This window comes from Rhizobium sp. Root1334, from assembly GCF_001426665.1.
Taxonomy (GTDB): Bacteria; Pseudomonadota; Alphaproteobacteria; order Rhizobiales; family Rhizobiaceae; genus Pararhizobium.
The window spans coordinates 336,706-394,376 of the sequence record NZ_LMEY01000012.1 but is presented as its reverse complement, the minus strand read 5'-3'; the positions used below and the strand labels follow the sequence as shown (position 1 = coordinate 394,376).

The following is a 57,671-nucleotide window of genomic DNA, read 5'->3' as shown; positions in this document are numbered from 1 at the left end:
ATTGCGCCGCCGGCAGCAGTGAACCATGGTGGAGCCGCCAAAAATATGTCCGCGAAAATCTATCGACCCGCAAAAACCGCCATGCAGTCTGGCAAGGCCAAGACGAATTTGTGGGTTCTTGAGTTCGATCAGGAAACGCCGCGCACCATTGACCCGATCATGGGCTATACGAGTTCGGCCGATACGCGTCAGCAGGTCAAGCTGACATTCGAAACAGCTGAACAGGCTGTTGCCTATGCCGAGCGCAACAGCATCGAATACCGTGTCATCGCGCCGAAGGAACCGACCCGCAAAAGCGTGTCCTACAGCGATAATTTCCGGTTCAGCCGTACGCAGCCCTGGACCCATTGATCCAGGACGCCGGTTCAGGAGGGAAACCTCCTCCAAGCGGCCCCTTAGCTCAGCTGGATAGAGCACCTGCCTTCTAAGCAGGTTGTCGCAGGTTCGAGCCCTGCAGGGGTCGCCATTCATATAGCCCGACACATCTGTTGAAACAAACGACAACCTTCTGAGAGTCACCGACGCACCTGGTGAGAATCGGAAGTAGGTTGCCAGCTTCAACAGCGTTAATTGACGGGGCTTTCGCTTTGGCCATCAGCGGTCCTTCGTTAGCGGCGGGTTCGCACCGAGATACGTCGGCGGGAGGAGCGATTCCGACACCCATTCATTACAGAGCATTCAGCGGCCTAAGGCGAAGGCGCGACCCTGCAATGCCAATGTCTTCGGCTGCGGACCTCGTGGCGTTCTCGTCCTTATAGTAGCTGACGGTCCACTGAGTATCCGGGTGAACCTGATCTAGGACCGCGTGAAAGTACATTCCGTCGACTGGTGCCAAGGAATGCCCGAGAACGAAAACTTCGGTGACGGTTTTGAGCCCTTCGAAGAATGTCTTGTTACGAGCCAGGATGTCCTTCGTAGGCTTGAATGTTTCGGCCAGGAGATCGTCAATCAGTTGAAAGCCTCCTGCCACACGAACATCAGTACCCTCATTGGTGAAGCGCGAGCGAAGGTCGGATGCTCGGCGATCCCATCCATGGCCAAGTATAATGTCGGCGGCGACGTCCGAAGCCGATCCATGGATATGGAGAACCCGATTGTCAGCAACGTCGTAAAGACGCTGAAGGGTGGGGGTGTAGTTGAAGTTAAGAAATGAAGCGTTCGGATCGATGCACCGCACTGGAAACGCAGGGCTCGCCTGAATCTCAATCTGTCGAACCCAGTCAGCGAAATTTCTGCGCAGGTCTTTCGAGATGGCTGAGCAAATCTGCTCCATCTCATATTCATAGTCGTGGTGCCCAGAGTCGCTCCAATCATCTGCGCCATAGGACATTAGAAAATTGGCTGCATGATCTTCGATTTGATCTACGTCAACCTGAGCTAGGCACTCTTCAAGGACGCTCCAAAGGTCCCTATCCGGCACGACATAATCTTCAGCGATGCGGAAGGTTTCTTGATCCACGTGCTCCAAGTACGTTGCAAAATCGGAGTATTTCGAAGCGATGCCGTGATGAAGGTCAAAGCCATTCCCAATGATAAACAGCTTGTTTGTCAGCTTGGCCTCCCGCGAGGTTTCGTGTGATCGATGACACTATCAGAAGGCCGAAGTCCGGCCGGAACGGCGAAGTTCAGGTTTTAAGCGCGGGGAAAATCACATCTCCGGCGTAAACCTTTCCCGTGTATCCTGGCACCTTGATGGAGACTTCCGAGAACCAGGCGTTGACGACTGAATTGTCTGCTGGCTTGGCTGCTTTGAAACCGTTCCAGACAGTCTCCGTCATCATGATCGGTTTTGTTGCCTCTCGGGTGACAATGCTCCGTTCAGATACCAACATCATTTGGAAGTTTGGGTCAGAATGCTGGAGGCGATTGCCGAGCAGTTCGGATGAGAGTTGCCGTACGAAGTCACTAGGATAAAAGTCTCTCCAGGTTCCATCGCCACCCAAACCGGCGAAAATGCCAAGGGGTGACTTGAAGTGGGCAGATACGATTGGAATCGGAACGCTTTCCTCCGGCTTGTTTGCCAAGTCCGTCAGCTTGCTTGCGACGTTCGCCGGTCTTCCCAGCCATACGAGATTTCGGTAGGCCGCTTGATCAACACCCCGACGACGGACGCCTGTTTTGGTCGCTAACATATTCCCCGCATCGATCCCAATGCCGCATTCAACCTCTCCTCGCTTGAAATGCAGATTTATAACATGCTGGGAGATTGTATTCATCGCAATCGCGCATTCCACGGCATTTACATACGCGTCTGCGGTATCAAATATAACCATGACGCGGTCACCGATAATGCCTCTGACGTGGCCCTTATGGTGACGAGCACAGCGTGTCATTGCCCTGACAAAAGCTGAGTAGAGCTTTGCTACCGTCTTAGGTTTGTGGGTGATATTCAGCTCGGTTGATCGGCGTATGTCGATGTAAAGTACGCAGGTCTCGATCAACTTCGCGCCTTGTCGCTTGGCGTCCAAGTTTGGAAACGTTATTGCCGGGTCACCTGAATGTGGGACCGTCTTTGTCCCCGTCACATCAATCTGAAAGTCTGCCGCCAGGATAGTGCTGACTTCCTCGACAATCTCATCGCGCAGGTCCTTGATCGTCATGGATTGCTCCCGACTAGCGCCGATAAAAGCCGCCACAGATTGATGATGCCGGGAATCGCGACAACAAGGATCGCAGAAAACACGATCAATGCGCCGGTGTTGAAGATCGTAAGTTTTCGCTTGGTGATCTGACTGTTGACAGCAATTTGGATCGCCAAGTCGTCCAGATAGTTTTGTGTCGCGGATTCATTTTCCGGCGGAAAGTATCGCTCCGATACCCGCTGTTTATATGCAGCGGGAGCAAAGGAAGCAGCATCACCAAAGTACAAGAGAGCCTTCGATTGGTCCGGGTCTTTGTGGAAGCTGTTCAACAAGGTCTTCGGGAGAAATGAATATAATGCCGTCAACGCCGCGAGAATGAACAACGGCAACGCAAACGTGAAAGCCGTTCTCCACTCGTTTGCGAGCGTGGCATTGTTCAGATTGCTAATCGAAGCCACGATTGAGGCAGAGGCAAATGTAAGCAAAGCAGCGTTTTTGGTTTCTGCAAATTTCAGAAAATCCAGAACCCGAGCAAGTGACGATGTAAGTACCCGTTCATACGCTTCTTGTTGATCATTCTTCATTGGCTGCCCCGATCCCTAATGAGTTGACATTGAGCGATATCGGAACAGCTTCGCAACGAAAACTTACCTTGCTGGCAGAATTCCCCAAGAAATTGCAGCTACGGCATCACCGCCCGTAGGTCGCCGCCGTCTCAACACGGGAGGCCCTGCGTTATGACCTTTTCGATGGCATCGAAGTCTTCCAAAGAGGCACCAAGGACGCGCTGGAGACTGGACAGCTTCAATGAACGCTACCATGACCTAGTGCGGGATGACCTCTTTCAGAGCTGAGGTTCCGTCGTACACAAATGTCACGCTGTAGCGGGCCCTAGTAATTCCGACGTACAGCTCGGGTTTGACACCGCTCACATGCTCATAGTCTCCCGTCTCCAGCCATTTCTGGGCCTTCTTATGCGGGAATATTAGTATTCGGTCGAAAGTCATGCCCTTGGACTCTCCAAAGTTCAGAGCTGGAAAACCAGCGCAATCCGTTTTCACGGATAATCGCAGCACCTGCGACTTAAACTTGCTGAGGTACTCGGCTACGTTCCCCTTCTTTATCGAAAACACGCCGTCATGACCGGTCATGTCCTTGTTTCGCGACTGAGTCTTTTCGTGGTCGGGATAGAAGCTGTCGGCTAGGTCTGCGATCCGTTGGTTGCACCGGTGAGTCTCGACCAGATGCTGCAGTTCAACGAGCTTCTTTTTCTCCCATTCCCGAAATTTCTTGATGATATCGGGCCCTCGAAAGCCCTTGTGACGGTTGGAATTGTTGGTCGTAAAAGTGGATTGTCGGGGATCGCCCACAAGAACCACTTCAAGATTGGACCTGAGCATCAGTTCGAGGATGTCGAGGTCATATCCAGCGAAATCCTGAATTTCATCGATGTAGACCCGTTCGAAGCGCTGATCCAACCGGCGGATAATGGCGTTCTTGGATATCGCGTTACAATCGCAGACAAATTCCGCGAGCTTGTTCGAGTAGATGGTCGACGAATTACCGAAATAATAGCGGCCAGCGTCCGATTTGGGAGCAAACCTGTCGACCGTCGTTTCCGTCCAAAAAATTCCGTCTATGCGCTTCTCGTATTTGTGGTTCCTATACGGCCGAGCCATTTCGCGAAGAAGGAAGGTGTACCAGGGAATGATTTCGACATGCGGCGGGATGGTCTGACCTAGTTGATGGAACTTGGATTGGATTTCTCGAACGTTATTCCGCGTATAGGTGATGATAGCTGACCGCATTGATTTGTCGGCCAGCACTTCGTCAACGATGCGTGTTGTCTTTCCACCACCCGCAGCGGCGATGACGATCCGGTTAGGCGACCGCACGGTTGATATACTCCGGTACGTTCCACGCTTTGTCGGTTTCGAAAAGCCGTAGGGCGACCTCAGTCTTGTTATTCTGCATGAACTTCAACAGGTCTTCGTCCGTGGCGTACGTGGTGCCCAGGATATCATTCAACACAACCCGGCCATTGGCCTTGAGCAGTTGGGGTTCCAGTGTCCTGGCACTCTCGTCGGGATCGTACTGAAGTGCGATGTGTTTATGATTGAGATAATCGGCGTATTTTTGCTGCAGCCGAGCCACGTCTCCATCGTTGTCGGTCACCACGTCGACCTTGATGTTCAATATGTCCGCGATCTCCAAAAAGCGTTTGAATGCGAGAGAGCTGACACTGATGACGTCGACCCCCGCCTCAATGGGCATCTTGCCGTGCCTTCGATGAAAGGCTTTCTGCACAACAAGCTCATCGGATGGCCCTTCAACTAGGATCGCACGCTTTGAGAGCACCAGTCGCAGCGTGTCGTAGCCTGGTAGTTTCAGGAAGTAATCTCGGGTCTTCGAATCGAGCGCCGTTAGCTTGGTCGCGATGCCGTTCATGAACATCAAAACCGAATCCACTCCGAGCTTGTTCATTACGTAGCTGCTGTGTGTGGTTATCAGCAGCTGCCGGTCTCCACGTTTGGCGGCGATATGAGCGATCAAGCTTGCGAGATTTGTAAATGAAAGATGGTTCTCGGCTTCCTCGATCAGGAAAATGTGGGAGTTGTCCGCAACATCCAGGGCTAGCTTGATCTTGACGGCGCTTTGCTCACCCTTGCCAATAAGCGTCATCGGAATCTCATCAAGGTGCGGCATCACACCTGACTCCCAGCTTGCCCGAGCCGAACTGTCGAGCGACACGGTGATCGCCTTGTCAGAAACATGCCCTTTTTTCGCCTCAAGGCCTGAGTTGATGGCTGCAACCTTAGGGTCGGCCAGAAAGCGATCTTTCATCTGCCGATATGAGAGAGCGAGACTAACCTGCTCCTCACGAGTCAGGCTGTCCTTGACCACATCCAGGACGTATCGATTGGCAACACCATTGTTCCGCAGGGTGCTCGCGTCGATGTAGCTTGGTCGAACTGGAATGGAACGTGCTGTCACATCGTTGTCAGCGAAATCGCGCCACCGAACAATGTAATGCTCTACCGGAATTGTTCGGATGAGCGAGGGATCGGCGATATAGTCCTCGTACTCAGCCCGGTAGCCTTCATTGAATTCGATCAGCATTCTGACGCCTGGGACGTCGAGCTTCAGGGAGTTTATCCGCCCTTTTAGCTTTGTCAGCGCTGGATCGTCTGAGAAGTAAAGTTCAATCAGAATCGGCGGCGGCGGGCCGACATACTTCTTGTGCAGTATCGCAATGTAATGGCTGACCACCTTGGAATTGAAAAGATAAGGGTGCAGTTCGCCCTGGATAGCACGGCCATTGATCTGACCGCTCAAGGCGAGGTGTATTGCTTCCAGGAGGGTCGATTTTCCGCATTCATTGTCGCCGACAATGACATTTAGGTTTGGATTGAGATCAACGGTCGAATCCAGGAGACAACGGTAATTTTTGATGACGACTTTTGTTATGTGCACCGAAATCCCCGCGATCCATCCTGAAAGCCGACGAATCGGTTCAGTTTCAAATATGGATTCTTACCGTGAGGATCGTTGATGATACAACTGATGCGTTAAATCTGCGGCTTCAATTGCCTCGCCGTTCGGGCCGTTCACCGGCATAAACGCTTTGTATGACCAGGGTCATCACCCCTAAAGTGATGACCCTGGTGTTTCCATGACAGGTCACCGCCCGTAGGTCGCGGACGTCTCGAACCGAGGCTCTTCCAGTTCAGCAATCGGACCGATGTTGCGGCCTACATGCTTGATCATCGGAAACCCCTGCTTTGTGAGCTTTTCCATAGCATCGAGATCGCCTTCGGAGGCCGCCACGACCAATGGTCTGGGAGCGTCTTTGCCGTATCCGAACTCGATATCCGCATCCGCGACGGATTCGGAGGCGATGTACGTAGCGGCCTTGATGACGGTGTTAATTGCTGCTGTCGCGGCCTTCCAATCGCCACGCAGCTCTTCATTAGCGTTCGCGGGAGTATTCCAGTACGGGAAGAATTGGTACGCACCCTCAATCGTATTGTCTTCGCCAATGCGCATGTGAACGTAATTGGCCATGCGTGCCAGGGTCGCCGCAGTCGTGCGGTCAAATCCGTTCCGGTCAAATTTAGGGTCGTTAAGGACGAGGTAGAAATCGAAAATGCTGCGCTCGTCGTCCGATTCCTTCATCTGGACATAGGCACCTTCGAAATGCAGGTTCTTTTCCTTGTCGATAACCAGCGATTCCTGGTGCCCGAAATCAAAATACGAAAAACCGCCACCTCCAGGGATGACGAGGTCAGACAGGTTCCATTCCGAGATGTCTTGATCCGGCAGTTTCCCGACGAGGTTCGAGACATCGTAAACGTTCGGCACGTCCCCAGTCAGGAACACGCTTCCAACCAATTCTTTCAGCTTCTCGATGCGGAGCGTGTAAAACTGCTGCTGCTCGACCGACATGTTTTCGAGGTCGCGGTTGTCAGCCCAGGTGAGTGCGGCATCATTCTCCTTGCGTGAACGGCGTCCGGACAAGCCACGGTTCGAGACCGCCGCCTGGATGCCGATTTTTTCCGGACGGTCTTCAATAATACCAGGGAGGTCGAGGAAACGGACGGGATGTGGTTTGTGGTTCATGATGGCTCTCACGGTGTCGATATCCGCCAGGATGTCGTGAGGCACAGCATGACACAAAGGCCGCTTGACATAAAGAACAATACGTGAACATATGGCGGCAACCGGGACAGATGACGTGTCTCTGGAAAAATAATTTCGGGTTGAATGGCCTGAGTCCAAAGGAGTTCTCCAAGAATTCCTTTGATCGGTTAAAATGCCCGTGAAAAATGCAATCTCTTGTTCGGAATTGCCGAGGTACCTTCTCCTCCGCGCCGAAAAGCAAAGGAAAAACGCTGTGACCTATAAGCTATGCATACGAAGCGAACGGGATGTCCGTTCGGCAATCGTCAGCTAAGCAAAGCGTTTTTGCTCGGCTGACTTGCTGAGCCCCATCCCACCGAGGTCAACCCAACTTAGGGAACGGTGGAAAAAAATGAACTTCCTCGATAATTGCCATCGCTGTGCACCCCGGTCGTCTCGTGACGAAGGGCATCTGCGTGCGATGAAGCCTATTCCGAACTTCTTCCATCACCACGGTCTAGCGATAGGATTCTGACCCCTTCGAGGTTCAGCGACATCCATTCCTATCCGAGTTCCACCGCGCTTCCTGTCAGGAGCGCGAACGATGGAGGCTGTGATGAACGGCTCTTTCGATGGCGGACGCGTGGCTTGTAAGCCCGTTTCCGTCGAACAACTCCTTGTGCTGGGGGTGCCAGAGCACGTCGTCATGTCGCTGCGCGCGATGTCGACTGTGCCAAAGGCCACCTTCCGTGACGAGGGAGTACCGCTGCCGGACTGTGAGGTGCGTCATGCGCGCTAAATCTGTCTACACGGTGCTGAATTCCCTGTTTTCGGCAGAGCATGAGCCGGTCTATGACCCGCCCAAGCGTGTCCGCCACAAGATGCTACCCGTGGAGTTTCCCACGCGCAAATGCGTCAGTGGCGGCATTCGCTGCCGTTCCCCTCTCATGGCTGATGGCGTTCTTCACCTCGACACCGATCCGGATGTCGTGGCGATCTCTCCGTATCCGCTGATCGCCGATGCCTGGGTGGAAATCGAGCCTGGTGTCGAGGATCGTCTGCATCACTTCGCGGATGTGGCGGCCAAACGGCGTGACGGTTCGGTCGTCTTTCTGAAGTATGAGAACTTCTACATGCAGGAAGAGCGGCCGTGGCATGTCAGCGAGGCGAACGCGCTCGTTAGCTATTATCTGGACGTTTTCGGTTGCGTCTTCCGGGTTCTGAACGAGGCGACGCTTCGTATCGAGCCCCGCCTGTCGAACCTGCGGCAGATGTGGCAACACCGGGAGGTTCGCTCGCAACCGGTCAATCTGGATCGTGTTCGTGACGCCATTGGCTCACTCGTACATCCGGCCACAATCGATGATGTCTGGCGACACCTGGGCTCACCCCAGCACGCGGTCATCTGGGAGGGCGACGAGCGTGCGACTGTCCTTCCTCAGTCCAACCCTGTTTTCACGGCTGTGATGCAACTGGCGATGCGCGGCGAAGTCCGCCTCGACCTCGGCAAACGGCTGACCATGAACTCCCTGATTATGAAGGTGTAATCCATGTCTATTGCTTCTGAAAAATTTGAGACCCTGCTGGCCAAGGCGACGGCGATCCTGTCACCGCGCGACTTTGCGTTGCCGGAAACGCCGGTCAATCAATACAACTCTCAGCTCCCCGGGATCGCCATGGGCGAGCGCGTTGCCCTGTACCTGGCCGACAAACGGACATTCTCCGTCTACGAATTCAAGGGTTGGCAGAATTCAGGGCCTGGGATGCCGAAAACGATGCTGTTCCACGAGTTCCAGTACGCTACGCCGTTTCCGATGACGGGACACCAATACTTCTGGCTGGTGGGACAGGGCCGCGCGTTGAATTTCAGCCTGAAGCCGGATGCTGGCCAACCTCAAAACTCGCTGAACCTGACCATCAGCCAGCGTGAGCGCGCGCACCGAGCACTGGAATATGTGGACGAGTATTTCCGGATTGTCGATGAACTGTACAGCGGCAAGGAGACGACTGCCGCGCTGCGCATGGCGAAGAAGACCGTTTCCGAGCGACGCCAGGAGGACCCGCCATCGGACGCGACGATGTATCGCTGGATCAAAAAGTCTCGCCGTCGTACCGATGACCGTATCGCCTCGATGGCTCCGTTGCCCAATCCCGGCAACACCCTGAAGCGCAAGAGCACACGCTTCTATGAGGCTTTACGCGAAGCTCTCATCATCGCCCTGAGCGATCCGGAGGGAACCTACCTCACCATCAAGGCAGCGATGGAATCCCTGACTGCTGAAGGAGCAGAGTACCATGACGTGGCTGCCGAGTTCCGCAAATGCTCGGATCGCCATTACCAACGTTTCCTGAAAGATGCCGATCCATACAGCAAAATCTACTTGGGTCAGGGGCCAGATGCAGCTGCCCGCCTGACCTCGGCAAAGATGCGTTTAGCCTTGCCTGACCATCCGCTGGATGTGGTCGATATCGACTACACGACCCTCGACGTGTTTGTCTTCGACCCGACATCGCGCTTTGCCTTTGGTCGTCCGAACATCCTGGTTTTCCGGGATCGGCACTCGGGCATTGTCTTGGGCTTCTACATCACGTTCGGCGCACCATCGATCACCAGTTTCATCGCTGGCCTGAAGCACGCGGTTTTTCCCAAGGACCCGGCGACTCTGCCTGAGGGTGTGACCTGGCCCTGGTTCGGTATTCCATTCCGGATCGGTGTCGACAATGACATGCACCTGATCGGCAATGACATCCGCAATGCGGCGCGTGAACTGGGTTTCACTCTGATCGAGTACCGGCCCGGCCACCCTTGGGAAAAGGGGGCGACCGAGCGCCTGTTCTCGATCCTGAATAAGCAGCTCATTCATCGTCTGCCGGGTTCGACCGCCGGATCACCAGAGGAGCGTGATGAATTCGACGATGAGAAGGAGAAGGCGGTTCCCCAGTTGCGCCTGGACGAACTGCACGGGTTTTTGACCCACTATTTCGCTGAGGTGCACAATCGCAGCCTGAAAGCTGGTTTGGGACCGTTGATCACGCTCGAAGACTATCCCTGTGATCGTTGGGATCGCGGTATCATCGGATCGCCCACGCGCCCTCCGATCAATCCGGACGTCTTCATCCGTATTGTCGGTTACACCGACGGCGTGACCGTTCAGCGCGACGGCATCCGCCTCGATTACCTGCATTACTGGTCGCCGGAACTGCATGCTCTCAAACAGCATCCGAAACATCGTGACGGCAAGGGCAAGCACAAGGGCACCATCTACCAAGTCACGCGCGATCCGAACGATGTGGGTTGGCTCTACGTCAATGACCCGTACAGGAATGTCGTAATCAAGCTGCCTGTGATTGACCGGGATGCCAAGTACGCGAACGGGCTGACGCTCTTCGAACACCAGAAGGCCATCAAGCACCACAAGGCGACGATTGGCAAAGTGACGGACAGCAAGGGCTTGATGAAGGCCCGTCGCGACCTGGAACTGCGCATGGCCGAATTCCATAAGCGCCATCGGAAATATGAGCCTGCAAAGGCACTGGCGAAATTCATCCGTTCGGATGCAGCAAAGGCGCGTCTGTCCAGGATCGTCGAACTGACACCGGACGAAGCGGTCGACACACACATCGACTACTTCAGCCCAGAGGTCGCGACGCCTGCAGCAAAGGTGAGCGACAACCGTCGTAGCCGCATGCCGGAGCCTAAGGACGGCGATCAGGAGGTCCCGACCACTCCTGCCAGCAATGACAGCGCCACGGGTGACGATGGGCCAGTGGGACTGGAGAGCCAAGAGAACGAACCTAATCCGGGGCAGCGCGACGACCGTGATCCCGATTTTGACAAGCCCGATTTCTGGGAGGCTCGCTGATGGAGTACAGGCGTAACAGCAAGCCGATGACGGCAGAGGAACGGATCGAGGCGGCGAAGCAGTCGGCCAGCGTCCGGCAGACATTGATGGACACGATGTTGGTGCCGTATCCGCAGTTCCGCGACGGGATCAAATTCATCAGGAAGTTTCACGTACCGGTCGAAGGGGGCAATCCGTCGGCCGGGCGTATCGGCGGCCTCCTTGGGGAATCCCGCGTCGGAAAGACGGAAATCTGCAGGTACTTCGTGTCGCAGAACCCGCCTTCCTACGATGATGAGGGCGAGTCTTACCCGGTCGTCTACGTCCAGGCGTCGGATGAAATGAAGTTGCCTTCCCTGGCAGACCGAATTTGCATCGCGACTGGTGCCCGTTCCCTGACGGTCAAACATAAGCTGGTTGCCGATGCGACGCTGCTGCGCTTGGCGGGGGCGAAGACGCAGCTTTTGATCATCGACGATGCGCATTTCATGTACGATGGGCGCACCCAGACGGACCGTCGAAACTTCATCAGTTTCGTGAAGATGGTTGCGGATCAGAAGCTGGCTAGCATCCTGCTGGTCGGGGAAGACAGCATTCTGGACACGATTGAGGCAACGCCGACGCTGTCGGGGCGAAGCTTCGTCTCTGAGACTCTGCGCGCGTTCTCCAAGGACGACGAAAAGAAGAACTTCCGCAGCCTGCTGCTGGCCATTGAGGACCGCCTTCCATTTTCGAAGTCGTCGAACCTCACCGAACAGAGGATTTCGGACGATCTCCACCGCTTCAGCGGTGGTCTGATCGGTCGCTTGGTAAACCTCATCCGCCAGGCTTCCTATTCGGCAATCGACGACGGGTCAGCCCAAATCATGCGTGAACATCTGCGCGATGCGTCCAGGGCGCTGGTGCCGATGCATCCGGATCGTTCATATCGCTATTTCGACATCGGAGCCAAGAAATGAGCCTGGATTTCAAGCTTGCACGGCCTTTCTCCCGCTGGCGATTGAAGCCGGAAATTGGCGAACCGTCCTATAGCTACTTCGCTCGGGAAGTCGCCGACGAGGGTCATGACAGCCTTCGGGTCTATGCGAACGAGATTGGCCTCGATGGGAGCAACATCAAACCGGAGCAGCTCTTGCACTCCCTGGAGCGATTGCCGCTGGATCAGACGTTCAAGGATCGTTTGAGGAACGCCACCCCCATTCTGAGGGATGCGTTCTATTCGTTGGGGCATGAGCGCCTGCGGCAAAAACAGGTCTCGTTCAAATTCCGGCGGTTTTGCCCGAAATGCTTGGGAGAAAGCCGCTTCCACCGCGTCTGGTGGGACATTGCCGATCTGTATGCCTGTCCCGTTCATGAGGTCCGGCTGGCGACGTCTGTGCAAGGCAGCCGTATGAACTGGAGCTGGCCGCATTTCGATCATTCGCCAACGGGCTACCCCCTCGCGAAGGTGAGCGTGACACCGACTGAAGGGATTTCTCTCCGCCTCCATTCCTTCGTTATCTCCCGTCTGATCTCAGGGGAACGCGAACGCGGCCCGCTCGCGGGCTACGATCTCTTCGACATTATCGATGGCGCAACCTTCTTCAGTCGTTGGATGCAAAGCGACAACCCAGCGAAGCTTCTTCCGCCATCGGCGGCCGACGCCGAGTTCGGATTCTCGATCCTTGAGCTGGAAGACGGTGACTTGCGCAATTCTGTCCGGGGCTGGTTCGTCACTCATGTGCCCGACGAAGCTCGTCGCAACGGCTTCCATGCGTCGTTGCCCGGCTTCCACGGCTATTGGGGTGTCCGGCCTAATAGCCGTTTGAAGTCGTACATCGAGACAGTGTTGTTTGAGGAGTTTGCCCAGGTCGGCACATTGGGTCGCAAGTTCGTGCGGTACCGCCCCTCCGAACGAGGCGAACGTACGCTGTTGGAAGCGGCTCGGGAACTTGGCTTGCCTCCAAAAGGGGTGAGCAAATTCGTTCAGCAGCTCGGTCTCATGCCGGATGCAAAATGGAACGGCGATGCCTTGTCGTTCAACGAGGACACATTTCGGACGCTAAAGGTAGCCGTCGAGGATTTGGTGCCGTCGACCGACACATGGGATATCGCTGGGCTCCCAGGTCACGAGTTCCGTGTGCTGGTCAAGGCAGGCAAGGTCCAGGAGTTTCTCGGGCTGCCGGTCGATGGAAAACGCGGCGGCAGGGTCTCCGCCCGAGCCGTTACCAGCTTGATCCAGAAGGTCACACAATCGGTTGAGCGAGAGCCGAGGCGCGGGATGATGACGTTCTTCTCCTATGCGAAGCACCTTGGGATCAGCCAGGGTAATCTGGCATTGCGCATCGTGGAAGAAAATCTGGTTGCCGACGCTGTGGACAGGGCGCGGCCAGGGTTCAGATCGATGTATTTCAATGTGTCAAAAGAGGGTGAAGACGCTCAGCATGATGCCGAAATGGCTGATAACGGGCGTGACAAAGCTGATCTGGCGACCCTTTGGCAATGCTTCCGTTCGCGCTTGAACGCGGTATGTCCGGCATTCAAAGTTCCAGACGAACCCAGCCCCGAGTTCCAGATTTTCACGAGCAATCGCAAGATCGCGATGAAGGTTACGACCGACGCATCGGCTTTCCGCCTTGTCTTGACCCTGCACCCGGTACTGACACGACGCAGATGGGACCGTTATCAGGAGGATAAAGAGGAACGGCACCGGATCGCGGCTGCGGGATGCTGGACGCCGACACCTGATGGCAAAGGTCTCGATCTCACGCTGAATGTCACGACAAGGCATCAGGCTCGGGATATGGCGACAGTGCTGAACGACGTCAAACTCGTTCTCGGATAGGCGTTACAGCCGCAAATATCTGTATTTGTTCAGGTCCGGATGTGATACCAAGCATATGAAATGACGTCGTTTCCGTCATCGTGTTAAACCAGTGGCATCGTCGGTATGAACAAGAAGAACTTGATAGCTGTCGGCGATATCCACGGGATGGCTCATGTCCTGAAACTTCTTTTGCAGCATCTGGAGACGGAGTTCTCGCCGGACGACGCACAGTTCGTTTTCCTCGGCGACATTATCGACCGGGGCCCGGATTCGCTTCCGGCCGTAAATCAGGTCTGCAGGATCATCGAGACGTTCACAGGCTCGGTGATGGTCCTTGGCAATCACGACTTTTTCCTGCGTAACCTGGCCAACCTTTCGTTGGCAAGCGACGAAGAGGGGCAATGGCTGGCACAGGGCGGCATGAACACGCTGGAATCCTACGGTTTGGACGACGGTGACCTGGTCGCCGCAGGAAAGGCACTGCGCCGGATGCGGCCGAGGCACGTCACCTTGTTCGAGAGCGCTGTGTCGCATTTCGAGACCGAGAACCATTTCTTCGTTCACGCCGGAGTTGATCCGGAGGTGCCGTTATCGGAGCAACTCGCCCACGACCTGATGTGGATCAGGAAAGGGTTTCTCGATCATACCTCGTCATTCGAGAAGATGATCGTCCACGGCCACTCGATAACGCCGTCGGAACTGCCGGAAGTTCATTCCAACCGAATCGCCATCGATACCGGTTCGTACCGGACGGGCAGAATTACGGCGGCCACCTTCCATGATGACCTCCTGCGCGGGTTCGTCTCTGCAGAAATCGACAGTGACGGCCAGCGTATCCGCCAATTTGACGCTTCCGCACAGGAGATTAAGCCTGCTCAAGCAGCCTAGACAAATCGGCGCAGCAGGTACCCGACATAACCGAGCTATGCAGGCTGATTATTGCGACAGCCATCATTCTCTTGGCTTGTAACCGAGCCACGTTGATGGGCACATGTTGGCTAAATTCGCAAATCAGCGGTTGCGCCCAAGAGAGAATTCCAAACATAATGAGCATATCGAAACAAGGATCGTGGACTTTGAGACGCTGAGTAAAATGCGATTAAACCCGGCAAGCCAAAGCGCACCCATTCCGCACATCCCGTCCCATTTACCGACCTACGCAGGGCTCTAGGAGCAAACGAATAATGCTAGAAAAAGTGGCTGAAAAAGCAAAGTTGAGAGCCAAAAATCAAAAGTCTATGGAGGAAACGCTTTGGGATTCCGCGAATAAGTTACGAGGAAGCGTGGAGCCATCCGAGTACAAGCATGTCGTCTTGAGCCTCATATTTCTCAAATTCATCAGCGACCGCTTCGAGCAAGAGAGGCAAGAACTTATTGCAAAAGGCCTGTCGCAATACCTAGAAACCGATGTTTTTTACACCAGGAATAATGTGTTCTACCTCCCTGAAGCGTCGCGATGGGCCTACATTAAATCTCATTCGAAACAAGATGACATAGCGATTTTGATAGATACGGCGCTCCATCAAATCGAAAAGAAAAACGCGGCGCTGAAAGGCGCACTTCCAGATAATTATTTTTCTCGTATTGGTCTTGATAAATCGAAGCTCTCATCGCTGATAGACACGATCAATAATATTCACACAACCAAGGACACCGAGCAGGACATTATTGGTCGCGTTTACGAATATTTCTTAGGAAGATTCGCGATTGCGGAAGGAAAAGGTAAGGGTGAGTTCTATACGCCCAAGACCATTGTCAAGCTTATCGCCGAGCTGATTGAGCCCTTCAAAGGGAAGATTTATGATCCTTGTTGCGGCTCTGCCGGGATGTTCGTCCAGTCGACAAAATTCGTTGAAAGCCATAAAGGAACGCGGAAAGACCTCTCGATTTACGGGCAGGAGCAGACGAATACCACCTACAAGCTGGCAAAGATGAATCTGGCCATTCGGGGTATTTCGGCGAACCTGGGAGAGGTTGCCGCTGACACCTTCTCGAAGGATTTGCATCCAGACCTTAAGGCCGATTACATCATTGCCAACCCGCCATTTAACCTCAAAGATTGGCGTGCAGAAAGCGAACTGACCGATGATCCACGTTGGAGCGGCTATGATGTGCCGCCAAGCAGCAACGCCAACTATGGGTGGATTCTTCACATGCTCTCCAAGCTATCGGAGAACGGTGTTGCTGGCTTCTTGTTGGCAAATGGTGCGCTCTCTGGAGACGGGCCGGAAAAAGCCATTCGAAGAAAATTGGTCGAGAACAAGATGGTGGAAGCCGTCATTATTCTGCCGCGCAACATGTTCTACACAACCGATATAAGCGTGACGTTGTGGATTTTGAACAAAAACAAAAAGGCACGCGAAATAAGGCATGGCGACATAGAACGGCATTACCGTGATCGCGATGATGAAATTCTTTTTCTGGATTTGCGTCAATGGGGCGAACCGTTTGAGAAGAAATTTGTCCAGTTCAGCGAGCAGAACATTCTGGATATTGCCAAAACATATCACACTTGGCAGCAAAATATTGCCAGAACCGAATATCAGAACGTGCCGGAATACTGCTATTCTGCAGCTATTGATGAGGTTCGAGCAAAAGATTATTCGCTTGTTGCGAGTAAATACATTGAATTTGTCAATCGAGATGAATTTGTAGATTTCGATGATAAGATGGGAAAAAATCGAAATAAACTCGCGAATTTGATTAAAGAGGATCAGCAGGCGAGCAAAGACCTTTTGAAGGTGTTCGAGGACTTGGGTTATGCGATCAAACTATAAAAAGCTGGGCCCATACATCCGTGAGGTTGTTGAAAAGAATAGAACTCTCAGTGTAAGCAAGCTTCTTGGGGTGAGTATTGAAAAGAAATTCATCCCGTCCATCGCAAATATAGTTGGCACGGACATGACCGGCTACAAAATCGTCCGAAAAGGGCAATTTGCTTACGGTCCAGTTACGTCCCGCAATGGAGATAAAATCTCATTAGCTCTACTGTCGGAAGACGATTGTATCGTATCTAGTTCTTATACGGCTTTTGAGGTTATCAGCCCTGCTGAACTTGATCCCGAATATCTTATGATATGGTTCCGCCGACCGGAGTTCGACCGTTATGCCCGCTATATGTCTCACGGCAGTGTACGTGAAGTTTTTGGGTGGGGAGAAATTTGCGACGTGGAACTCCCGGTGCCTCCGATTGAACGGCAACGCAAAGTTGTGCGAGAATACAATGTGGTCGTAAATCAGATTGGACTTAATGATAAATTGATTGAAGTTTTGGAGGAAACGGCAAAGGCGATTTATAAACAGTGGTTCGAAGATTTCGAATTTCCATTGTCCAAAAAGCAAGCTGCATGTCTCGGTAACCCAGGATTGGAGGGAAAACCCTATAAATCGAGCGGTGGAGAAATGTGGTTTTGTAAAGAATTGGGAATGGAGGTCCCGAAGGGATGGGAAATTAGGCCTCTCAAGTCGCTTGGACGGATAAAAGGGGGGAAAAGACTTCCGAAAGGGGAAGAACTTGTGAGCCTACCGACTGGGCACCCTTACATTAAAGTCGCGGATTTGGGGGGAAATAAGTACGTTCGACTAAGCCCACAAATGGAATATGTTGATCCACTTATTCAAAAGACGATATGTCGATATGTAGTTGATGAAAACGACATCATAGTATCGATAGTTGGCACAATAGGGGTGACACGTATCGTCGATAAGACGTTGCATCGGGCCAATTTGACGGAGAATTGCGCAAAAATAACTTTGAATGAAAGTAACATGTTAGAATATTTGTATTATTTCTTTGACTCACGTACCGGACGAAACGAAATTGAAATGCGGACGGTTGGCGGTGTTCAAGGCAAGCTTCCCTTATATAACATCGAGTCGATGCCGGTTTTGATGCCATTTAACGAAACGCTAGCGCACTTCGACAGGCTTATGCGTAGCGTTTCGAATGCGCAGAAGCTCAAAGCAGCAAGTTCCAGCCTGCTTGAGCAAACAAAAGATACGCTCATGCGTGCGCTCTCTCTGCCGTATAAAGACAATAGGACGGCGGCATGAAGTTCACGGAGTCTGCTCTTGAAGAGGCCATCGTCGAACTGATCCTTCAGCAGGACATTTCGTATATGCCTGGAGGGAAAATCGCCCGGGACCCGTCAGAGGTACTTCTCAAAGACGATCTCCGGAATTTCCTGAGCACGAATTATGCGGCCGACGGCATTACGAGTTCGGAAATTGATGGAATCATTAGAACTCTCGAAACCAGGCCAGCATCTGACCTATATGAGAGCAACAAAGCCATCATGAAAGTGATTTCTGATGGTTTTCCTTTGAAGCGTGATGATCGTTCGAAGAAGGACTTGTTTATCCATCTCATTGATCATTCTGCCGCTGACAGGAACTTCTACAAGATAGTGAACCAATTAGAGATAACTGGTTTTCAGAAGCGCATTCCAGATGCGATTTTGTATGTGAACGGCATGCCGCTGGTGGTTCTCGAATTCAAAAGCGCCATACGTGAAGAATGCACCGTCCATGACGCCTTCACACAGTTGACTGTCCGCTACAAGCGGGACATCCCGGAGTTGATGAAATACAATGCGTTTTGCGTGATAAGCGACGGGGCGAACACCAAGCTTGGATCATTGTTCGCGCCTTACGACTTTTTCTATGCTTGGAGGAAAGTTGAAGGCGAGGAAGCACTAGAGAAGGACGGCGTCGATTCGCTTTTCACGTTGATCAAAGGCGTTTTCAATAGAAATCGGCTGAGAGACATTATCCGCAACTTTATATTTTTCCCAGACACGTCAAACAAAAATGAAAAGGTCGTCTGCCGCTATCCTCAATATTACGCCGCCAACAAGCTTTTTCTGAACGTTCTGGACCACATCCGACCTGAAGGCGATGGCAAAGGCGGAACCTATTTTGGAGCAACCGGCTGCGGAAAAAGCTTCACGATGCTCTTTCTTACTCGGCTATTAATGAGAAGCATCGAGCTATCGAGCCCGACCATCGTCTTGATAACTGACAGGACGGACTTGGACGATCAGCTATCTGGTCAGTTTACCAACGCTAAACAGTACGTCGGCGACGCCCAGGTGGTTAGCGTTGAGAGTCGGGCTGATCTCCGCGAGCAGGTAGGTGGGCGTGAGAGCGGTGGGGTCTTCCTGACAACCATTCACAAGTTCAGTGAAGACACCGATCTTCTATCAGATCGAAACAACATCGTGGTGATTTCGGACGAAGCGCACCGTAGCCAAATTAATTTGGATCAGAAGGTGAAGATCACGGCCGACGGAGTAAAGCGAACTTTTGGTTTTGCCAAGCATCTGCGCGCTTCGTTACCCAACGCGACTTACGTAGGATTCACTGGAACCCCGATTGACGCGACCTTAGACGTCTTCGGCCCTGTCGTGGACGCGTATACCATGACTGAATCCGTTGCCGACGACATAACCGTACGTATCGTCTACGAAGGTAGGGCAGCCAAGGTCCTCCTGGATAACGGCAAATTGCGGGAAATTGAACACTATTATGACGAATGTGCCGATGAAGGAGCTTCGGACTACGCTATCGAAGAGAGCAAGAAGGCTTCGGCAAATATGCACGCCATTCTGGGCGATCCGAGCAGATTAAAAGCCTTGGCTGCGGACTTCGTTGCACACTATGAGCGTCGTTTACTTGAGGGGGCAACTGTAAAAGGCAAAGCTATTTTCGTCTGCAGTTCTCGGCAAACTGCATATGGTTTCTTCAAAGAAGTCACGGCCATCCGCCCGGAGTGGGTCGAAAAACGCGTCCTGTGCGGTGAAGTCGAGTCCCCCGTGCAAGGCGAAAAGACAGCAATGCCAATCGAACGGGTCAAGATGGTCATGACCCGAGACAAAGACGATCCATCGGAGCTTTATGAGCTACTGGGCGACAAAAAATATCGGAAGGAATTAGATCGTCAGTTCAAGGATGCCAACTCAAATTTCAAAATAGCCATTGTCGTAGACATGTGGCTAACCGGGTTCGATGTGCCGTTCCTCGATACGATCTACATTGACAAGCCAATACAGCGACACAACCTTATCCAGACAATATCCAGAGTGAACAGAACCTACGCTGGCAAGGAAAAGGGGCTCGTCGTCGATTACATCGGCATCAAAAGGCAACTGAACCTTGCGCTGGCTCATTACTCGAAGTCAGACAGCCAAAATATCGAAGAGGTTGGCCAGTCGGTGATCGTTGTGAAGGATCACCTCGACCTCCTGGGGAGGCTATTCCACAAATTCGACAGCACTCCGTATTTTTCCGGCACGTCGCTGCAGCAGCTTCATTGCTTGAATACGGCTGCGGAGTACGTTCAACTCACTCAGGGTATTGAAAAGCGCTTCATGGCGCTCGTGAAACGGCTGAAGGCTGCGTACGACATTTGCTGCGCCAACGAGACAATCAGCCAAGTCGAACGCGATAAAATTCACTTCTACATCGCAATTCGATCAATCCTGTTCAAGCTGACCAAGGGGAATGCGCCCGATACCGCTCAGATGAATTCCCGAGTACGGGAGATGATCAAGGATGCACTTCATTCTGACGGGATAGAAGAAGTGTTCAGTATGGCGGCCGAAGGGCAGACTGAAATCGACATCTTCAGTGAGGATTACCTTTCGAAGATTGAGAAAATTAAGCTGCCAAATACAAAAATCAAGCTTTTGCAGCAGCTCCTTTCTCGGGCAATCGAAGAATTCAAAAAGGTAAATCGGCTGAAGGGCGTCGATTTTTCTAAGAAATTTCAGAATATAGTCGATAAATATAATGAAAGAGATGAGCAGGATACTCTAAGAAGCGAAGTTCTGGATGAGTTCGCCGACGAAATTATTAATCTGTATAAGCAGCTGAAATCTGAAGTAAACTCTTTTAGCGGTCTTGGAATCGATTTCGAGGAAAAATCGTTCTACGATATTTTGAGTGCACTAGCTAAAAGATATGATTTTTCATATCCTGAAGATCGCCTGCTCCTTCTATCAAAAGAGGTGAAGAAGGTTGTCGATGATAAATCCAAGTATACCGATTGGAATAATCGGGAAGACATAAAGGCAGACTTAAAAGTTGACCTTATACTTTTGCTCGCGCAGTACGATTATCCGCCGATAGATCGCGACGAGGTCTACAAGGAGATTTTCGATCAGGCGGAGAACTTTAAGAAGTACCAGCTTGTGAAGGCTAACGGAGGCAGTTGACAAGCGGATGGGACATTAGCACCGGTTCCGACATCGGCAATGTCAGCTGGCTACTGACCTCCTACAAGTGCGGCAGGGAAACTGCCTACAAGCTCCACGACTACCTTGCGGCGGAACTCGGGGGCCCCTTGACTTCGCAGATTTTGTTCTTTATTTGTTCCACTCATGACCTTACACGCGCTGCACCTACTACGAATAACGCTTTGATCGCCGCCTCCACACGGAGGCAGTTCCCATGCGTTTTCGTGAGTAGTTCAGATGAGTGTTGAACCGTCGTCTTCTCAACCCTGGAGGCCAGTGTCCCAGGGCCAGATTTTCTACCCTTCAGCTACAATTCGATGCGACGGCCCTGTGATCTTTCGCAGCCAGTTCGCCAGGGATGTGGCTTGCCTTCTCGACATTGATGACGCCGTCATGGAGTGGCGTTGCCAATCTCTGCCGTTCCGAAATGGAGCCGCAATTTACCGCCCTGACTTCGTTGCCAAGGTCGATCAGGACACCGTCGTCATCGACGCGGTCACGGATGACACACCTTTGTGGATGGCCGACGTCGTCCTTCAGAGCGGCTACAAATACGAGGCAGTGCGCCGACGCGAGCTGCCTGCGATCCGGCTGAAGAACGCCAAGGACCTTCTCCGATACGGAAAGTTTCAGGCGGGCCTGGAAGATCGCGTCCGGCTCCTTGCTGCCCTGGACGAACATGGAACCCTCACTCTTGCCGAATGCCTATCGGCGTTTCGCGAGACCCGGCCAATAGCAGGCCTGGCGTCCATGGTCCTCAACCGCTTCATCGACATCGATCTGGATGAAGCAATGATCGGACCCGAATCCACCGTCCGCCGCCGTCGCGGCTGACCTCAGGTTTCGAAGCAGCTGAGGGCTGCTAGGGGTTATTCATGTTCAAGAAACAATCAAACAGCGTGAAATCCGCTGAAGACTGCGCTTTGCTGTGCGCAATGAAGCGCGCACTGAAATCCCATGCCGTGTTCGCAAAAGGCGGCGCAGGCATTCTGGTGCTGATTACGCCCGAGAACCATGCGCCCGCGCGGTACGGAGCAGCCATTCTAGATGAACTGTTCCCCGATGACGATTATCGGCGCGATGATCGAGGCTTCATGTACGTCTTGAAGGGCGACAAGCTGTCGAAGACGCTGGACGCCTTCCGGGATGATTGCTTGAGGAAGCGGAGAGCCATCATCGTCGTCGAGAAAGGCGCGACAATTCCGGCTGCAATCAAGGTCGGAGCGGACGTTGTTGCTGACATCCCTCCTGTCACTCCCCGAGATTTGCAGATCGCGTGCCGGGTTGTCTTGGGGATCAAAGTGAGCACCGAGGAGGCGAAACGCGCTGTTTTATATCCGGAGCAGCTGTTGTGGTCAGCCCTGCGTCCAGGTCGTCCGATGTCTTCGGTATTGGAACGCCTTGCGTCAACCGGTCCTGACGAGGATACCGTATCAACCCGGAGACCGGCTCGCGAGGTACCTGTGCTGGAAAACATGTTCGGCTACGGCGACGCGAAAGCTTGGGGAATGCAACTGGCGCAGGACCTGGAAGACTGGCGTAACGGCATCATCGACTGGGATGACGTGGATCGGGGCATTGTCCTCAGCGGCGCTCCCGGAGTGGGCAAAACCATTTTCGCTCAGGCCGTGGCAAAACAATGCGGCGTGAAACTGATCGCAACGTCCCTCGGCCAGTGGCAATCTAAGGGACATCTCGGGGATTTATTGAAGGCCATGAGAGCGGATTTCGCATCAGCAAGGGCGGCTGCGCCATGTGTTCTGTTCGTGGACGAGCTGGACTCAATCGGCGACCGGCAGAAGTTCAAACACGACAACGCCGACTACTCGATCCAGGTCGTCAATGCCTTCCTGGAGCATCTGGACGGTCTGGAAGGCAGAGAAGGCGTCATCGTCTTGGGAGCGACCAATCACTATGACAGGATCGACCCTGCCGTTGTTCGGTCAGGACGCCTGGAGCGACACGTGGTCATCCCCTTGCCAGATGCGGCAGACCGAGTGGGAATTCTGGCGCAGCATGTCGATTTCTGTATCCCGGTTGATGATCTGCATAAGCTGGTCGTTCCGACACAAGGGATGTCCGGTGCCGATCTGGCCCAAGCTGCTCGCAACGCCCGGCGCATTGCGCGTCGGGAAAAGCGAAAGATCACCATCGATGACTTGCTGGAAGGACTGCCTGAAGTCGTCCGGTTGACCGATGAACACCGGTACGCAAATGCCATTCACGAATCCGGCCACACTCTGGTCGGGATCAAGATCGGCGTCGGTAAATATGTCGGTACACGCCTGGTCGAACAAATCTCCCTCGGGAAAGGTGCCAACAACCAAGCAGGAGCTGCATACTTCGAGATGCCGATTATCGCGCATCGGGGTCGGGCCGACTACGATAACCAGATTGCGATGACTTTGGCGGGTCTGGCGGCTGAAGAACTGGTCTTTGAAGAGACCTATGACGGCGCGGGTGCCGGTCCGTCGTCTGATCTTGCGAGAGCAACTAGGCTGGCCACGATGATGGAAACGTCGCTGGGCATGGGTGCATCGTACCGTCACTGTGCGGCGACAGATGACGACGCCCTGGAATCCCTGCGACGGAGCGATCCGGAGTTGCGGGGACGAATCGACGCGAAACTCGCAAAGGAATTCTCCCGAGCAAAAGGAATTCTGGAGAATGAGCGGGCCGCGCTGATCGCACTGGCTAAGGAATTGTTTGAACAAACGACGCTCGACCCGCATCGTGTCACGGAAATCATGAATTCCGCGAGCGGAAAGAAGAACAAAGCGGCTTAGCTTTTTCTGCTCTGTAGTCGAGCGATCCAACCCCGTCATCGGTCTGATGGCGGGGTTTTTTGCGTGCGTAAATCCTTGGCATCGGCAGTCGGCACAGGCGGCCGACGCGAGCCAACCACGTAGTCCGGCCTTTCGCCAGCTTGACGCAATACTATTCAGTCATTCTCTCCAGAGAACGTTGACGGTGGCCCCGGCTGCGACTAGCATCGGATGTGTCGCTAAGCGTTTGCGTTCGCAACGGTTGTGTCGACCACTCACATTTGAACCGGCTTGATTTACGAAAAAGCCAAGGTTCCCCAATGACCTTTATTCTCATGTGATGTGTCGGACTATAATTCATTTCAAGCGTTTGTTAGCATTGCCCACCAAGCCGCAGTTTCTGGGTAGCCAACAGGCAACGCGGCATCTGAATGACTATTTGCGGTGACCAACGAGGTGCTGGTGGCGCTGTTTGTGGGTGGATAGAACGGGATGGCAATCCACCGATCGTTTCTAACGCCTGGCGAGCCGATGTGTCTGGGCGGCGTCTGAATTGCTAGCGGAAATTTCCCTTTCCTCCAGCGTCGCCAAATAGTGCTCTGCGCCAATCCCGCGCGGCGTATGACTTCGTTTTATCGATGATCCTAAGCATAGCTTCCTCCTTCTTCTTCCGAGACCGGGAGGGGCCGTATGCGAGATCGCGCGCTGTTCGATCTCGCAATCGATAGAAGCATCGTCACAGGTCGGGAAATTCGAACCCGCGCCATGGTTATCCAGCAAAGCGGGGCCGCATTTCTCAGAACAAGGTATGTTTGTGTGGAATTCGATCGGGCGGCCTCGCGCCTTCATGCTGGCCGTTCATATCGACAGTTTCGGTTCTTAGAAGCACTCAGTCTACTATTCGAGTTGTGGCGTCCGTGGCACGCTCTCCGAGCGAACTTCTCGTAATACTCAAGCGGCGGAGATAAAAAGCTCAAAACAAGCCGGCATGTGCGTCTGCCACAAATTTCCGGAGCTCCTCGACGGGCGTATCTGTGGCCATCTTCTTTCCCTCCAGTTCCTTTGGCATTTTCCAGCCGGGGTCGATACCTTCCATGTTGGGCAGCTCGTGAGCGATACCCTTATGGCAGTCGATGCACGTTGCTTTTCCTGTAAGCAGATACTGGGTATGGATGTCCGCTGCTCTTTGGGTCTGCTTCTGCAGGTCCATCGCGACGGATGAATGGCAGTTGCGGCATTCGAGGCTGTCGTTGGCCTTCATCCGCGCCCATTCGTTCTGCGCGAGCGCCAGACGGTGTTCGAGAAACTTCGACCGTGTGTTGATCGTGCCGAAAATCTTGCCCCAGACTTCCTTCGACGCCTGCATCTTGCGGGCGATCTTGTCCGTCCAATTGTGTGGCACGTGACAATCCGGACAACTCGCCCGCACGCCAGAACGGTTGGAGAAGTGGACGGTGCGCGTCAGTTCCTCATACACGTTGGTCTTCATTTCATGACAGCCCGTACAGAACTTCTCGGTATTGGTCACTTCAAGAGCGGTGTTAAACGCACCCCAGAACATGACACCGCCGATGAAGCCACCCAAGGTGAGGAACCCAAGACCGAGCGTTCCGGCGGGTGTCGTCATGATACTCAGTGCCCATTGGGCAATTTTCGTGATCCAGGCGATCATTTCTTACTCGCTTCCTGCCGGCTTGAATCCCAACTCGCTCATGTCTTTGAAGGTGTTAGGTACCAGTGGCTGTACGTCCGCCTGCGGGACGTGGCAGGCCGTGCAAAAGTAACGTCTGGGCGAAACGTCGGCGATCATCTGGCCATCCCGCGTCATATAATGCGTCACGCTGATCATCGGCGCGCCGGAGTCCTGAGTGAACTCCCGCTTGTGGCAGGTGAGGCACCGGTTCGCATTGACCGAGAGTTCGTAGCCGTCGATCGAATGGGGGATGACCGGCGGCTGGTCCGGATAGGCGCGCATCTTGCGTTTGTCGTCCGCCACCCACTTGGGCAGGACGGCGACGGCTCCGGACTCCATGGCAGGGGTCTGTCCCTGGAGTTGCGGGACGCTATTTGTTGCAACCTGTGCAATCGCAGCCGTCGCGATAAACACGAATATCCCGGCTATGACTGCCAACCATTCGGGCCGCATCAGACGACCAGTTGAATCTTGACCGCGCATTTTTTGAAATCCGTCTGTTTGGAGATGGGATCTGTGGCGTCGAGGGTGACTTTGTTGATCAACTGGCTGGCATCGAACCAGGGGACAAAGATAACCCCCGCGGGCATCCTGTTGCGGCCCCGGATGTCGATGCGGGTGCGGATTTCTCCGCGCCTGGAAACGATGCGGACTTCCGCGCCCTGATTTATGCCACGCTTGCGCGCATCGTCGGCATTCATGAAACAGCGCGCGCCTGGAAACGCCTTGTAGAGTTCCGGTACCCGCATGGTCATCGATCCGGAATGCCAGTGTTCCAGCACGCGTCCCGTCACCAGCCAGAAATCGAAATCCTTGTCGGGGGATTCCGCAGGCGGCTCGTACGGTACGGCAAGAATGATCGCTTTGCCGTCCTTTTGACCATAAAAGTTCACGCCTTCGCCAGCTTTCACGTAAGGGTCATACCCTTCGCGGTAGCGCCACTTTGTCTCCTGTCCATTCACAACGGGCCAACGGAGCCCGCGGACCTCGTGATAGGCGTCATAGGGCGCGAGGTCATGACCATGCCCACGCCCGAATGCGGCATATTCCTCAAACAGGCCTTTCTGCACGTAGAAGCCGAACTCTTTTGCCTCGTTATTGTCGTACTCCGCATTGACCTCGCTGAGAGGAAAGCGATCAACTTCACCGTTGCGGAACAAGACATCGAAAAGCGTCTTATCTTTAAAGCCGGGGTTGGTTTCGAGAATCTCGGCTGGCCAGACATCGGCTGTCGTGAACCGCTTGGAGAATTCCATCATCTGCCAGAGGTCGGAACGGGCCTCGCCAGATGCCTGCACAAGTTGATGCCAGACATGTGTCCGCCGTTCGGCGTTGCCGTATGCCCCTTCCTTTTCCACCCACATTGCCGCGGGCAATATGAGATCCGCGCTCATCGCCGTGATTGTCGGATAGGCGTCTGAGACGACAACGAAATTTTCCGGATTGCGATAGCCCTGATAGGTCTCGTTGCTGGTGTTGGGGGCGGCCTGGACGTTATTGTTACATTGCACCCAGTAAAAGTTGAGCTTGCCGTCCTTTAGCATCCGGTCCTGCTGCACAGCGTGATATCCCGGCTTTTCGGGAATGATGCCATGAGGAATCCGCCAAATTTCCTCGGTATGTTTGCGATGCTCAGGATTGGTGACGACCATGTCGGCGGGCAGACGGTGGGCGAAAGTCCCGACTTCGCGTGCCGTGCCGCAAGCGGATGGTTGGCCAGTCAGCGAGAACGGACTGTTGCCGGGTTCAGAAATCTTGCCCGTCAGCAGATGGATATTATAGACCATCTGATTGGCCCACACGCCCCGGACGTGCTGGTTGAAACCCATGGTCCAGAGCGACATGACCTTGGTTTTCGGATCAGCGTAGAGCTCTGCCAATTGTTCGAGGAATTCCGGCTCCACGCCGGTCATCTTGGCGGCTTTCTTCAGCGTGTAATCGGCGACGAATTCCTTGAAGGCCTCGAAATCCATCGGTTCGGTCTTGCCGGGATCGGAGGAATTGGCAGCGTTCACCTCCACCGGATCGTCCGGGCGCAGCCCATAGCCGATGTCGGTTGCGCCACGGGCAAATTTGGTGTGTTGCTGGACGAACGCTTCGTTGACCCGGCCGGTCTGGATAATGTGGTTTGCAATGTAGTTCAGGATGACAAGGTCGGTCCCGGGCGTAAAGACAACCGGGATATCGGCGAGGTCCATGCTGCGGTGAGTAAACGTCGACAGAACCGCGACACGAACATGCGGGTGGCCGAGGCGGCGATCGGCGATGCGGGTCCACAGAATCGGGTGCATCTCGGCCATGTTTGAGCCCCAAAGCACGAATGCGTCTGCGTTTTCGAAGTCGTCATAGCAGCCCATCGGCTCGTCCATGCCAAACGTTCGCATGAATGCGACGGCGGCGGATGCCATACAATGGCGAGCGTTGGGATCAAGATTGTTGGAGCGGAAGCCTGCGCGCATCAGCTTTGTCGCGGCATAGCCTTCGAAAATCGTCCACTGGCCGGAGCCGAACATGCCGACCGCCGTCGGGCCCTTTTCCTTCAAAACGCGCTTGGCCTGCTGGGCCATCACGTCGAAAGCCTCGTCCCAGCTCACCGGCTCGAATTCGCCGTCCTTGGCGTAGACCCCGCCACTCTTGCGAAGCAGGGGTGTCTTCAACCGGTCCTCGCCGTACATGATCTTGGAAAGGAAATAGCCCTTGATGCAGTTCAGTCCACGGTTGACCTCCGCTTGCATGTCTCCGTGGGTGGCGACAACCTGCCCCTCCTTGACGCCGACCATCACGCCGCAGCCGGTTCCACAAAACCGGCAGGGTGCCTTCGACCATTTGATTTCCAAGGCCTCTACCCCTCCGGGCACTTGCTGTGCGGCCGCGGGGAGGGTGATGCCGGCGGTGGCAGCGGCAATGCCGGCCGCATGTGCCTTCAGAATGTGACGACGTGTCAGTCCTTCGGTCATTTGTCCACGCTCTCCATTTCGACATGCTCGAAAACCATATTTGCGGATATGACACCGTCGAGAAGCGATATCCTTGCTAGGCAATCACCCATCATTCCGGTGCTGGTCCCTTCGATCACAAGAATGATCTTTCCGCCTCCGTGCCCGTGAACCTCGACATTCTCCATTCTCGCCAGTTCGGCGATGAGTTGGTCTGTCGCCCTGGGCAAGGTGGCGATCACTGCACTGGATATGTGATAGTTTGAGGGTGCTTCAGGCATTGGCGGAGTCCCGTTCACATGACTTTGTTTCGAATGCTCCCACAGGGCAAACCTGCATGCACGCACCGCAGCCCGTGCAGAGTTCCTCGTTGATCTCAGGTAAAAATGGGCTGCCGAGGCGCGGGCGAAACCGGATGGCACTCTCAGGGCAACTCTCGCCGCAAGACTGGCAAGCGATATCCCGCCTCGCAAGGCAGGCATCGGTGACGGCAGCAATATGGGGAAATCGATGCGGCGGCTCCGCAGCGAAGACCGGTTCAGGACAGACAAGACTGCATTCACCGCAAAACGTACATTCGCCTGACGAGAAGTCGAGCGCTGGCAGGTCATCGATCAACACGATGATCCGCGTGGGACAATGTTCGACACAAAGGCCGCAGCCCGTGCACGCTTCAAGGCTGAGTGGAGATGTTCCTGGAGGACAGATTAAGTTGGTTGTCTTGGCCGATGTGCCAAACAGAAACGAACGTCGTGTAGTCGGCGCCGTTCGCATCGCCTTCAATGCCCAAGGGGGCCGGGTGGGCCGAAGATGATTTGCCATATCCAGACGGCAAATCCGTAACTCGCCACTACACCCACCGCGATGATCGGCCATATGCCGAACGCCAGAATAAAAAACGTCAGAAGTTCACGCCGCCTCGTAGGCGATTTTACTATCGCTGAACTGCTGTGGGACGGCTCCTGCATAATCAGCCCCTGTTCAATTCCTAGCTCATACTACCAACGTATCCGAGTAAATAAAGTACAATAATACTAGGAGTTTACACTCATGTTATTTTCATCGGCGCAGTCGTGAGAATCCGTCTCCAACTTCCGTTTGGGCGGTGAGACAGCAATTGAATATGGTGTTATCCGATGCGCCGATGAATGGGTGACCGCAATTGGCTTATGGTGCGAAGACAAAGGCCCCCGCTCGCTTCGGCACACCAAGGCCGTGATGGTCGCAGGGCGCCGGGCAATCTCCGCGCGATGCGAATCCCTTTGGGCACACCCGGATAGAGAAGATGGCCTAGGAAGTGTGGATCGTTATTTGAGCCATAGGATTGTTACCGCCAGCGCTATCATGGACCGATAGTTTCTCGCCGTTTTCTCGTCGTGTGTGGCGATGCGCCGAAATTGTTTGAGTTTGCAAAAGCAGCACTCGATCACACATGGCAAATCCTCCTGCCACCAGTGAATAAAAAACCTCAAATTGGAAAGACCCTTAATCTATCGGGTCTTCTAAGCAGGTTGTCACACGTTCGAGCCCTGGAGGGGGCGCCAACTCATCTAAACGCCGGGAACCTCGTCATTGGCGACCAGGCCGCCTTCGCTTTCCAGAATGGAAAGACGGCGGGCTTCCGAACGGGTGAATTTGAGCTGGACACCCAAGCCGCGTTCACCTTCCGGTATGAAGATCGCTCCGGCTTTTTCCAGGGTGGTTTGAAGTGTAGCGATCGTTTCCACTGCCGGAGTTTCCAGCTTTCGTTCGAAGCGGGCGATCGTGTCTTCGTCGATGCCGGATAGTGTTGCCAGGAGCTGTCGCGATATTTCAACAAGTGCGCGGGCGGCGCGGCACTGGGATCCTGTAATCATGATCGCCCTCCTTTTGGGTCAAGGATGATCGAAGGGTGTTCACAGGTCAACCCGCTGTCATCCGGTCCGAACTTATGAGGGCTAAAGAACAAAGACGCCGATGATCGCTGCAATCGGGACGGGAACACCGACGAGCCAGATCAGCAATTCCCGCACCATGAAATTGCGGTAACTCGATGTGTCGCGATGTGCCGGCATGGGGAGTTGGACGGGTGGATTGGTCATCATGGTCTCCAGCGTTAAAAATACAGCATCCAGATCAGGATGACGACGACGAGGGGGACCCCCATGAACCAAAGAAGACCAGCGCGCAGCATGTGAATTTCCTCCGTTGAACCGGTGCAGTAACGCGCTATCGCCGGATTCGTTCCTTTCACTGGTATGCTCGATCCAACGCCCGGGACGCGTTCTTACACCGCTTTCGTGCCGGATGGCCTCCGGAACCATGTTTTGCGTCACGCGTTGAGGCCGCATGGACCAGATTTTCGCCGACATGTTTCCTGCCACGCAAATTCCCTATCCGGTAATCGTCGCCCGTTTTTGCGGTGCGATCTTCTTCGGCGGGCTGATCGGTTTTGAGCGCGAGGCGCAGGATAAGGCCGCCGGTTTACGGACTCACATTCTCATCAGCTTGGCATCGGCTGTGTTCGCCATCATTTCAATCGAGAGCGTGCATATGCCCGGTCTTTCAGACGAGCAGGTGCGCATTGATCCGCTGCGCGTGGTCGAGGCCGTCACCGCCGGCGTGGCTTTCCTTGCTGCGGGAACGATCGTCCTTTCCCGCGGCGAGGTGCGGGGCCTGACGACGGGGGCCGGCATGTGGCTTGCCGGTGCGATTGGCCTGGCTCTTGGCTTCGGCCACTGGTTGATCGCGGCCTTTGCGCTTGCTGCCGGACTGACGGTGCTTTTTGCCGTCGGCAAGATTCTGGTCGCGGTCAAGTCGAAGCCGGCCGCCGTGGAACGGGAGAAGGCCACCGAAGGAAACGACGAACCGTGAAATGACGTTAAAAAACGGGTCGAAGGCATCGCTGCCATTCGACCCGTCCGGTAAAGGTCGGTAGGGGGAATTTCCAGGCATCCGCAGCTAGTGTTGCGGACAGGAGGTCTTACATGGGCATCATGCCTGAGTGATGCCAATTCATTTGACATAAAGCGCAGAAAATTTGACATTTTTCGGATGTCTGCACTTGCGACTTCCGATCGACCATCTGCGCATTCCGATCACACTGTGACGGTCGTGATCGTGGTGCTGCCCGAATCATCGATCATGTCGCTGGCCTCTGTGCTGGACCCGATACGCGCCGCCAACCGGGTGGCGGGTAAAACTCTGTTCGACTGGAAAATCCTGTCTCCCGATGGCGAGCCTGTTCTTCTCACCTGCGGCGTCGTCATCGCTGTGGCCGGGGCGTTTTCGGCGCGGGTACAGGGGGACTGCCTTTTGATCATCGGCGGCTTCAATCTGGAGCGCCATGCGCAAAAGCCGTTCATCGCCAGCCTTCAGGCGAGCGCGCGGCATTTTTCGGTCGTCGCCGGCATCGAATCGGGATGCTGGCTCCTGGCGCGCTGCGGGCTGATCAATGGGCGCACCGCGACGGCCCACTGGGAAGAACTGGAGGATTTCGCTCTGACTTTTCCGGATGTTTCCGTCAAGGCCGACCGGTTTGTGACCGACGGAAAATTTTGGACATCCGGCGGTGCATCGCCGACCTTCGATATGATGCTGCACCTTATCCGGCAGCAATTTGGCTCATCGGTCGCGCTCGATGTGGCGAGCATCTTTGTCTACGACGAGACACATGCTGCGACGGATGCGCAGCCGCTGGTGTCGCTTGGTCGCATGGAGGCGCGCGATCCGGACCTTGCCCGGGCAATCCGCCTGATGGAACGGACACTCGACCGGCCCTTGTCGATGTCAGCCCTTGCGCTGCGGGCCGGGCAATCACAGCGCCAGCTGGAAATGCGGTTTGCCAGGGCGCTCGGCATCAGTCCTGGAAGTTACTATCTGCGGCTGAGGCTGCAGACGGCTCACCGGCTGGTCAGCGATACGCAACTCGGTATCCGCGAAGTCGCGCTTCGCTGCGGTTTTGACAGCCTTTCGTCCTTCTCGCGCGCCTTCAAACGTCAATATGGCGGCAGCCCCATGAAATTGCGCCAAGGCCGCCGGTGATGGGACTGTAGTCTGCTTTGGCCATCCACGCGCTTGGCCGTCTTGGGAGGCTGCGCCAATTTTGGGGAATTGCTCAAACAGAAAGGGGGCGATGATCATTGCCTCTTGCTGTGCTCCTGCAGCGGCCATATCTCTCGCGTGAATGGAGAGAGCAACGACAATGAAAACACTGATAGTGGCCACCGCAATCGGCCTTTCAACCCTGATGCTTGCCGGCTGCGTCAGCGAAGGCGTTTCCTACGAAGACAACGGCTACTATTCACGCCCGCGCGATTATTCCGAGCGCTACAACCGCAATGAGCGCTGGCGCGATAGAGCCGACTATTCGGAAGACCGGGAATACCGCCGTAGCGATCGCAGAAATAATGAAGGGCGCGCGGATTGGCGCGACCGCGAGGGCCGGGGGGATGATGACCGCCGCTGCCGCAATGATCCACGCTGCGAAGTTCCGGAATATAACCCGGAACGGCCGGGCTACTACCGCCGCGGCTGACAGGCGAAAGGTTCCCGGACCGGAGTTGTCCCAGTCAAACAGGCCAACGGAAACATGAACGGCGTTACCTTACCGGTGACGCTGTTTTTCTTTCACGGGTCTATAAACGCGACATGGATCGCGTCGTCAGTGATCAAAGCTATATAGCCGGATCCTTTACCAAGAACGCCGGTGGGTGGAGGGTTGGATTTCATTCGCCTGTGGGCTCATGGTCGAAATCGCGGTAGCACCAGCCCAACAGTGTCCATGCGGACTGTTCACGCCATGCGCGGCGCCCTTCGAGGCGCCGCTCGCGCAAGCCCAGAAAAAAACGCCGATTTTCTATCAGCAGCGCGCCTCGTAGCGCCGTCCATTGCGGTCACGATAGATGCAATAGCCTTGACGTTCCTGGGAACGGCCAATGAGGTTGCCCACAACGCCACCCGCCACTGCGCCGATAGCCGCGCCGCCCCAGCTATTGCTGACAGCGCCGCCGATGATGGCGCCGGAGCCTGCACCGATCGCGGTTCCCCGCTCCGTCGCCGTGCAGGACGATAGAGCAACAATGATTCCAACCGCAGCGACAAGTTTCTTCATGGCAATTCCTTTTGCTCCAAACTCACAGTTTCACCAGACGGTCTCAGCATCCATGCAATGCGTGCAATTGTCCAGTGCGGGTGCAAGCTGGGGGCGAAGCTTGGTTTTCAGTTTGGGCGAATCCTGAAGGCACCACTTATGGCGTGGGGGCGGTCGGCATGTCGTCACGGCAGCAATCGGCGGGCGCGCCGGTTATGGACCGTCGACCTAGGTTATCCGGAGGGAAAACATCCGAACACCAATACTTATGCTCTTGATAATTTTGGAAAATATGGTGAGAGCGCAGGGATTCGAACCCTGGACCTACTGATTAAAAGTCAGTTGCTCTACCGGCTGAGCTACGCTCTCCCAAGACCGGTCTGTTATGTCCGGCGGAAGTGGGCGGACATATGCACAGCGGGCTTGTTTTGGTCAACCCAAAAAAACGGGCAAAAGTGCAAAAACGATGTTTTCCAAGGAGATCGCCAAAAGGTGATTGGTTTGACACCTGCTTCGGCGCTAAGACGGCCGGGCTTATTGCAGGCTGGAGTTTTTGACTGGTGTCCATCGCTGATATTTCCATCTGGACCGCCGTTCTGGCGGGCGCGCTGTCCTTTCTGTCGCCATGCGTTCTGCCGCTGGTGCCGCCCTATCTCTGTTATATGGCGGGCATATCGGTCGACCAGTTCCGTGGCGGCGAAACGCAGGTCGCGTCCACGGGCACCCGGCGCGCGGTGTTTGGTGCGGCATTTCTGTTTACGCTCGGGTTTGCCACTGTTTTCGTGGCGCTGGGGGCCGGGGCATCCAGTATCGGCTTGCTACTGCGCCAGCATATCGACATCCTCTCGCGCATTGGCGGTATCGTCATCATCATTATGGGCCTGCATTTCCTCGGTGTGTTCCGGATCGGCATTCTCGGGCGCGAGGCGCGTTTTCAAGGCAACGGCAAGCCGGCCACGCTGTCGGGCGCCTATATCATGGGGCTTGCCTTTGCGTTCGGATGGACGCCGTGCATCGGTCCGGTGCTTGGCACCATTCTTGGCGTTGCTGCTGCGCGCGATACGGTGACCGATGGCGCCATGCTTCTGGCGGTCTATTCACTGGGGCTGGCCATTCCGTTCTGGATCGCCGCCGGGTTTTCCGGCGCCTTCATGAAGTTCCTGTCGCGCTTCCGCCGCCATCTCGGTCTGGTGGAAAAGCTGATGGGTGTGCTGCTGATTCTCGCTGGCCTTGCCTTCGTCTTCGGCTTCATCAGTTCGATGGCGATCTGGTTCCAGGAAACCTTTCCAGTCCTGATGCAAATCGGTTAAGCACGAACCTCAAACAGAGGTCGAGTGTAGAATGGCTGAAATAGCGGGTTTGGTACTGCCGTTCTTCGGCCTGATCTTCGTTGGCTATCTGACTGCGAAGCTGGCTCGCCGTCCGGCGGGCGAGGGCGCTGGCGATGCCATGGGCTGGCTCAATATCTTCATCATCTACGTGTCGCTGCCGGCATTGTTCTTCAAGCTGGTTTCAAAGACGCCGATCGAGCAGTTGACGCGCTTCGATTTCGTCTTCACCTCGATGGGTGTCACCTACACGATTTTTGCGCTTGTCTTCGGCGCAGGCTACCTCATTCGCCGCAATTCGCTGGCGGAATCAACCGTTCAAGGGCTGGCTGGAGCCTATGGCAATATCGGCTACATGGGGCCGGGGCTGACCTTGCTGGCGCTGGGTGAACCGGCTGCAGTGCCGGTTGCGCTGATCTTCTGCTTCGAAAACGTGCTGCATTTCATGGTGGCGCCGGCAATGATGGCGCTCGCTGGCGGCGACAAACGGCCAGCCGGCATGCTGACGCTGGGGATTGCGAAAAAAATCCTGCTGCACCCGTTCATTCTCTCGACAATTGCGGGCGTGATTGCAGCCTATTTTGCGTTTCAGCCGCCGCTGCCCGTTCAACGCCTGATCGATTATCTGGCGCAGGCGGCTGCACCCTGCGCGCTGTTTGCCATGGGCGTGACGCTGGCGCTGCGGCCGCTGAAACGCATCCCTGCCGAGATTGGCTATATCGTTCCCGCAAAGCTGATCCTGCACCCGGTGCTGATGTATCTGGTCATGAGCCTTGCCGGCAATTTCGAGCCGGTCTGGGTGCAGACAGCTGTGCTTCTGGCCGCGTTGCCGACGGCGACCAACGTCTTTGTCATCGGCCAGCAATACGGAGTCTGGCAGGAGCGGGCGTCGGCAACGATCCTGATCACCACCGTCCTTTCGGTGGCGACGGTGACGATGCTGCTCTATCTGATCAGTTCAGGCGCTCTTCCGGCCGATCTTTTCCCGTAACGCACCACGCAGGGATTGCAGCGCACTGCCTGGATTGATCCCCTCGCGCATCATCAGATTGCGCAGCGGCGCTACACTTGCCAAAGCCTGCAGGCCTGCAGCACGCAGCATCTGTACGGGCAGGAAGTCAGACAAGAGGGAGCGATTGAGCAGATCGACGCTGACGGTGCGGCTGAGAATGTCGGCGCGCCGTTTGCGGTCATAACGGCCGCCAAAATCGTCAGGAACAGGTGAGTATCCGAGCAGCGATAGGGCGGCCATGATGTCGCGCAGGCTGAGATTCAGTCCCTGTGCACCAATAGGCGGGAAGGCGTGGGCGGCTTCGCCGATCAGGACCGCCCGGCCCTTGCCGAAGGCGTGGGCAGTCATGCCGGAGAGCGGGAATGACTGGGCCGCACCTTCTATAACCACTTTCCCGAGCATGGATTGCATGCGCTGTTCCACCGCCAATGCCAGAGCGTCAGGCGAAAGGGCCAGCGCCGCTTCGGTGTCTTCCGGTTTCTGAACCCAGACAAGGCTGGATCGCAAACCACCGGGCAATGGAACCTGCGTAAACGGGCCGTGCGGTGTGTGGAATTCCGTCGAGATGTTCTGGTGGGGCACCTGATGGGAGAAATTGAGCACAAGCGCACTTTGCGGATAGGACCAGTTGCGCACCTCGATACCGGCGGCCGCGCGTACGCCGGATTTCCGGCCGTCGGCGCCGATCACAAGGCTGGCCGTGATGGTGCGCCCATCATCGAGCGTCAGCACGGCGCGCTCGGGTTCAAATTCGACCTGCGCCAGGCTCGCAACAAGACGCGTGAACGTCGGCCGTTTGGCTGTTTCCTGTTCCAGGAGGGTAAGGAAGGGAGCGTTGGGAATATTGTATCCGAATGCCTCTAGTCCGACTTCTGCGGCGTGAAAGGTCACTGTCGGCGCGCGCAGCAGCCGGTTTGTTGCGTCGATGATCCGCATGCTGGAAAGAGGGGCTGCCAATGGCGCAACGGCCTGCCAGAGGCCAAGTTTCCGCACGAGCTCAATTGATTGATCCATCAGCGCCGTAGTCCGTCCATCGGCTTTGCCAGCCACCGGCGCAATCAGCGCGATGCTGCGGCCGGTATCGGCAACCGCAAGCGCTGCCAGAGATCCGGCGAGCCCCGCACCGACGACTGCGATTTCAAAGTGCTCCATGGCGTCCGCTTCCCGTGCATGTATCTGTTGAGGGTTCGATCTTAACTGTCGGCGGCTGCGAAGGAAATGGGGTGAAATGGCGCAGATGCACGTCGCATCCACAGCTGATTCTTGTGCTTTTGCGGCGTTAGGTGATTTTTGCTGGCAGCCAAACGCAAACGGTGCATATTACCGCCAACACCCGCGCAACAGTGCGGGTACGGGAGCGTGGGCTAGTGAAACGGCCGGTTCAGCATGCTTCCAAGGAAAGCGCAGAGTAAGGACAGGGTGCGTCTGCCGATGAAGTTTTTTAACTACAAGCGCGTGCCCTACGCGGAAATTCGCGCATTTTCCGTTCATATTCTCACCGCATCCGGATCATTCCTCGCCTTTTTGGGCGTGGTTGCTGCAGCCGAGCACCGATTCGTCGATATGTTCTGGTGGTTGGGTCTGGCTCTTGCCGTCGATGGCATCGACGGGCCGATTGCCCGCAAGGTTCGCGTCAAGGAAGTGCTGCCGAACTGGTCCGGCGATACGCTCGACAATGTCATCGACTATGTCACCTATGTGCTTCTTCCTGCCTTTGCGCTCTATCAGAGCGGCATGATCGGTGAACCATGGTCGTTCTTTGCCGCCGGTGCCATCGTCATGTCGAGTGCGATTTATTATGCCGACATGGGTATGAAGACGGACGAGTATTTCTTCTCCGGCTTCCCGGTCGTCTGGAACATGGTGGTGTTCACGCTGTTCGTCATCGATGCCAGCGAACTGGCGGCCTCGATCGTCGTCGCCGTATCAGTTGTCCTGACCTTCATGCCGATCAGTTTCCTGCACCCGGTGCGCGTCAAGCGCCTGCGGCCGCTCAATCTGGCCGTCTTTGCTGTCTGGTCGGTGCTCAGCGGCTACGCGCTGCTTTTGCATTTCGACACTCCTGCCTGGGTCGTGGCCGGCGTCGTCGGTACCGGCATCTATCTCTATGTCATCGGTTTCGTCTTGCAGATATTTCCCCGGCTTGGACGGGGTTGAGGAGGTTTCATGGCACAGGCCATCATGGTGCGCACACTTGGCGGACCGGAAGTTCTCAAAATTGAAGGTGTAACGCTTTCTGCCCCAGGGCCGGGCGAAGTGCAGATCCGCCAGGTCGCGGTCGGCGTGAATTTCATTGACGTCTATTTTCGTACAGGCCTCTACAAGTCGGCCGAAGGACTTCCCTTCATTCCGGGTAAAGAGGGCGCGGGCATTGTCACGGCGGTCGGCGATAATGTCAGCAGCTTTTCGGTTGGTGACCGGGTAGCCTACGCATCCTCCGATGGAGCCTATGCGAGCGAGCGCAATATCGAGATTTCGCAGCTGGTGAAGGTGCCTGATGGCATCACGCTGGAAACGGCGGCGGCAATGATGCTGAAGGGCATGACGGCGCAGTACCTGCTCAATCAGACCTTCAAGGTCGGGCCGGAAACCACGCTTCTGTTTCACGCGGCCGCGGGCGGTGTCGGCCTGATCGCTGGCCAATGGGCCAAGGCGCTCGGTGCGACGGTCATCGGAACTGCGGGTTCGCAGGACAAGATCGATCTGGCGCTGGCTCATGGATACGACCATGTCATCAACTACCGCACCGACAATTTTGTCAGCGCGGTCAAGGAGATCACCGGCGGCAAGGGTGTCGACGTGGTTTATGATTCTGTCGGCAAGGATACCTATCCGGCCTCGCTCGATTGCATCAAGCCGCGCGGCCTCTGGGTGAGTTTTGGCAATTCTTCAGGCCCGGTGGAGGGCGTCAATATCGGCATCCTGGCGCAAAAGGGCTCGCTGTTTGCAACACGGCCGACCCTGTTCAGCTATGTTTCCACACGGGCGGCGCTGGAGGCATGTGCAAACTCCTTGTTTGATGTTGTGCAAAGCAGCAAAGTGCGTATCAATATCAACCAGACGTATGCGCTTGCCGATGCAAGTCAGGCGCATGCAGATCTGGAAGCAAGAAAAACGAGCGGAACAACATTGCTGATTCCCTGAGACAAGCCGGAGAGGCAGCCAGGGCAGCAGAGAATGAGAAAAGAGGGGCGGCGTGTCGGCTGAGGGACAACCCGCCAACAGTCTATTGCTGGCTGTTGGCCAACTGACAAAACTGTTCGGCACATTCGCGGCCTGTAACGGAATCAATCTCGATATTAGACCGGGCGAAATTCACGCACTTCTCGGCGAGAATGGCGCCGGCAAGTCGACACTGGTCAAGATGCTGTTCGGTGTGCTTGCGCCCACCAGCGGCCAGATCGTCTGGCAGGGGCAGCCGGTGCGCATCACCAGCCCCAGTGCCGCCCGCAAGCTCGGCATCGGCATGGTGTTTCAGCATTTTTCGCTGTTTGAAGCACTGACCGTCGCTGAAAATATTGCCCTGTCGATGGATCCCGGCGTGTCGTTGGCAAAGATCGCCAAGGAAGCGTCCGACCTTTCGCATGCCTATGGACTTCCGCTCGATCCGCATGCGCATGTGGCCGACTTGTCGGTAGGCGAGCGCCAGAGAATCGAAATCGTCCGCGCCTTGCTGCAGAACCCGAAGCTGATCATTCTCGACGAGCCGACTTCGGTGCTGACGCCGCAGGAGGCCGACCGGCTGTTCGAAACATTGAACAAGCTGAAAGCCGAGGGGCGCTCGGTGCTTTATATCAGCCACCGGCTGGAAGAGGTGCAGCGCATCTGCGACCGCGCCACTGTTCTGCGCCATGGCAAGGTGACCGGCGCCTGCGATCCACGCCAGGAAACTCCATCCTCGCTGGCCCGTATGATGGTCGGCAGTGATGTCGCGCATGTCAGTGCCGAAGGCACAAATTCAAAGGGTACCGTCAAGCTTGAGGCTCGCCATCTGTCCGCCGCTGCCAGAACGCCTTTTGCCGTTGCCCTGAAGAACATCTGTCTGAAGGTGCATGCCGGAGAAGTGCTGGCGATTGCCGGTGTTGCGGGCAACGGGCAGGGAGAGCTTTTCGACGCGCTGTCCGGCGAATATCCTGTCGCCAGCGATGATGTCATTCTGATCTCGGACAAACCGGTCGGTACGCGCGGCATCAATGCCCGCCGGCTGATGGGGGCGAGTTTCGTGCCGGAGGAGCGGCATGGACATGCTGCCGTTTCGGCGCTGTCGCTCTCCGACAACCTCATCCTTGCCCGTAGCCAGTCCGACCGGCGCGCCTTTCTCGGCGGCGGTCCGCTCGGGCTGATCCGCCAGGATGCAGTCAAAATGGCGGCGAAGCGTATTTCCTCAGCAATGGATGTGCGCAAGAGCGGCGAAAATCCACCAGCCGGTTCCCTGTCGGGTGGCAATCTGCAGAAATTCATTGTCGGCCGCGAACTCGACCGTCAGCCGACGGTGTTGATCGTCAATCAGCCGACTTGGGGGGTGGATGCAGGTGCGGCCAGCCGTATCCGGCAGGCGCTTGTCGATCTGGCTAAATCCGGTTCCGCAGTCCTTGTTATCAGCCAGGACCTTGATGAAATCTTCGAAGTGGCGACGGAAATTGCGGTGATCAGCGAAGGCAAACTTTCCGATATCTATCCGGCATCGGAACTGTCGCGCGAAAAAATCGGACTGTTGATGGGCGGCATGTATGGCAAGACCGAGACTGCGGAGACGGCGCATGCGCATTGAACTGGAACGGCGCCCTGACGTCTCCAAGCTGTTTTCCATCCTGTCGCCGTTCATCGCGCTCGGGCTGACGCTCATTTTCGGCGGCATCATGTTCATGATGCTCGGCAAGGACCCGATCGCCGCCCTTTACAGCTTCTTCATCGAGCCTCTGACGGAGGTCTGGTCGCTGCACGAACTGGCGATCAAGGCAGCGCCGCTCATACTCATCGCTGTCGGTCTTTCCGTTTGCTATCGTTCGAACAACTGGAATATCGGCGCCGAAGGTCAGTTCATCATGGGGGCGATCGCCGGGTCGATCCTGCCCGTCGTGTTCTATGAATGGCAATCGCCGCTGGTTCTGCCGCTGATGATGCTGCTCGGCATGCTGGGCGGTGCGCTGTTTGCGGGCATTCCGGCTTTCCTCAAGGCACATCTGAACACCAACGAAATCCTCACCAGCCTGATGCTGGTCTACGTCGCGCAGCTGTTTCTCGATTGGCTGGTGCGCGGCCCCTGGCGCAATCCGGGCGGCATGAATTTTCCGGAAACCCGGACCTTCGACGCAACCGCCATCCTGCCTGAAATGATCGCGTCCGGACGGGCGCATTGGGGCTTTGGCTTCGCGATTATCGCGGCGATCCTGGTCTGGTTCATGATGCGCTACACGCTGAAGGGTTTCGAGATCACCGTGCTTGGCCAATCGCAGCGGGCAGGGCGTTTCGCCGGTTTTTCGTCGCGCAAGATGATCTGGTTTTCCATGCTGCTCTCTGGCGCTCTGGCGGGTCTTGCGGGCATTGCTGAGGTCAGCGGCGCGATCCAGCAGCTACGGCCGGTGATTTCACCCGGCTACGGCTTTACTGCGATCATTGTTGCCTTCCTCGGACGCCTCAATCCACTCGGGATTGTGGTTGCCGGGCTTGTGCTGGCGCTGACCTATCTCGGTGGCGAGGCGGTGCAGGTTTCGCTGCAGATTTCCGACAAGCCGATCCGGGTATTCCAGGGGCTCCTGCTGTTCTTCGTGCTCTCCTGCGACACGCTCATCCACTACAAGATCAGGATGATGTGGTACGACCTGAGCGAGACGGCCGGTAAGGGGATACGCTGATGGGAATTTTCGAAGCGATGCTGCTGACCATTATCACGGCGGCGACTCCCTTGGTCCTCGCGGCGATCGGCGAACTGGTCACCGAGCGGTCCGGCGTCCTCAATCTTGGCGTCGAGGGCATGATGGTCATGGGGGCGGCCTGCGGCTTCATCGCCACGCAGGTCACCGGATCTCCCTATATCGGCATTCTCGCCGGTATCGCGGCGGGCGCGCTGTTTTCGCTGCTGTTCGGTTTCCTCACCTTGACGTTGGTTGCCAATCAGGTGGCGACAGGGCTGGCCTTGACCATCCTGGGGCTCGGTGTTTCCAGCATGATCGCCGAACCCTATCTCGGGCAATCCGGGATCAAACTGCCGCAGATCGTCTTTCCGGTCCTCTCGGATATCCCGTTTCTGGGCCCCGTCCTGTTCAAGCAGGATCTGATCTTCTATCTGTCGATAGCGCTGGTCGCCGGCGTCAACTGGTTCCTGTTCAAAAGCCGTGCTGGCCTGAAACTCCGGTCCGTCGGCGATAGCCACGCTTCAGCGCATGCGCTCGGCATCAATGTCATCCGCACGCGCTATCTGGCCGTGATGTTCGGCGGTGCCTGCGCCGGTCTGGCCGGCGCTCAGTTATCGCTGGTCTATACGCCGCAATGGGCGGAAAACATGTCGGCCGGGCGTGGCTGGATCGCGCTGGCGCTAGTGGTATTTGCCTCCTGGCGGCCATGGCGGATCGTGGCCGGCGGTTATCTGTTTGGCGCCGTATCGATCAGTCAGCTCTATGCCCAGGCCTTCGGCATCGGCATTCCCTCGCAGTTTCTTTCCGCTCTTCCCTATCTGGCGACAATTATCGTACTCATTCTCATCTCGCACAATCGACGCATGACATTGATCAATACGCCGGCGTCGCTCGGCAAGTCCTTTGTGCCGGACCGGTAAACAAGAACAACGACGTAAACCAAACCTACAGAGGTCAAAATGAAAAAACTACTTTTCGCACTCGCCACGACAGCAGCGGTCATCGGCTTTTCCGCCGGCGCCTACGCTGCCGACAAGGCAAAGGTCTGCTTCGTCTATGTCGGCTCAAAGACCGACGGCGGCTGGACTCAGGCACACGATATTGGCCGTTTGGAGCTTGAAAAGGCGCTCGGCGACAAGATCGAAACCCAGTTCCTCGAAAGCGTTCCGGAAGGCCCGGATGCCGAGCGCGCCATCGAGCGCCTGGCACGCTCCGGCTGCGGCCTGATCTACACCACGTCGTTCGGCTTCATGGATGCGACCGTCAAGGTTGCCGCAAAATTCCCGGATGTTAAGTTCGAACATGCGACCGGCTACAAGACGGCGCCAAACCTTGCGACCTATAACAGCCGTTTCTACGAGGGCCGTTATATTCAGGGTCAGATCGCCGCAAAGATCTCTCAGAAGGGCGTTGCCGGTTACATCGCTTCCTTCCCGATCCCGGAAGTGGTCATGGGCATCAATGCCTTCGTCACCGGCGCCCGCTCGATTAACCCGGATTTCAAGATCAAGGTCGTATGGGCAAACACCTGGTTCGACCCCGGCAAGGAAGCTGATGCTGCAAAGGCGCTGATCGACCAGGGCGTCGACGTATTGACGCAGCACACCGACACGACCGCACCGATGCAGGTTGCTGCCGAACGCGGCATCAAGGCTTTCGGCCAGGCCTCCGATATGATCAAGGCTGGTCCGGAAACACAGTTGACCGCGATCGTTGATACCTGGGGCGCCTATTACATCAAGCGCACGCAGCTCTTCCTCGACGGTAAGTGGGAAACCCAGTCGAGCTGGGACGGCCTGAAGGACGGCATCCTGAGCATGGCGCCCTATACCAACATGCCGGATGACGTGAAGGCGATGGCGGAAGAGACCCAGAAGAAGATCGAGTCGGGTGAACTGAAGCCTTTCACCGGCCCGCTGAAGAAGCAGGACGGTTCCGAATGGCTGGCCGCCGGCGCATCCTCGGATGACGGCACGCTGCTCGGCATGAACTTTTACGTCGAAGGCGTTGACGACAAACTGCCGCAATAATCCGGCACCCATCGTTGCAATCGGAAAGGGTGGCCGCAAGGCCGCCCTTTTTCGATTCTGGACTATGTGAATTTGCTTAAAGACGCGCAAAAACTGTTTACATAAATAATATAGTATGATTTTTTATTCAAGCTGCTGAGGAGCAGCTTTTTGGGAGGAAATCATGAAAATCAAGACTGCACTTAGCTGTGCCACGGTTCTGGCTGCCTGCATGTTCGGTTCGGCCTCTGCCGCCGACCTGACGATCGGCTTTTCGCAGATCGGCTCCGAATCCGGCTGGCGCGCGGCCGAAACCACCTTGACCAAGCAACAGGCGGAAAAGCGCGGCATCGACCTGAAATTCGCCGATGCGCAACAGAAACAGGAAAACCAGATCAAAGCCTTGCGGTCATTCATCGCACAGGGCGTTGATGCCATATTGATCGCCCCGGTTGTCGCCACCGGTTGGGATGAAGTCCTGACGGAAGCCAAGGATGCCGAAATCCCGGTCATCCTTCTCGATCGCACGGTGGATTCGAAGGACGATCTCTACCTCACGGCCGTCACATCCGATCTTGTTCATGAGGGCAACGTTGCCGGCAAGTTCCTGGTCGACAAGGTCGGCGGCAAGCAATGCAACGTCGTCGAGCTGCAGGGCACCACAGGTTCCTCTCCGGCTATCGACCGCAAGAAGGGCTTCGAAGAGGCGCTGAAAGGCTATGACAACCTCAAGATCGTCCGCAGCCAGACCGGCGACTTTACGCGTACCAAGGGCAAGGAAGTCATGGAAAGCTTCCTGAAGGCGGAAGACGGCGGCAAGAATATCTGCGCGCTCTACGCCCACAATGACGATATGGCCGTCGGCGCCATCCAGGCGATCAAGGAAGCCGGCTTGAAGCCGGGAACGGATATTCTCGTCGTCTCCATCGACGCGGTTCCGGATATCTTCCAGGCGATGGCAGCTGGTGAAGCCAACGCCACAGTTGAGTTGACGCCGAACATGGCCGGTCCGGCATTCGATGCACTCGATGCGTTCCTGAAGGATGGCACCAAGCCGGCCAAGTGGATCCAGACGGAATCGAAGCTCTACACCCAGGCTGACGATCCGCAGAAGGTCTACGAAGAAAAGAAGGGCCTCGGCTACTGATTGATTGCCGGCATTGCACGAGGGGCACATCCGCTGTCTTTGGACGGTTGATGTGGATCGCGATGCGATGCCGGCACGTCACTGTCAGATGGACTGCTTACGTCCGAATGCCCGGCACCGTGGCAATCCACACCTTATGCGGACGCTGGTGCAACTGGCGCAAATCCGTAAGCTATGGCTGACCTCATTTGTTGAAGAATCCGGTTTCATGCAGAACAGCTCAAACGATATTCTTGTCGCCGCCGGGATCGTGAAAACCTTTCCGGGCGCCATTGCGCTCAATAAGGTCGATTTTTCGCTGCGGCGCGGCGAAGTGCATGCGCTGCTGGGCGAAAACGGCGCCGGAAAATCGACGCTGATCAAATGCATGACGGGCGCCTACCGCCGCGACGCTGGTCAGTTGAGCCTCGATGGCACTGAGATCGACCCACGAGACACGCTCGATGCCCAGAAACTGGGGATCGGCACCGTCTACCAGGAAGTCAATCTCCTTGGAAATCTGAGCGTTGCCGAAAACCTCTTTCTCGGGCGTCAGCCTCGTCGTTTCGGTCTCATTCAGAACGGGGAAATGAAAAGGCGGGCAAACGCTCTGCTTGCGCAATATGGCATCGATATCAACGTCTCCGCGGCGCTTGAGAGTTACTCCGTGGCCATCCAGCAGGTCGTAGCCATCGCCCGTGCTGTCGATCTCTCTGGCAAGGTGCTGATCCTCGACGAGCCGACTGCCAGTCTCGATGCCCAGGAAGTGGAAATGCTGTTTCGCATTGTCCGCGATTTGCGGGCGAGGGGACTTGGTATCGTCTTCATCACCCATTTTCTCGAACAGGTCTACGATCTCTCGGACCGGATCACCGTGCTGCGCAACGGCCAGTTGGTCGGCACCCGCGACATCGCATCCTTGCCGCGCCGCGAACTCGTGACGATGATGCTCGGCCATGAGTTGCAGTTTGTCGAAAAGGCCGTTGGTGCGGTTGAGACGGCAAGCGGCCCTGTTCATTTCCGGTTTTCGAAATACGGCAAGACAGGCAAGATCAACCCATTCGATCTGGATGTCCGCAAGGGCGAGGTCGTCGGTATTGCCGGCCTTCTTGGTTCCGGCCGCACCGAAACCGCAGAATTGATGTTCGGTGTGCACAAGGCCGACAGTGGTAGCGCCGATATCGGCGGCAAGACGGCGAATCTCTCATCACCACGCGCTGCCATTGCCGAAGGCTTCGGGTTTTGCCCCGAGGATCGCAAGCTTGACGGAATCATTGGCGAATTGTCCGTGCGCGAAAACATCGCTCTCGCCTTGCAGGCGCGGCGTGGCTGGGCAAGGCCGCTTGCCGCCTCCGAGCAGAATGCCTTGGCCGACCGCTACATCAAGGCGCTGGACATTCGCACCAGCGACCGGGAGAAGCCGATCCGGTTGCTTTCCGGTGGCAATCAGCAGAAGGCCATTCTGGCGCGCTGGCTGGCCACCAACCCGCAGTTTCTCATTCTCGACGAACCGACACGCGGTATCGATGTTGGAGCCCATGCGGAAATCATCCGGCTGATCGGTGAACTCTGCGCACAAGGCATGTCGCTCATCGTCATTTCGTCCGAGCTTGAGGAACTCGTGGCTTACAGTTCGAGGATTATCGTTCTGCGCGATCGCGCCCATGTGGCGGAGTTGACTGGCAGCGAGATCACCACCGAACATATCGTCAATGCCATTGCTGCGGCAACGGTTGCAGGAGGCGCCCAATGATCGACAACGCAAAACGTCTCGGCCGCCGCCTGTTGCCGCAATTCGTTGCGCTAGCGCTGATTCTGGCGTTGATCCGGTTGGTCTTTCCCGATTTCTTCTCGATCGAAATCCAGAACGGGAGGCTTTATGGCAGCCTGATCGATATTCTCAATCGCGGCGCCCCGGTCGCTCTTCTGGCTGTCGGCATGACTGTGGTGATCGCCACGAAAGGCATCGATCTTTCTGTGGGCGCGGTCATGGCCATTTGCGGCGCCGTGGCCGCCGCATCCAGCGTACGCGGGGATCCATTGCTAGTGACCTTGCTTTTGGCGGTCGGCACAGGCCTGATCTGCGGCGTCTGGAACGGGTTTCTGGTTTCGGTGCTCAATATCCAGCCGATTATCGCCACGCTGGTGCTGATGGTCGCCGGGAGAGGGATCGCCCAATTGGTGACGGAAGGCGCGATCCTGACCTTCAACGATCCCGGGTTGATTTTCATCGGCAGTGGCTCCTTCCTTGGCCTGCCGATGCCGGTCGTCATCTGGCTTGCGTTCGGCATCGCTGTGGCTTTGCTGGTGCGGCGCACCGCGCTTGGCATGCTGATCGAGGCCGTCGGTATCAATCGCCGTGCCAGCACGCTGTCAGGAATACAGACGCCTCTGCTTTTGATGGCGGCTTACATGCTGTCGGGGCTGTGTGCCGCCGTCGCCGGGTTGATCGTCACGGCAGATATCAGGGGCGCCGACGCCAACAATGCGGGTCTCTGGCTTGAACTCGATGCCATTCTCGCCGTCGTCGTCGGCGGCACGTCACTGCTCGGTGGCCGGTTCAGTATCGTTGCCTCGCTGATTGGCGCCATGATCATTCAGGCGGTCAATACCGGCATCCTGTCTTCGGGCTTTCCGCCGGAATTCAACCTGATCATCAAGGCGGCGATCATCGTCATCATCCTCGTCATCCAGTCGCCGCGCGTGCAGGCCGGGTTGACGTTCCTTGGCCGGAAATCCGTCCGTAGAGAGACCGCAGAGCAGTCCGCCCAATGAACCAGAAATATCTCCCGCTCATCGCCACCATCGTCATCTTCGTCGTTTCCTACGCGGCGTGTGCCGCGCAGTATCCGAACATCCTATCGACCCGCGTGATCGGCAACCTTCTGACAGATAACGCTTTTCTTGGGATTGCAGCAGTCGGCATGACCTTCGTGATCCTGTCGGGCGGTATCGACCTGTCGATCGGTTCGGTCATTGCCTTCACGGGTATTTTCCTGGCTGTTCTCTTGCAGAATACCGGCATCCATCCGCTCGCAGCCTTCGCGCTCGTGCTCGTGATCACGACGCTGTTCGGTGCGATCATGGGGGCGATCATCTACTATCTTGAAATGCCGGCCTTCATCGTTACGCTGGCCGGTATGTTCCTGGCCCGTGGTATGGCCTTTGTTCTGTCGGTCGATTCGATCCCGATCAAACATCCGTTCTACGCAACGATGAAGACGTTTTACTACAAGCTGCCGGGCGGTGGCCGCATCACGCTGATCGGCGGACTGATGCTGCTGGTCTTTGCGGCGGGTATCCTCATTGCCCAGCGCACCCGCTTCGGTACCAATGTCTATGCGCTTGGCGGTGGTGCCCAGACGTCGGCCCTGATGGGCGTTCCCGTCGGCCGCACGACCATGATGATCTATGGTCTTTCCGGTTTTCTGGCCGGGCTTTCGGGAATCGTTTATTCCCTATATACATCAGCAGGTTATTCGCTCGCCACCGTGGGTGTCGAGCTGGATGCGATTGCTGCGGTGGTGATTGGAGGAACGCTTCTGACAGGAGGCGCCGGGTTTGTCGGAGGAACACTCGTCGGCGTCTTGATTCAGGGACTGATCCAGACCTACATCACCTTCGACGGTTCGCTGTCGAGTTGGTGGACGAAAATTTTGATCGGTGCCTTGCTGTTTGCTTTCATATTGATGCAAAAGGCCATCCTGTTTTTGTCGCGCCAAAACAGAAGGTATTCCTGAGGGGGGAGTTGCTTGCGTAAAGGTCTGCTCGAAACCGTCCTGACCGGTGCGCGAACGCGCACGAGCCACGCGCAAGTGGTGGATGAACTGGGCAAGGCCATCGTGTCCGGCGAATTTCCTGTGGGCGCCATTTTGCCCGGCGACCCGGAGTTGGCGATACGTTTCAAGGTATCGCGCACGGTTCTGCGCGAGGCAATGAAGACGCTGGCTGCCAAGGGATTAATCGTACCGCGCGCCCGTATCGGCACCCGGGTGACGGCGAAAAATCAATGGAATCTGTTCGACGGCGATGTTCTGACTTGGCATTTCCATCGCGGCGTCGACGAAGAGTTCCTCTATCATCTCAGCGAGATACGCCTCGCCTTCGAACCTCACGCTGCAGCTCTTGCCGCCGTCAACGCCACGGAAGCCGAGATCAGCGGCATGATGCGGCTGGCGGTTGCGATGGGCGATCCCGACCATACCGCTGAAACGCTGGCGATGGCCGATCTGCGCTTTCATCTTGCCGTCGTCGAAGCTTCGGGAAATCCATTCATGCGCACCGTCGGCAGCCTGATCGAGGCGGCACTGGTCGGTATATTCAAGTTAAGCTCGCCCGCATCGGGCCGCGAAGGCATTGACGAGGTGTCGCGTTCGCATATCAAGATCGTCGAGCAGATCAGCCGGCGCGATGAGGCGGGGGCGAGGGCAGCGATGCAGAATGTCATCCGCGTCGGGCGTGAGCGCGTTCGGATCGCCCTCAAGGAACTTGATGACGTCCAGGCTCCATCCCGGTAATTCCGCCGTTCTATCTGGCGCTTTGATCGAAATTTGCGCTGCATCTGGGGCCCGGTAAACCGCGCTCATAGCCAAAACTACCGTAAATCTGCAGTTGCCGCCTTGCTGCAACTGCGTCTTCCGCCTATTTGATAGGGCTGAAACTGACGTGCATCGCTTCCGATGCGCGTATCTCCCATCAACGGTGTCCGAGGGTTATGTCCGAACTGATTGTTATTTTCGTTCTTCTTTTGATCAATGCGTTTTTCGCGCTTTCGGAAATGGCAATTGTATCGGCAAGCCGGCCACTGTTGCGGCAGATGGCAAAACAAGGCAACAGCCGCGCCGAATTGGCGCTACGGTTGGCCGAAGATCCGGGCAAGTTTCTGTCCACTGTACAGGTCGGCATTACTCTCGTGGGTACGCTTGCCGGTGCCTATGGTGGTGCCACCATCGCCGACAAGCTGGCGCCGACGCTCGACACGATCAGCTGGATCAATCCCTATGGCAGCACAGTTGCCGTCGCACTGGTCGTCACTCTGATTACCTACCTGTCCGTTGTGATCGGCGAGCTCATTCCCAAGCAACTGGCGCTGAAAAACTCGGAAGGCGTGGCAATGTTCGTCGCGGGTCCGATGTCGTTTCTGTCGCGCCTTGCCGCGCCGATCGTCTATCTGTTCGAGATGTCGGCATCGCTGTTCATGCGGATCTTTGGTGTTTCCAGCGATAGCGACCATGTCACGGAAGAAGAGGTCCAGGCGATCATGGCCGAGGGCGTCGAAAGTGGCGCGATCGAGAAGTCAGAGCACGAAATGCTGCGGCGAATCATCCGGTTGGGCGACCGCAACGTGAAGTCGATCATGACCCATCGCACCGAAGTCAGCTTCATCGACGTCAACGACACGCTCGAGACCATCCGTGCCAAGGTCGAGCAAACCGCCCATTCCCGCTATCCGGTCATGGATGCGGCGGGTGAAGTGCTCGGCGCGGTACAGGTCAAGGAAATCTTGAACGCGCCGGTGAAGGCTGGCTTTCAGGTCCGCAACTTCGTCAAGGATATCCATACCTTGCCGGAAACGGCTTCCTGCTTGAAGGCGCTTGAAGCCTTCAAGGCATCGCATATCAACATGGCAATGATCGTCGATGAATACGGCAGTATCGAAGGCATCATAACCATCGCTGACATTCTTGAAGCGATCGTTGGCGTTCTGCCGTCGAACTATGACGATATCGAGCATGCTTTGATTCGCCAGCGCGACGATGGATCCTATCTGGTCGACGGCCGCACGCCGATCGATGAAATCCACCTGACGATCGGTATCGACGAAATCGATTCGGATGGTAGCTACGAAACCATCTCCGGCTTCCTTGTGCAGCAATTGCGCAAGAACCCCGAGGAAGGTGACGTTACGGAAGCCTATGGCTATCGTTTCGAAGTCATCGACATGGACGGCCGCCGTATCGACAAAATCCTTGTCTCGCGGGCTTCGCACTGATTCTGAAGATCATCTGAAAAACGAAAAGGCCGGGATTACCCGGCCTGTCGTCCTATGCTTGGCCTGCTAGTACATCCGTAGTCAGGTCAACTGAGGTGAATAATCGGTTGTTTTGGTTAATAAATGGTTAATATGGCGACGGGTGTGAAAGCCACTGCGTTCAACTCAGTTTTCCTCGATCGAAATGCCGCCTTCGCCGATCTTCACCTCAACGCCGTCGGGCTTGGATTCCTTGTCGTAGATATAGATGCCCAATCCAACGACCAGAACGACGAGGCCTCCGATAAGCATGTAGAGCGCATTGCGATTCAATTTCATTCCCTTCCATCAACGGCAGTTTTGCCGAGGGATAGATAGGCGCGAAGTGGTGTTTGGGAAGGGTACCCGGCCGAGTGGTCAGCTGCCTGGGGAGCGGAGAATCATCAGGTCACAAGGGGCGCCAGCCTCTAGCGCCGGCGCATGCGGCGGCCGGATGATCAGGCAGTCGGATTGGGCAAAGACCTGCATCATCGAGGAATCCTGGCGCGAAAAAGTCTCGGCTTGCAACGATCCATCATTGGCGCGCGTCAACCGGGCACGAACATAGTCCTGCCGTTTGTCGTTGGCTACCAGCGCACTCAGCGTTTTTGCCTTGCCGCTGCGATCACGCGGGGGCAGAGAGCCGAGATGGCGCAACAGCGGTTCCAGGAACAACAGCGAGCAGACGAGGCTGGAGACCGGGTTTCCTGGCAAGCCAAGCACTGTCATGCGCTGAAGAGATCCAACCATCAGCGGTTTCCCAGGGCGCATGGCGATCTGCCAGAAATCCAGCACCATGCCGCTTTCGACCAGCGTTGATTGGACGAGGTCGTGATCGCCGACTGAGGCGCCGCCAAGTGTCACCAGCACGTCCGCGCCAGCGGCCTGCGCCCTGGAGACTGCGGCCGCAATAGCCGCCTTGTCATCGCGCACGATCCCCAGATCGATAATTTCGGCACCGTTGTCATGGGCAATTGCCGCAACGCCATAGGTGTTCGAGGCAATAATCTGGTCAGGCCCTGGAACACTGCCGGGAAGCCGCAATTCATCACCGGTTGCCAGGATCGCCACCTTCGGCCGCGCGAGAGTTGGTAGTTGCGGATGGTTCATGCCGGCGGCGACCGTCAAACGCCCGGCATCCAGTACCTGCCCGGCGTGCAAAACGATGTCGCCAAGGGTAAAATCCTGCCCCTTAGGGCGAATATGGCGGCCCTTGGCCAGAGCGAATGTCGTCCGGATACGGCCATCCGGGAGTTTTTCCGCATCTTCCTGAATAAGAACTGTATCCGCGCCCTCAGGGACAGGCGCGCCAGTGAAGATGCGGACAGCCTCGCCGCGGGCAACTTGACCGTCAAAACCACGGCCTGCCGCCGATTCGCCGATAACAACAAGCTCCGTACCAGCTTCGGCAAAATCCTCATGGTGTCCGGCATATCCGTCCATGGCCGAGTTGTCGAAGGCAGGGTGGGTGACGAGGGCAGAGATATCATTTGCCAGAACGCGGCCCATTGCGTCGTGCAGATCAACCATTTCCGAGCGAGCTACCGGTGCAGAGATTTTCAACAGCCTGTCGAGCGCATCTGAAACCGGAAGCAATGCCATCAGCTCTGACTTTCCTTGCGGGCATAGTCGCCGGAACGCCCACCCGATTTTTGAACGAGCCGGATGCCGCCGATCTCCATCTCCCGGTCAGCGGCCTTGGCCATGTCGTAGATCGTCAGGCACGCAACACTGGCAGCGGTAAGCGCTTCCATCTCAACGCCTGTGCGGCCGGTGAGCTTGGCCATTGCCTCGACCCGCAAGCCCGGCAAGGCGGCATCGGCGGAAATATCGACGGAAACCTTCGACAGCATCAGCGGATGGCAAAGCGGTATCAGATTGGCCGTCTGCTTCGCGGCCATGATGCCGGCGAGGCGCGCGGTGGCGAGCACGTCGCCCTTCTTGGCATTACCCTTGAGAATGAGGTCGAGCGTCTCCGGCAGCATCCGCACAAAGCCTTCGGCAACGGCAATGCGCACGGTCTCTGCCTTGTCTCCGACATCGACCATATTGGCCTGACCGTCCGAGCCAACATGGGTGAGGGACGGTGCAGCCATTATTCAGCAGCCAGAATTGCGGCGGATCCGGTCAAAAGGATGCGGGTTGCGGCGGTCACATCGTCCTTGCGCATCAGGCTTTCACCGACGAGGAATGTCGAAATGCCGCTCTTTGCCAGCCGCACGCAGTCGTCATGGCTGAAGATGCCGCTCTCGCCGACCAGTAGCCGGTCGGCCGGGACCATCGGTGCCAGTTTTTCGGACAGGGCGATATCGACTTCGAACGTTTTCAGATTACGGTTGTTGATACCAAGTAGCGGCGAACTCAGTTTCAGCGCCCGCTCGAGTTCTTCCTCGTCATGCACTTCGACCAGGACATCCATGCCGAGCGAAAACGCCTCGTGCTCGAGCCTCTGTGCATCGCTGTCATTCAGCGACGCCATGATCAACAGGATGCAATCGGCACCCCAGGCACGAGCTTCATGGACCTGGTAGGTTTCGAACATGAAATCTTTGCGCAGGGCGGGAAGGGAACAGGCGTTGCGTGCTGCCGTCAGAAATTCTGGCGCGCCTTGAAAACTCGGGCCGTCGGTCAGGACGGACAGGCAGGCCGCGCCGCCGATTTCATAGGCCTTTGCCAGAAGTGGCGGATCGAAATCCGGCCGAATCAATCCTTTGGAAGGGCTGGCCTTCTTAATTTCGGCAATGAGGCCGAAACGGTCTTCCGCCTGCTTGGCTCTCAGGGCGTTCAGAAAGCCACGCGGTGCTTCCTGTCCGGCGGCCTTCGCCTTCAGGTCTGCGAGGCTGACGCGCGATTTTGCAGCGGCGATTTCCTCGCGCTTGTAGATTTCGATCTTCTGCAAAATGTCAGCCATCGATTTTCTCCTTACGCCGCGTTGGAAACGCGGATGAGCCGTTCGAGCGTAGCATTGGCATTGCCACTGGTCAGCGACCGGCGGGCAAGCTCCATGCCCTCGCGAAGATCACCGGCGCGTCCCGCGATCAGCAACGAGGCCGCGGCATTGGCAAGCGAAATGTCGCGGTAGGGCGTCGCATCACCCTGCAGAACGCCCTTCAGCGCCACGGCATTGTGCGCGCCATCGCCGCCCTTGAGATCGGCAAGCAGAACGGTTTCCAAACCAAAATCGGATGGCGTCAGTTCGAATGTTCTGATCTGGCCATTTTCAAGCGCCGCCACCTGCGTGACGCCGGTCGTGGTGATTTCGTCCAGTCCTTCGCCATGCACGACCCAGACGCTCTTCGAGCCGAGATCGCGTAGCACTTCGGCGACCGGCAACAGCCAATGCGGCGAATAAACACCGACAAGCTGCTGGGTCACGCCGGCCGGGTTCGACAGGGGGCCGAGCAGATTGAAGATCGTCCGCGTCCCCAGCTCGACGCGGGTTGGACCGACATGGCGCATGGCGGAATGGTGCTGCTGGGCGAACATGAAGCCGAGTCCGGCTTCTGAAATGCAGCGTGCAATGGCATCCGGCCCGATATCGAGCTTGACGCCGAGGCAGGAGAGCGCGTCGGCCGTTCCCGACTTAGAGCTGAGCGCGCGATTGCCATGCTTGGCGACCGGTACACCGGCACCGGCGACGATCAGTGCTGCGAGCGTCGAGATATTGTAGGTCCCGGCGCCATCACCGCCGGTTCCGACGATGTCGATGGCGTCAGCCGGTGCCTCGACCGTCAGCATGCGTGCCCGCATGGCCCCGACGGCCCCGACGATCTCATCCACCGTTTCGCCGCGCACGCGCAACGCCATCAGAAAGCCGCCGATCTGCGAGGGGGTCGCTTCGCCGGACATGATGATTTCGAAGGCTGCGCGGGCGTCATCGCGGTTGAGCGCTTCACCTGTTGCGGCCTTAGCGACGAAAGGCTTCAAGTCCGGCATGCTGATCCCTTTTGCGTTACCGCTGCTGCGACAGAGCAAGCTCGGCGAGCTGCTGGTTGATCGTAACACCGTAGCCCTTCTGCAACTCGCTGACCATCTGATCGAGTATGTCGTCGCCGCTGGCCTGGGCGATGGCATTGATCTGACGATCGTCATTGTCAAGCGCATCGCCTGGGTTGTCGTTATCGACTTCGGTAACCTTCAGAAGGATCTGGCCTTCGCCGCCGATCCCCGGTGCATTCGCAACCAATCCATTTGCGCCGCCAAAGGCAGCTGCGACCGCCGCGGGGCTAAGCGCTGCATCTTCTGCAGAGCGGCGAAGTCCCGATTTGGTTTCGACGGCGATACCGAGTTCTGCCGCAATGTCCGCGAGTGTTTCGCCCTTTTCGACCCGGCCCTTCAGCTCGACAGCCTTTGCAGCCAACTCGTTGCGCTGCTGTTCCGCTGTCCAGTCTGCGACGACCTTTTCGCGGGCTTCGTCCAGCGTGCGATCGCGTGCCGGTGTGACTTCGTCGACATCGAACCAGACATAACCGTCGCGACCAAGGTTGACTGGCAAGGTTTCTCCGCCGACTTCAGCCTTGAAGGCTTCTTCAAGCAGGGTCTTTGCCTCGGGGATACCGGTGATTTCATCGCCATTCGTGTCATTGCCGCGTGCATCGACCGCGTTGAGGACCACAAGCTTCAGGTTGGTCTGTTCGGCCGCTTCCTTCATCGGGGCGCCAGAGACGCGGGCATCCTCGAATTTGTCGTGGATCCCCATGATCTCGTTGGCGGCATTGCTCAGCGCCAGTTCCTGGCGCAGTTCGTCCTTAACCTCGTCATAGGCCCGAACCGTTTGTGGCTTGATATTGGTGACACGCAGGATAACGGCACCGAAGGCGCCATCGATGACCGGCGTCGTCTGCCCATCGGCGACAAGCGCAAAGGCAGCGTCGCCCAGCTTGGCATCAGGCATGCGGTCGCGGGTGAAATCGCCGAGCAGCACGTCGCTTGCCGTCTTGCCGGAAGCGGTGACCAGAGCGTCGAACGTCGTGCCGGTGGACAGTTTGACTGCCGCCGCGTCAGCTTCTTCACGCGAAGGGAAGGAGAGCTGTTCGACGGTGCGGGTTTCCGGCGTGCTGAAGCTGTTCTTGCGCTTTTCGTAGTCGGCCCGCACTTCGTCTTCCGTGACCGACGCAGGATCGGCGATGTCGGTGGGTTCCAGCTTCACATAGCTGATCTTGCGGAATTCCGGCGCGCGGTATTCGGCCTTGTGTGTTTCGAACCAGGGCTTGAGCACCTCATCCGAGGGGGCCTTGACCGGATCGACATTGGCATTCGACAAAAGCAGATAGTCGATGGAACGCGTTTCGTTGCGATACTGGCGCAGGGCGTCGCCCAGAACCTTTGGCGGCGTGTAGCCATCCGACAGGGCTTCGACGACTTGCGAGCGTACGGCAACCTGGCTGCGGTTGTTGATGTAATCCTGTTCGCGCAAGCCCGCATTGCGCAGCACGCTCGAGAAAGTTCCCCGGTCGAACTGACCGTTGACACCCTTGAATGCCGGGTCTTCACTGATCAGCGAGGCGAGGCGGTCCTGCGACAGGCCGAGGTTCATGTTTTCCGACAGCTGATCAAGCGTCGCACCAGCGACGAGCTGGGAATAGACCTGCGCTTCGACACCGAAGGCCTTGGCCTGTTCACGGCTCAGCCGCGTACCGAACTGCCGGGAAAGCTGGGCGAGCTGGCGCTCATAGGCAAGACGGAAATCGCTCGGAGATACTTTTACGTCCCCGACCGTCACAACGGCGTCGGCCGTTCCCGTTACCAGCGACGTGGACACACCCCAGACACCGAAGGAAAGAACAAGAAGGACCATCAGTCCTTTGACAACCCAGGTCCGGGAGCCTCTTCTCAGGAATTCAAGCATGGGTCTGCATACCTCGTCGCAATTTCGTGGTCGCCGGATGGCAACCGGTGTCGTTCCTTAGAGCAATCCGCGGCGGAATTGAAGGGTTCAAACACGCAAAAAGTCGAGGAAATCAGCGGGACGACGGCACCGGCGCGCACCGGGCGGTCATTTGTTCGTGATGCCGTGCCGCTTGGTGCAGGAGGGGAACGCGCGCAGTTCTGACGGGTGCCGTTCGAAGGCTGAAACATGTCGGAAATGTTAGCCGGCAATCAAAAAATATCTGTCACTATCGATGTGACGCGGGTCATTTCGCCCATGGAAATGCTAGCATCGATCCGCCAGAACATGCCGACTCGCTTGATCAGCAGCAATCTTGGCGGGAAAGCCGGAGTGCAGACATGGAATCCATCATCGTCATGGTCAATCTGTTCGGAGCCGTCGCGTTGCTGCTCTTTGGCCTGTCGCAGGTCAAGGACGGTGCGACGCGCGCTTTCGGGATCAGGCTGCGAACCGGATTGGCGCAAGGGACCCGTGGGCCGGTGCGCTCGTTCGTGGGTGGGTTCGTCGCAACCGTCGCGCTTCAAAGCTCGACTGCGACTGCACTGATGATCGCGTCGTTTGTTGAAAAGGGGCTGGTTCGTGCCCGCATGGCCCAGATCGTCCTGCTCGGGGCAAATGTCGGAACAGCCGTGACGGCCTGGATCGTCGCGACCGGTGTCGACTGGCTGTCGCCACTGCTCATTCTCGCTGGCGTGATGCTTAACCGGGCAGGGCGGTCAAGCGCCAAGCAGGGCGCGGGCACAGCCCTGGTCGGGATCGGCTTGATGTTGTTGTCGCTCCACTTGCTCGGGCTCGCGACCGAGCCGATGCGCGAATCGCCTGCACTTGCAAGTTTTCTCACCATGCTCGACAGTGCCTGGCCTGTCGCGATGATCTTCGCCTCGGTGCTCG

General features: G+C 56.3%; 52 protein-coding genes, 2 tRNA genes and 1 pseudogene (1 of these 55 running past the window's edge). 31 read left to right on the top strand and 24 right to left on the bottom strand.

Features of this window, described 5'->3' with window-relative positions; all coding sequences use genetic code 11:
• Nucleotides 1–45: 45 nt before the first annotated feature.
• Together ASD36_RS15955 and ASD36_RS15950 are read left to right on the top strand one after the other, a co-directional pair.
• The gene (locus tag ASD36_RS15955) at nt 46–351 is read left to right on the top strand and encodes an ETC complex I subunit (RefSeq protein WP_060505628.1); all 306 of its coding nucleotides are present in this window, start codon (nt 46–48) and stop codon (nt 349–351) included.
• Nucleotides 352–389: 38 nt separating this feature from the next.
• Nucleotides 390–466, top strand: a tRNA-Arg gene (locus ASD36_RS15950).
• 201 nt (nt 467–667) lie between these two features.
• Here the strand turns inward: ASD36_RS15950 and ASD36_RS15945 are convergent.
• From ASD36_RS15945 to ASD36_RS15920, 6 genes are all read right to left on the bottom strand, one after another.
• A complete protein-coding gene (locus tag ASD36_RS15945; protein ID WP_277996003.1) occupies nt 668–1,531 on the bottom strand; it encodes a bacteriophage abortive infection AbiH family protein in 864 nt (287 codons plus the stop codon).
• 94 nt (nt 1,532–1,625) lie between these two features.
• A complete protein-coding gene (locus ASD36_RS15940; protein WP_037393352.1) occupies nt 1,626–2,600 on the bottom strand; it encodes an adenylate/guanylate cyclase domain-containing protein in 975 nt (324 codons plus the stop codon).
• The gene (locus ASD36_RS15935; protein ID WP_050984008.1) at nt 2,597–3,166 is read right to left on the bottom strand and encodes a Pycsar system effector family protein; all 570 of its coding nucleotides are present in this window, start codon (nt 3,164–3,166) and stop codon (nt 2,597–2,599) included. Before ASD36_RS15935 ends, ASD36_RS15940 begins: the two co-directional genes overlap by 4 nt.
• A gap of 240 nt (nt 3,167–3,406) precedes the next feature.
• Nucleotides 3,407–4,477 carry a UvrD-helicase domain-containing protein gene (locus ASD36_RS15930; RefSeq protein ID WP_082562826.1) on the bottom strand — a complete coding sequence of 357 codons (1,071 nt, stop codon included), beginning with the start codon at nt 4,475–4,477 and terminating at the stop codon, nt 3,407–3,409.
• Nucleotides 4,464–6,056 carry an AAA family ATPase gene (locus ASD36_RS15925; protein ID WP_060511071.1) on the bottom strand — a complete coding sequence of 531 codons (1,593 nt, stop codon included), beginning with the start codon at nt 6,054–6,056 and terminating at the stop codon, nt 4,464–4,466. The genes ASD36_RS15930 and ASD36_RS15925 overlap by 14 nt, the downstream gene beginning before the upstream one ends.
• Before the next feature lie 207 nt (nt 6,057–6,263).
• On the bottom strand, nt 6,264–7,202 hold the full coding sequence (locus ASD36_RS15920) for a hypothetical protein (RefSeq protein WP_037400086.1): 939 nt from the start codon (nt 7,200–7,202) through the stop codon (nt 6,264–6,266).
• A gap of 604 nt (nt 7,203–7,806) precedes the next feature.
• On the opposite strand from ASD36_RS15920, the gene ASD36_RS15915 reads away from it, so the two are divergent.
• The 11 genes from ASD36_RS15915 to ASD36_RS15865 all read left to right on the top strand — a co-directional run bounded on the left by ASD36_RS15915 (nt 7,807) and on the right by ASD36_RS15865 (nt 23,871).
• Nucleotides 7,807–8,001, top strand: coding sequence for a hypothetical protein (locus ASD36_RS15915; RefSeq protein WP_037400083.1), 195 nt, complete (start codon nt 7,807–7,809; stop codon nt 7,999–8,001).
• Nucleotides 7,991–8,749, top strand: coding sequence for a hypothetical protein (locus ASD36_RS15910; protein ID WP_037400080.1), 759 nt, complete (start codon nt 7,991–7,993; stop codon nt 8,747–8,749). The genes ASD36_RS15915 and ASD36_RS15910 overlap by 11 nt, the downstream gene beginning before the upstream one ends.
• Before the next feature lie 3 nt (nt 8,750–8,752).
• Complete coding sequence (locus ASD36_RS15905) at nt 8,753–11,065, top strand: Mu transposase C-terminal domain-containing protein (protein ID WP_037400077.1); 2,313 nt, start codon at nt 8,753–8,755, stop codon at nt 11,063–11,065.
• Between the two features lie 26 nt (nt 11,066–11,091).
• Nucleotides 11,092–12,003 carry a TniB family NTP-binding protein gene (locus tag ASD36_RS15900; RefSeq protein WP_162252462.1) on the top strand — a complete coding sequence of 304 codons (912 nt, stop codon included), beginning with the start codon at nt 11,092–11,094 and terminating at the stop codon, nt 12,001–12,003.
• Complete coding sequence (locus ASD36_RS15895; RefSeq protein ID WP_060511067.1) at nt 12,000–13,868, top strand: TniQ family protein; 1,869 nt, start codon at nt 12,000–12,002, stop codon at nt 13,866–13,868. The genes ASD36_RS15900 and ASD36_RS15895 overlap by 4 nt, the downstream gene beginning before the upstream one ends.
• Before the next feature lie 105 nt (nt 13,869–13,973).
• Nucleotides 13,974–14,738 (top strand): metallophosphoesterase, encoded by a 765-nt coding sequence (locus tag ASD36_RS15890; protein WP_060511065.1) that lies wholly within the window; start codon nt 13,974–13,976, stop codon nt 14,736–14,738.
• 296 nt (nt 14,739–15,034) lie between these two features.
• Nucleotides 15,035–16,627 carry a class I SAM-dependent DNA methyltransferase gene (locus tag ASD36_RS15885; protein WP_060511063.1) on the top strand — a complete coding sequence of 531 codons (1,593 nt, stop codon included), beginning with the start codon at nt 15,035–15,037 and terminating at the stop codon, nt 16,625–16,627.
• On the top strand, nt 16,611–17,903 hold the full coding sequence (locus ASD36_RS30200) for a restriction endonuclease subunit S (RefSeq protein WP_082562825.1): 1,293 nt from the start codon (nt 16,611–16,613) through the stop codon (nt 17,901–17,903). Before ASD36_RS15885 ends, ASD36_RS30200 begins: the two co-directional genes overlap by 17 nt.
• Nucleotides 17,900–21,064 carry an HsdR family type I site-specific deoxyribonuclease gene (locus ASD36_RS15875; RefSeq protein ID WP_060511061.1) on the top strand — a complete coding sequence of 1,055 codons (3,165 nt, stop codon included), beginning with the start codon at nt 17,900–17,902 and terminating at the stop codon, nt 21,062–21,064. Before ASD36_RS30200 ends, ASD36_RS15875 begins: the two co-directional genes overlap by 4 nt.
• A gap of 351 nt (nt 21,065–21,415) precedes the next feature.
• A complete protein-coding gene (locus tag ASD36_RS15870; protein WP_244489845.1) occupies nt 21,416–21,919 on the top strand; it encodes a hypothetical protein in 504 nt (167 codons plus the stop codon).
• Between the two features lie 41 nt (nt 21,920–21,960).
• A complete protein-coding gene (locus ASD36_RS15865; RefSeq protein WP_060511057.1) occupies nt 21,961–23,871 on the top strand; it encodes an AAA family ATPase in 1,911 nt (636 codons plus the stop codon).
• A 952-nt stretch (nt 23,872–24,823) separates the two neighbouring features.
• Here the strand turns inward: ASD36_RS15865 and ASD36_RS15860 are convergent.
• The 9 genes and pseudogenes from ASD36_RS15860 to ASD36_RS31175 form a co-directional block, all read right to left on the bottom strand.
• Nucleotides 24,824–25,522, bottom strand: coding sequence for a NapC/NirT family cytochrome c (locus ASD36_RS15860; RefSeq protein ID WP_060505350.1), 699 nt, complete (start codon nt 25,520–25,522; stop codon nt 24,824–24,826).
• Nucleotides 25,523–25,525: 3 nt separating this feature from the next.
• Nucleotides 25,526–26,026 carry a nitrate reductase cytochrome c-type subunit gene (locus tag ASD36_RS15855; RefSeq protein ID WP_060505351.1) on the bottom strand — a complete coding sequence of 167 codons (501 nt, stop codon included), beginning with the start codon at nt 26,024–26,026 and terminating at the stop codon, nt 25,526–25,528.
• Complete coding sequence (gene napA / locus ASD36_RS15850; protein WP_060505352.1) at nt 25,996–28,500, bottom strand: periplasmic nitrate reductase subunit alpha; 2,505 nt, start codon at nt 28,498–28,500, stop codon at nt 25,996–25,998. Before napA ends, ASD36_RS15855 begins: the two co-directional genes overlap by 31 nt.
• Nucleotides 28,497–28,760 carry a chaperone NapD gene (locus ASD36_RS15845; protein ID WP_060505353.1) on the bottom strand — a complete coding sequence of 88 codons (264 nt, stop codon included), beginning with the start codon at nt 28,758–28,760 and terminating at the stop codon, nt 28,497–28,499. The genes napA and ASD36_RS15845 overlap by 4 nt, the downstream gene beginning before the upstream one ends.
• Nucleotides 28,753–29,253, bottom strand: coding sequence for a ferredoxin-type protein NapF (locus ASD36_RS30195; RefSeq protein WP_082512243.1), 501 nt, complete (start codon nt 29,251–29,253; stop codon nt 28,753–28,755). Before ASD36_RS30195 ends, ASD36_RS15845 begins: the two co-directional genes overlap by 8 nt.
• Before the next feature lie 5 nt (nt 29,254–29,258).
• Nucleotides 29,259–29,447, bottom strand: coding sequence for a periplasmic nitrate reductase, NapE protein (gene napE / locus ASD36_RS30190; protein ID WP_082512222.1), 189 nt, complete (start codon nt 29,445–29,447; stop codon nt 29,259–29,261).
• A gap of 339 nt (nt 29,448–29,786) precedes the next feature.
• A pseudogene (locus ASD36_RS30185) lies at nt 29,787–29,906 on the bottom strand (IS5/IS1182 family transposase); the annotation flags it as partial.
• A 123-nt stretch (nt 29,907–30,029) separates the two neighbouring features.
• Nucleotides 30,030–30,335: a hypothetical protein gene (locus tag ASD36_RS15840; protein ID WP_060505354.1), complete on the bottom strand. Its 306-nt coding sequence runs from the start codon at nt 30,333–30,335 to the stop codon at nt 30,030–30,032.
• Nucleotides 30,336–30,416: 81 nt separating this feature from the next.
• On the bottom strand, nt 30,417–30,560 hold the full coding sequence (locus tag ASD36_RS31175) for a hypothetical protein (protein WP_156393875.1): 144 nt from the start codon (nt 30,558–30,560) through the stop codon (nt 30,417–30,419).
• Between the two features lie 247 nt (nt 30,561–30,807).
• On the opposite strand from ASD36_RS31175, the gene ASD36_RS15835 reads away from it, so the two are divergent.
• The 3 genes from ASD36_RS15835 to ASD36_RS15825 all read left to right on the top strand — a co-directional run bounded on the left by ASD36_RS15835 (nt 30,808) and on the right by ASD36_RS15825 (nt 32,995).
• Nucleotides 30,808–31,332, top strand: coding sequence for an MgtC/SapB family protein (locus tag ASD36_RS15835; protein ID WP_082512224.1), 525 nt, complete (start codon nt 30,808–30,810; stop codon nt 31,330–31,332).
• Nucleotides 31,333–31,512: 180 nt separating this feature from the next.
• Nucleotides 31,513–32,502 carry a GlxA family transcriptional regulator gene (locus tag ASD36_RS15830; RefSeq protein WP_060505355.1) on the top strand — a complete coding sequence of 330 codons (990 nt, stop codon included), beginning with the start codon at nt 31,513–31,515 and terminating at the stop codon, nt 32,500–32,502.
• Between the two features lie 160 nt (nt 32,503–32,662).
• Nucleotides 32,663–32,995, top strand: coding sequence for a hypothetical protein (locus tag ASD36_RS15825; RefSeq protein WP_060505356.1), 333 nt, complete (start codon nt 32,663–32,665; stop codon nt 32,993–32,995).
• 324 nt (nt 32,996–33,319) lie between these two features.
• On the opposite strand, the gene ASD36_RS15820 is transcribed toward ASD36_RS15825, so the two are convergent.
• Together ASD36_RS15820 and ASD36_RS15815 are read right to left on the bottom strand one after the other, a co-directional pair.
• Nucleotides 33,320–33,571 carry a YMGG-like glycine zipper-containing protein gene (locus ASD36_RS15820; protein WP_060505357.1) on the bottom strand — a complete coding sequence of 84 codons (252 nt, stop codon included), beginning with the start codon at nt 33,569–33,571 and terminating at the stop codon, nt 33,320–33,322.
• A gap of 272 nt (nt 33,572–33,843) precedes the next feature.
• A tRNA-Lys gene (locus ASD36_RS15815) sits at nt 33,844–33,919 on the bottom strand.
• Between the two features lie 191 nt (nt 33,920–34,110).
• Between ASD36_RS15815 and ASD36_RS15810 the strand changes: the two genes are divergently transcribed.
• Nucleotides 34,111–34,860, top strand: coding sequence for a cytochrome c biogenesis CcdA family protein (locus ASD36_RS15810; RefSeq protein ID WP_060505358.1), 750 nt, complete (start codon nt 34,111–34,113; stop codon nt 34,858–34,860).
• A 31-nt stretch (nt 34,861–34,891) separates the two neighbouring features.
• A complete protein-coding gene (locus ASD36_RS15805; RefSeq protein WP_060505359.1) occupies nt 34,892–35,869 on the top strand; it encodes an AEC family transporter in 978 nt (325 codons plus the stop codon).
• Here the strand turns inward: ASD36_RS15805 and ASD36_RS15800 are convergent.
• Entirely contained in the window at nt 35,837–37,042 is a 1,206-nt protein-coding gene (locus tag ASD36_RS15800) for a UbiH/UbiF family hydroxylase (RefSeq protein WP_060505360.1), read from the bottom strand. The genes ASD36_RS15805 and ASD36_RS15800 overlap by 33 nt on opposite strands.
• 279 nt (nt 37,043–37,321) lie before the next feature.
• Here ASD36_RS15800 and pcsA point away from each other — a divergent pair, with 279 nt between their 5' ends.
• From pcsA to ASD36_RS15740, 12 genes are all read left to right on the top strand, one after another.
• Nucleotides 37,322–38,047, top strand: a complete 726-nt coding sequence (pcsA, locus tag ASD36_RS15795) for a phosphatidylcholine synthase (RefSeq protein ID WP_060505361.1) — start codon at nt 37,322–37,324, stop codon at nt 38,045–38,047.
• Nucleotides 38,048–38,056: 9 nt separating this feature from the next.
• Nucleotides 38,057–39,034 carry a quinone oxidoreductase gene (locus ASD36_RS15790; protein WP_060505362.1) on the top strand — a complete coding sequence of 326 codons (978 nt, stop codon included), beginning with the start codon at nt 38,057–38,059 and terminating at the stop codon, nt 39,032–39,034.
• 52 nt (nt 39,035–39,086) lie between these two features.
• Nucleotides 39,087–40,661, top strand: a complete 1,575-nt coding sequence (locus tag ASD36_RS15785; RefSeq protein WP_060505363.1) for an ABC transporter ATP-binding protein — start codon at nt 39,087–39,089, stop codon at nt 40,659–40,661.
• On the top strand, nt 40,651–41,745 hold the full coding sequence (locus ASD36_RS15780) for an ABC transporter permease (RefSeq protein WP_060505364.1): 1,095 nt from the start codon (nt 40,651–40,653) through the stop codon (nt 41,743–41,745). The genes ASD36_RS15785 and ASD36_RS15780 overlap by 11 nt, the downstream gene beginning before the upstream one ends.
• Nucleotides 41,745–42,665 (top strand): ABC transporter permease, encoded by a 921-nt coding sequence (locus ASD36_RS15775; RefSeq protein ID WP_060505365.1) that lies wholly within the window; start codon nt 41,745–41,747, stop codon nt 42,663–42,665. The genes ASD36_RS15780 and ASD36_RS15775 overlap by 1 nt, the downstream gene beginning before the upstream one ends.
• 39 nt (nt 42,666–42,704) lie before the next feature.
• Complete coding sequence (locus ASD36_RS15770; RefSeq protein WP_060505366.1) at nt 42,705–43,775, top strand: BMP family ABC transporter substrate-binding protein; 1,071 nt, start codon at nt 42,705–42,707, stop codon at nt 43,773–43,775.
• 163 nt (nt 43,776–43,938) lie between these two features.
• Entirely contained in the window at nt 43,939–44,901 is a 963-nt protein-coding gene (gene ytfQ / locus ASD36_RS15765; RefSeq protein WP_060505367.1) for a galactofuranose ABC transporter, galactofuranose-binding protein YtfQ, read from the top strand.
• 208 nt (nt 44,902–45,109) lie between these two features.
• A complete protein-coding gene (gene ytfR, locus ASD36_RS15760; protein WP_060505630.1) occupies nt 45,110–46,633 on the top strand; it encodes a galactofuranose ABC transporter, ATP-binding protein YtfR in 1,524 nt (507 codons plus the stop codon).
• Nucleotides 46,630–47,655 carry an ABC transporter permease gene (locus tag ASD36_RS15755; RefSeq protein WP_060505368.1) on the top strand — a complete coding sequence of 342 codons (1,026 nt, stop codon included), beginning with the start codon at nt 46,630–46,632 and terminating at the stop codon, nt 47,653–47,655. Before ytfR ends, ASD36_RS15755 begins: the two co-directional genes overlap by 4 nt.
• Nucleotides 47,652–48,620 (top strand): galactofuranose ABC transporter, permease protein YjfF, encoded by a 969-nt coding sequence (yjfF, locus tag ASD36_RS15750; RefSeq protein ID WP_060505369.1) that lies wholly within the window; start codon nt 47,652–47,654, stop codon nt 48,618–48,620. The genes ASD36_RS15755 and yjfF overlap by 4 nt, the downstream gene beginning before the upstream one ends.
• A 12-nt stretch (nt 48,621–48,632) precedes the next feature.
• On the top strand, nt 48,633–49,397 hold the full coding sequence (locus ASD36_RS15745) for a FadR/GntR family transcriptional regulator (protein ID WP_060505370.1): 765 nt from the start codon (nt 48,633–48,635) through the stop codon (nt 49,395–49,397).
• A 197-nt stretch (nt 49,398–49,594) separates the two neighbouring features.
• Entirely contained in the window at nt 49,595–50,872 is a 1,278-nt protein-coding gene (locus ASD36_RS15740) for a hemolysin family protein (RefSeq protein WP_060505371.1), read from the top strand.
• A 165-nt stretch (nt 50,873–51,037) separates the two neighbouring features.
• Here the strand turns inward: ASD36_RS15740 and ASD36_RS30655 are convergent, their stop codons facing one another.
• The 6 genes from ASD36_RS30655 to ASD36_RS15715 form a co-directional block, all read right to left on the bottom strand.
• Complete coding sequence (locus ASD36_RS30655) at nt 51,038–51,190, bottom strand: hypothetical protein (RefSeq protein ID WP_156393874.1); 153 nt, start codon at nt 51,188–51,190, stop codon at nt 51,038–51,040.
• Nucleotides 51,191–51,268: 78 nt separating this feature from the next.
• On the bottom strand, nt 51,269–52,492 hold the full coding sequence (glp, locus tag ASD36_RS15735) for a gephyrin-like molybdotransferase Glp (protein WP_060505372.1): 1,224 nt from the start codon (nt 52,490–52,492) through the stop codon (nt 51,269–51,271).
• Entirely contained in the window at nt 52,492–52,986 is a 495-nt protein-coding gene (gene moaC, locus ASD36_RS15730) for a cyclic pyranopterin monophosphate synthase MoaC (RefSeq protein WP_060505373.1), read from the bottom strand. Before moaC ends, glp begins: the two co-directional genes overlap by 1 nt.
• Entirely contained in the window at nt 52,986–53,801 is an 816-nt protein-coding gene (gene trpC / locus ASD36_RS15725; RefSeq protein ID WP_060505374.1) for an indole-3-glycerol phosphate synthase TrpC, read from the bottom strand. The genes moaC and trpC overlap by 1 nt, the downstream gene beginning before the upstream one ends.
• Before the next feature lie 11 nt (nt 53,802–53,812).
• Entirely contained in the window at nt 53,813–54,826 is a 1,014-nt protein-coding gene (trpD, locus tag ASD36_RS15720; RefSeq protein ID WP_060505375.1) for an anthranilate phosphoribosyltransferase, read from the bottom strand.
• A gap of 16 nt (nt 54,827–54,842) precedes the next feature.
• On the bottom strand, nt 54,843–56,738 hold the full coding sequence (locus tag ASD36_RS15715) for a peptidylprolyl isomerase (RefSeq protein ID WP_060505376.1): 1,896 nt from the start codon (nt 56,736–56,738) through the stop codon (nt 54,843–54,845).
• A gap of 380 nt (nt 56,739–57,118) precedes the next feature.
• Here ASD36_RS15715 and ASD36_RS15710 point away from each other — a divergent pair, with 380 nt between their 5' ends.
• On the top strand, nt 57,119–57,671 hold the beginning of the coding sequence (locus ASD36_RS15710) for a Na/Pi cotransporter family protein (RefSeq protein ID WP_060505377.1). It continues 1,094 nt past the right edge of the window; the window shows 553 of its 1,647 coding nt (coding positions 1–553); the start codon lies at nt 57,119–57,121; the stop codon falls past the right edge of the window.

Coding starts and splice junctions, on each gene's coding strand:
- ASD36_RS30195 (WP_082512243.1), bottom strand. CDS start 29,253: ATGCGAACGGCGCCGACTACACGACGTTCGTTTCTGTTTGGCACATCG.
- ASD36_RS15910 (WP_037400080.1), top strand. CDS start 7,991: ATGCGCGCTAAATCTGTCTACACGGTGCTGAATTCCCTGTTTTCGGCA.
- ASD36_RS15740 (WP_060505371.1), top strand. CDS start 49,595: ATGTCCGAACTGATTGTTATTTTCGTTCTTCTTTTGATCAATGCGTTT.
- ASD36_RS15830 (WP_060505355.1), top strand. CDS start 31,513: ATGTCTGCACTTGCGACTTCCGATCGACCATCTGCGCATTCCGATCAC.
- ASD36_RS15780 (WP_060505364.1), top strand. CDS start 40,651: ATGCGCATTGAACTGGAACGGCGCCCTGACGTCTCCAAGCTGTTTTCC.
- ASD36_RS15905 (WP_037400077.1), top strand. CDS start 8,753: ATGTCTATTGCTTCTGAAAAATTTGAGACCCTGCTGGCCAAGGCGACG.
- napE (WP_082512222.1), bottom strand. CDS start 29,447: ATGCAGGAGCCGTCCCACAGCAGTTCAGCGATAGTAAAATCGCCTACG.
- ASD36_RS31175 (WP_156393875.1), bottom strand. CDS start 30,560: ATGACCAATCCACCCGTCCAACTCCCCATGCCGGCACATCGCGACACA.
- ASD36_RS15890 (WP_060511065.1), top strand. CDS start 13,974: ATGAACAAGAAGAACTTGATAGCTGTCGGCGATATCCACGGGATGGCT.
- ASD36_RS15840 (WP_060505354.1), bottom strand. CDS start 30,335: ATGATTACAGGATCCCAGTGCCGCGCCGCCCGCGCACTTGTTGAAATA.
- ASD36_RS15800 (WP_060505360.1), bottom strand. CDS start 37,042: ATGGAGCACTTTGAAATCGCAGTCGTCGGTGCGGGGCTCGCCGGATCT.
- ASD36_RS15775 (WP_060505365.1), top strand. CDS start 41,745: ATGGGAATTTTCGAAGCGATGCTGCTGACCATTATCACGGCGGCGACT.
- ASD36_RS30200 (WP_082562825.1), top strand. CDS start 16,611: ATGCGATCAAACTATAAAAAGCTGGGCCCATACATCCGTGAGGTTGTT.
- trpD (WP_060505375.1), bottom strand. CDS start 54,826: ATGCCGGACTTGAAGCCTTTCGTCGCTAAGGCCGCAACAGGTGAAGCG.
- ASD36_RS15885 (WP_060511063.1), top strand. CDS start 15,035: ATGCTAGAAAAAGTGGCTGAAAAAGCAAAGTTGAGAGCCAAAAATCAA.
- ASD36_RS15935 (WP_050984008.1), bottom strand. CDS start 3,166: ATGAAGAATGATCAACAAGAAGCGTATGAACGGGTACTTACATCGTCA.
- ASD36_RS15900 (WP_162252462.1), top strand. CDS start 11,092: ATGACGGCAGAGGAACGGATCGAGGCGGCGAAGCAGTCGGCCAGCGTC.
- ASD36_RS15955 (WP_060505628.1), top strand. CDS start 46: ATGTCCGCGAAAATCTATCGACCCGCAAAAACCGCCATGCAGTCTGGC.
- ASD36_RS15715 (WP_060505376.1), bottom strand. CDS start 56,738: ATGCTTGAATTCCTGAGAAGAGGCTCCCGGACCTGGGTTGTCAAAGGA.
- ASD36_RS15825 (WP_060505356.1), top strand. CDS start 32,663: ATGAAAACACTGATAGTGGCCACCGCAATCGGCCTTTCAACCCTGATG.
- ASD36_RS15920 (WP_037400086.1), bottom strand. CDS start 7,202: ATGAACCACAAACCACATCCCGTCCGTTTCCTCGACCTCCCTGGTATT.
- ASD36_RS15835 (WP_082512224.1), top strand. CDS start 30,808: ATGGACCAGATTTTCGCCGACATGTTTCCTGCCACGCAAATTCCCTAT.
- ASD36_RS15940 (WP_037393352.1), bottom strand. CDS start 2,600: ATGACGATCAAGGACCTGCGCGATGAGATTGTCGAGGAAGTCAGCACT.
- glp (WP_060505372.1), bottom strand. CDS start 52,492: ATGGCATTGCTTCCGGTTTCAGATGCGCTCGACAGGCTGTTGAAAATC.
- ASD36_RS15755 (WP_060505368.1), top strand. CDS start 46,630: ATGATCGACAACGCAAAACGTCTCGGCCGCCGCCTGTTGCCGCAATTC.
- ASD36_RS15770 (WP_060505366.1), top strand. CDS start 42,705: ATGAAAAAACTACTTTTCGCACTCGCCACGACAGCAGCGGTCATCGGC.
- ASD36_RS15805 (WP_060505359.1), top strand. CDS start 34,892: ATGGCTGAAATAGCGGGTTTGGTACTGCCGTTCTTCGGCCTGATCTTC.
- ASD36_RS30655 (WP_156393874.1), bottom strand. CDS start 51,190: ATGAAATTGAATCGCAATGCGCTCTACATGCTTATCGGAGGCCTCGTC.
- moaC (WP_060505373.1), bottom strand. CDS start 52,986: ATGGCTGCACCGTCCCTCACCCATGTTGGCTCGGACGGTCAGGCCAAT.
- yjfF (WP_060505369.1), top strand. CDS start 47,652: ATGAACCAGAAATATCTCCCGCTCATCGCCACCATCGTCATCTTCGTC.
- ASD36_RS15915 (WP_037400083.1), top strand. CDS start 7,807: ATGGAGGCTGTGATGAACGGCTCTTTCGATGGCGGACGCGTGGCTTGT.
- ASD36_RS15855 (WP_060505351.1), bottom strand. CDS start 26,026: ATGCGCGGTCAAGATTCAACTGGTCGTCTGATGCGGCCCGAATGGTTG.
- ytfR (WP_060505630.1), top strand. CDS start 45,110: ATGCAGAACAGCTCAAACGATATTCTTGTCGCCGCCGGGATCGTGAAA.
- ASD36_RS15895 (WP_060511067.1), top strand. CDS start 12,000: ATGAGCCTGGATTTCAAGCTTGCACGGCCTTTCTCCCGCTGGCGATTG.
- ASD36_RS15820 (WP_060505357.1), bottom strand. CDS start 33,571: ATGAAGAAACTTGTCGCTGCGGTTGGAATCATTGTTGCTCTATCGTCC.
- pcsA (WP_060505361.1), top strand. CDS start 37,322: ATGAAGTTTTTTAACTACAAGCGCGTGCCCTACGCGGAAATTCGCGCA.
- ASD36_RS15790 (WP_060505362.1), top strand. CDS start 38,057: ATGGCACAGGCCATCATGGTGCGCACACTTGGCGGACCGGAAGTTCTC.
- ASD36_RS15865 (WP_060511057.1), top strand. CDS start 21,961: ATGTTCAAGAAACAATCAAACAGCGTGAAATCCGCTGAAGACTGCGCT.
- ASD36_RS15875 (WP_060511061.1), top strand. CDS start 17,900: ATGAAGTTCACGGAGTCTGCTCTTGAAGAGGCCATCGTCGAACTGATC.
- ytfQ (WP_060505367.1), top strand. CDS start 43,939: ATGAAAATCAAGACTGCACTTAGCTGTGCCACGGTTCTGGCTGCCTGC.
- ASD36_RS15845 (WP_060505353.1), bottom strand. CDS start 28,760: ATGCCTGAAGCACCCTCAAACTATCACATATCCAGTGCAGTGATCGCC.
- ASD36_RS15860 (WP_060505350.1), bottom strand. CDS start 25,522: ATGATCGCCTGGATCACGAAAATTGCCCAATGGGCACTGAGTATCATG.
- napA (WP_060505352.1), bottom strand. CDS start 28,500: ATGACCGAAGGACTGACACGTCGTCACATTCTGAAGGCACATGCGGCC.
- trpC (WP_060505374.1), bottom strand. CDS start 53,801: ATGGCTGACATTTTGCAGAAGATCGAAATCTACAAGCGCGAGGAAATC.